Source organism: Furfurilactobacillus milii, assembly GCF_009864005.1.
Lineage (GTDB): Bacteria > Bacillota > Bacilli > Lactobacillales > Lactobacillaceae > Furfurilactobacillus > Furfurilactobacillus rossiae_B.
This window is the reverse complement of the sequence record NZ_WEZQ01000006.1, coordinates 57,672-115,342: the sequence shown is the minus strand read 5'-3', so window position 1 is coordinate 115,342 and position 57,671 is coordinate 57,672. Positions and strand designations below refer to the sequence as shown.

Sequence of the window (57,671 nt, the reverse complement as noted above, 5' to 3'; positions counted from 1 at the left end):
TACACAGCTAGCTTTGGTCAACACGATGGCACAACGATGAGTGGTGTCACTGTGCAAACGGGCGATATTGTGACAGCCTACATTCAACGGGTCAACACAATTAGTGGTGCTATTTCGCAAGGTACCATGGGTTATGCCATTGCGAGTGTGCCGTCAGCACAGACGCCATTTGTTTACGTTGATTCCGACACTGTTAAAGTTGGCTCCTCTAAGATTACTGGGACCATCTCAAGTTTGGTTGCATCCACGGTTACTGCTTCCGATGCGGTAAACAAGAAAGTTTCACCGAATGACATGAACGTTTACACCGTTACTGTGACGGTTTACAACCCAGATGGTTCAGTGAACGCTTCTAACAACACGCAGGTGGAAAAGGACGGTTCATGGACAAGCACCGTCGGCACACCGTTAACAGCTGGTAAGTATGTTCAGGCAACTGCGCACGTTTTGCACGGTATCGTTTCGGGTACTAATGCAGTTCAACCAACAGGGGTTCAACTGACTGACTTGGATACCAACGTATCTGATTCTATTTATGTATTAGCTAATAAAGATGTCTTAAACGCAGCCATTTCTGATGGCACCACGGTTCAAGGCAGCATGGCTGATCCTGCGTACGCGACTGCGACTAAGGATGACTGGGCTAACTTGAGCAAACAGATGACAGCAGCAACAACCGTTAATAACGATAAAGCAGCTACCCAGGATGCCGTTAACGAGGCTGTCAAGAATCTTGATGCGGCCATTACACAAATTACGAAATCAAAGAACGGATTAGAAGCAGCCATTAAGTCCGCTCCAGCCGCTACTGAGGCGCAAAAGTACACGCCAACAACGTGGAGTAACATGCAGTCCGCCTTAACGGCAGCGACATTGTTGGATGCTAAACCGGCCGATACATTGACGGCAACACAAATAACTGACGCTACCAATACATTGCTTGATGCAATTAACGGTTTGCAATTTATGAGTGCTTCTCAAACGACGGGAACGGCAGCTGGTGAGGCAACATCAAACGCAACAACTGCTAATTCTGATGCTGAAAATGCGACAGCCAATGCTAGTGCCGCTGCGGACAATGCAGCAAGTGCAACTAAGGCAGCTTCACAGGCAGCAAGTTTAGCAGCACAAGGGTCAGATGGCACCACTGATTTAATCAATGCGGCTATCAATTACACGACGGCTAAGGGCTTGGCCTCACAAGCTGCTCTAAACGCTCAGCGTGCAACCGCTGAAGCAAATGCTGCTTCGGCTGCTGCTGCTCAAGCACAATCGGCTGCAGTCGCTGCAAATACACCAGAAGCCAAGACATTAGCCAACGAAGCTGCTATAGCAGCAGAGAAGGCGGTGGATAACGCAGCTACAGCTACAACCGCTGCAAATAGCGTTGCAAATGCTGTGGTTGCTGCAACTGCGGCTTATGATGCAGCTCGTGCAAACATCGCAACATCGACTGCCAATACCGCAATTAAGGATGCTCAAAAGCAAAATGCAGCGGCCAGCGACGCAATTACTAAAGGCGATAAAACTTCTGCTTTGGCAGCATTAAGCGCGGCCGACACAGATGTCAATCAAGCTACTAAAGCGTTGAGTCAAGCAAGTGATGCTCTGAAAGTCGCTCAGTCAGAGGCTGATGCGACGAGCGCGGCAGCATCATTACCAACGGCTACTGATAATGACAAGACAGCTGCTACGAATGCTGCCAATGCTTACAAGACGGCTAGTGACGCTGCCGCGACTGCTCAAACGAACTTGACGGCTATTCAAGCCACCGTTCAAGCGACACGCAAGGTTGCTGAAGCAATGGCTGATACTGGGACGACTGTAGATCCTGCAACTAGCGAAGCGGTAATCAAAGCGACGACAGCATCATCAGATGCTACCAGCGATGCAACGACAGCAGACAGCAATGCGGTTGACGCAAATAATGCTGCAATTGCTGCTAACAGTGCCGCTACAAATGTTGCAACCTTAACAAAGGCTGGTTCAGATGCTACGGATGCGTTGATCAGTGATGCGGTTAACGTTGCTAGTGCCACTAATTTGGCTTCGCAAGCGACAAGTAACGCTGTCAAGGCAACTAGTGAAGCTACCGCAGCCAGTGCAGCCGCTAGCGATGCAGTTGCTGCTGCAACTAAAGCCGGTACCGCAGCTGCTCAGGCTGCGGCCACATCGGCCAGTGCAACCGCCACAACCGCAATGCAAAAGGCTTTTGATGCTACGAAGGCCGCTCAGACTGCGACAAACGCTGCCAAAGCGGCACAGGCCACATATGATGCTGCTAAAGCCAACGTCGCTACGGCAGCAGCCAGTGCTGCGGCTAGTGATGCCGCGGCGCAATTGAAGACTGCAAACGAAGAGATTACTAAGGGCAACCAAGATGCCGCCAGTGATGCTTTGTCAGCAGCCAGTGCTGACAACACCAAGGCAACCGCTCAATATAACGCTGCTAGTGCCGCTTCAAGCACAGCAACTGCTGAGGCAAAGGCGTTAACAGATGCCACTAGCGGTGCTGATGCTACGGATGCCGACAAGACTAATGCAGCTGCTGCCGCACAAGCGGCCAAAGATGCTGACGCTAACCTACAAGCGGCTAAAACTAATGTTGATAAGGCTGCGACTGATTACACGACCGCGCATACCAGTTACACCAATATGACACCTGGTGCAGGCACTGTTGAAAATAGTGACGGCACTGAGACAACTACTGTAAAGAACGCTGATGGCTCAACGACAACTACAACCAAGGATAAGAACGGCAAAGTTATTGACACATTGACCACCAACAGAGATGGTTCGACGGATGACGTTAAGCCTGGTTCGGACGGTGGTTCTACAGAGACGAAGAAGGATCCTGCCGGCAACGTAACCCAGAAGATTGTTACCAATAGCGACAATTCAACGGTAACCACAACTCCTAATGATGATGGTTCCGTTACCACTGTTGCCAAGGATAAGAACGGTGTAACAACGTCCACACAGACTAAAGATCCGTTTGGCAACACCACGACGACTACGCTAACAAGTGGCGGCGGTACTCAAACCGTCAAGAAGACAGCGGCTGGTAAAACGATTGAAACGAGCACCACTGATCCAGCGACTAACGACACCACGATTGTTACGCCAATGAATGACGGCGGTCAGAAGACGGTTGTTACCGATTCAAACGGCAAAGTAATCAGCACCACAATTACCGATGCAAACGGCAAACCAGTTTCGACTAGCACCGTTGATCCGAAGACTGGTGACACGACCACAACGACACCAGTGAGTGGCGGCGGTCAAAAGACAGTTGTTACTGATCCAAACGGCAAAGTAATTAGCACCACAATTACCGACGCAAATGGCAAACCAGTTTCGACTAGCACCGTTGATCCAAAGACTGGCGACACCACGACAACCACGCCAATGAGTGAAGGTGGTCAGAAGACAGTTGTTACCGATCCAAACGGGAAAGTAATCAGTACTACGATTACCGATGTCAATGGCAAACCAGTTTCAACGAGTACCGTTGATCCAAAGACTGGTAACACCACGACAACCACTCCAACCACGGATGGCGGTACTCACACGGTGATTACCGATCCAAATGGTAAAGTAATCTCTGATGTTACCAAGGATTCAACTGGTAAGACAACCAATGAAATTACAACCGATCCGGCAACCGGTGATACAACCACGACAACGCCAACCAACGACGGTGGTACACACACAATCGTAACGGATGCCAGTGGCAAGACAATTTCTGAAACAACCAAGGATTCAACTGGCAAGCTGATTTCGTCCACGACCACGGATCCCAAGACTGGCAATACTACTACCACAACGCCAACGACTGACGGTGGTGAGCACACGGTCGTTAAGGATCCAAGTGGCAAGACTATTTCGACGACAACCACGGATCCCAAGACTGGTGATACCACAACCGTGACGCCAACGAGTGATGGCGGATCTAAGACAGTTGTCACTGATCCAAATGGCAATACAATTTCGACGACTCTTACCGATAAAAATGGTAAACAAATTGACAAGACAACGACTGATCCGACAACAGGTGATGTTACCCACGAAACGACCGGCTCTGACGGTCAGCACATTACGCAAACAACTGGCTCTGATGGTCAAATCATTAGTCACCAGGTTACGGACCCAACGAATCCTAAGCAAAAGGTAACGACTACAACGACGTCTGATGGCGGTACGGTCACGGAAATGACAGATGCTGACGGTAACGTTATCAAACGGGTCACGCGAGATCCAAATGGCAATGTCGTTAAGACCGAAACCATGGATCCGAAGACCGGTGACACAACGACCGTTACGCCAACGAGTGACGGCGGTAGTAAGACGGTTGTCACAGACGGCACTGGCAAAGTTATCAGCACAACCATGACGGATGCTAACGGAAAGGTTATTTCTGATAGCAAGACGGATCCGGTTACTGGTAACACGACCACGACAACACCGAATAAAGATAATCCAGCAGATACGGATATCACCACGCCAACGTCAGGTGGTGGCAAACAGATTGTGACGAAGGATCCGCAAGGTAACGTGATTAAGACAGTTACTGAGGATCCAAATGGCAACATAATTAAGACGGTGGTCACTGATCCAAAGACTGGTAATACCATTACAACGACGCCAATCACAGGTGGTGGGCAAGAAGTTGTGACGAAAGATCCAAATGGCAACGTCATCAAAGACGTGATTGAGGATTCAAACGGTAAGCCAGTTAAGACTACGACAACGGATCCAAAGACTGGCGATAAGACGGTCACCACGCCAACGAGCGATGGCGGTTCGACAAGTCAAACGACCGGTTCTGATGGTAAGCCGATTTCCAATACAACGACAAAACCAACATCAGATGGCGGTTCAACTTCTACCACAACCGATCCAAGTGGCAAGCCAATCTCGTCAACAGTTACGGATCCTCATGGTGACACAACGACTACGACGCCAAATAGTGACGGAACTACAACCGTGGTCAAGAAGGATCCAGCTGGTAATTTGATTTCGTCCACGACGACGGATCCAACGACTGGTAAACAGACGATTACAACGCCAACAACAGACGGTAAGGGCACTGTTCAGACAACGAAGGGACGAAACGGAAACGTCACCGAAGAGTTAACAACGAACCCAGATGGTAGCACGTCTGACAAGCAATTTAACCCTGACGGCAGTTACACCATTGTTGACCGTGATCCAAGTAAGAAGGTCACGGGGGCCACGTTTGGTGCTACCGATGGTTCCAAGACAACGTTTGCTAAGAATCCTGATGGAACAACGACGGTAACAGCTACCGATAAAGATGGCAAAGTAACTGATACCAAGACTATTCCTGAAGGCGGTGGAGATGCCACAGTCGGTAATGCCAAAGTTAGTGTTGGCTCGGACGGTACTTTAACTGATCAGGCCACTACGCCCGATGGGACAACGACACGGGTAAATCCTGATGGCACGATTGCACGCTTTAAGTCACGGGTTGATCCAGTCTCAACGTTTGTATCAAAGGGTGAGTTCTACGACAACACACAACCGAAGACTACGGTTCAGACGAATCCCGATGGCAGCACGGTTAGTGTTACGACTGATCCAACGACAAAGGCAGTGACGGGCGCTACGCTCAAAGGCAGTGATGGCACAACATTAACGTTAACTAAGAACGCTGATGGTACCACAACCGCAACGACGACCGACAAAGATGGAAAAGTCACTGGCACGGCAACGATTCCTACGAAAGGTGGCAGCGCAATGGTTGGCACCACGCCGGTTACCGTTGATTCAGACGGCACGATGACTGTTGACGGTCCAACCAAAGGCAGCATTGGCACGAAGATCAATCCTGACGGCACTGTCTCACGATTCAGGGAATTGATTGATGCGGTCGGCGTAGAAGTTCCGAAGAAAGACTTCTATGACAACACGGCACCAACGAGTGGCAGCACAGCTGGCAGCGATAGCAGCAGTGCAGCAGGTTCAACAGCTACCAACCCTGGTTCCGGTTCAACTACTGGCAACTCAACAAGTGCTGGCTCTGCTAGTCCGACTAATAATGCTGGCTCCGGAACGAACGGTTCAAATGCCGCTGGTTCTAATAGCACTGGAACAACACCAACTAATGCGGGCAATCAAAGTTCTGGTGCCCCAGCTAACAATACTGGCTCGACTGCTGGAACTAATAGCACTAGTCCAGCTACCACAACCTCAAGCACTACAGCCAACAGTAATCCATCGAACGGCTCGGCTACAACTGGTACTGGACTCAGCGCGCCAAAGACGAATGCCACGGGTTCTGAGTCAAACGCAACGTCAACGGGAGTTGCTCAACATGGCAACACTGTGAATGCCGCTCCTGCAGAATCTGCTGTGACACCAACGACTAGTGGTTTCACAACAAGTACGGCAGCTAATAGAACCGACAATCCTGTGGTTCAACCACTGGCTAATGCAGGTGTTGGAACAATGGCATCGACCACAGTTCGTTTGAGCAGTGGCTCGACCTCGACAAGCGTCAATGGTGTTAAGGGCGAAACGCCAGCTACGACTCCTGCAACAGATGGTATTTTGCCGGATACCGGTGAAAACACAAGTACTGCCGGCGTCATGGGCTTGCTTGGTGTGGCAGGATTAACTGCCGGATCGGCAATGTACATGGCAAAGCGGCGCAAGCACGACGGCCTTGAGAAAGCTACTGACAAGCGTTAGCAAACGGTGATTGTTGATGATTAATGTCGGTACAAAGGCTTACTAAATTGTCGTTTGAAATAGCGACAATGAAGTTTAAGCAACTTAGATGATGGGAAACATAATTGTTTCCCGTCACCTATTGAGGGGATTTTCAAACGAAAGTCCCCTGAATAGATGACGTCAAACTCATCGAAATTAAAATTAAAAAATCGCTTTAATATTGGTAGATTTGAATTAACACCACAACGATATGGACTTTTTAAAGATAGACTGGGGGTAGGGTTTCATGAAGTTGTTTGGCGGAAAAAAGCAGATGACGGTGCCAACACACCGCCACGAATCGACAACTAAAACGAGGGTTTCCAATTCAGCGGCAGGTCAACAGTCTGCTGCGGCAACAAAAACGATAATTCACACAACGGCCCAACTCCAAGATGGTCAGGACGACCAGCAGGATGTTGTGGCCAATGAAATTAACCGCGATGATGCGCAATCTTTGGAAGATGCAGTTGAAGAACGGCAACAACTTGAACAACAAGTGGATCAGCTGAATGAACAGTATGGAACTGCACGTGGTCACTTGCGCTCCAAGTTGCTGACTGAAAAGGACTTGTTACGGTCACAATCCCGTCATGTTAATCGTTTATATGAAGTTGCCAGCGAACAGCGCAATGCTCATTTTGAGACGTTTGGAAAATTACAGGCTAAACGAACGGCTTTGTTAGCCAAAATCAAACAGGATGATGCACATCGTCAGGAACTACAACACTCTTGTGAGAAACACGAACGGACGTTGCGAATGTTGCAGGCACAGCTAGACACAGTAAAAAAGGAACGACAGTCCCTGAGTGACCAAGAACACACATTAATTGGAGCCATCAACACGCAGTCGAATTTGACAGACATGATGTCGGTAATCAACGATAAACGGCAACAGATTACTGCAATTAATGCGCAGGATCATGATCTCAAGCTGACTTTGAACGGCCTCACAACTAGTGCTAATCAGGAACAAGCTACAATTGACGAACTTCATCACCAGATTCAAGAGGCGTCTCAACAGGCGGCTGACAATCAGCGCATCATTGATTTAAAACATCAGGTGGAGACACTGACGACACAATTATCAGACCAGCAAAAACAACTGTCACAGGACGATGAAAAGCTTGGTGAACTACGATCACAGAAGAATGTTTTGAGTCAGAGCTTCGATGAGCTGGCAGATCGCATGAAATTTTACTTTAACTCGACGAAGGTCATTGATACATACAACTTTGATCCTAAACGCCACTATGTATTATATTCGAATACGTTGCTCCCACTGGGTGAGCTTAATGGCGAGTTCAGCCTGCAACGCATTGACCAGCTCTTCGATAATACGCGGACCAAATATGATATTCTGACGACTGATTTCAATCGTGAGTTAGGTTCAATTTGGTCCACTTATCAAAGTCAGGGAATCTTGCGCCATGCACACGATTTGATAAATCCGTACTTAGCTATGCAACATGATGGCCGCCATCAGTCGCATCAAACGGATGTTGTCTTGCCACTGGACCAAGCGCAAGAATGGCAGGTAGAAGAAGGAACCCGTGAACAACCTGAAAAGATTAAATCTAAAACAGGTTCTCAAGTAGTCACATTGCAGTATCGTACGGATCGGTCATTGTCGAGCGTGATGTATTATCAAGATAAGCAGCTTTATAAGATGGCAATTTATGATTCACAAAATATTTTGTTGGCCACGCAATATGCCGATCCTCATGATGCCACCAAAGCAGCCTCGGAAATTTACTACCGACCTGATCACAGTGTGGCACTGGAAAAAGTTTACTTCCCAGATCACGTGGTAGTTCAATCCACTGAAGATGCTAAGATTGTGGAACACGCTTTTGACAGTGAAGCCTCTTTTTATGAATGGTGGCTGATTTCACATGCTTTGACACGAAGTCAAGACTCTTTGATTATTGGTACTGAAGCACCATTCTTCAAACAATTATTGAACGACTGCGCTCGTAAATTTGAATTGGTACCGTTGATTAGTTCCACCGCCGATGAATCACTTATCGACGCAATCATTGCAGATGACTCACCAATCAATAATGTGTTGGTCAGCAACGAGCAGGTTCACCAGTCCTTAATTAAACGTTTGAACCGTGACATGCACATTCAGGTTGTCGATCCAACGGGGATGGTCGCACCAAAGCCGAAGGAAAAGAAGGTTAAGACGCGGATTTATATTCCTAAAGTAGGATAGCTTGAATGATGCCAATAGTGGCTTTTAAAAGGAGTACTCATTATGAGTGCTCCTTTTTTGTCGGATCATTTATTAAGTAATATAAGTTTGATACTGTCCATATTTCAGCTAAATGGTCGGCGTGTTTATTTGATGGTGATTGAATAATAGTTAAAAAATTAAGACACTTTAGCGAATAATCTAGTCAGGGTACTAAACGGATTTTAAAGTAGGTTAGTTAAGTGGCTTAAATTCGAAATTACTTGGTGCACAACCGAATTAGATGAGACATAATTTTTTATGTATACCAATTGTACATGCGTGTTTATTAATATACTGTTTTCGGCATAAATTATAATTGTACAAGTAGACCATTTGCGTGCTACACTCTGTTTGAAATCAATCAAGGGGATGAATTTTAATGAAAAAAAGGCAAATCGTTTACACACAATAGTATACGGGGTTCACAAATAACATCATATAACGTTAATAAACATATTTAATAATTTTTTTATGCTATTTGCATCCAATCTATGATTGATTTTATCCATATTTATTGTTAGTTACTTTATCAGTGTTTAATTTCAGGGGGGTTGTTGAAAATGTCACGTAAGAATGAAGAGATTGCAGACACAATAACAAGTACGAAAGAACACTATAAAATGTATAAAGCGGGGAAGCAGTGGCTGTTTGCCGGAATCACTGTTTTTACGTTCGGTGGACTTTTAGCTGGTGGTGAACAAGCCGCAAAAGCCGACGCGACCAGTACTAATGGCAGTAACACTACTGATCCCCAAACTGACGCAACTAAGCAAACGAATGCACCGTTGGAGTTCTCAACGAGTGTTACGCAAACAAACGCTACGGCGAGTGCTGCACCAACTTCTGTTGCACCTGCGTCTGCAGCCGCAAGTCAGTCTTCCGTAAAGACTAGCACTGCTTCGTCGCAAACGACGAATTCGCAAGCATCAACTGCACCTAGTTCTGTAGCCAGCAAAACACTGACAGCACAAACCTCAACTGCACCTGCATCGGTGACAAGCCAGGCAAGTGAGGCACAGACATCGACAGCTAGTCAGGCAAAAGATGTTCAAACCTCAACTGCACCTGCATCCGCAACAAGCACTGCAAAGGATGTTCAAACATCCACGGCGCCAGCGTCTGTGGCAGGTGCTACAAAGGATGCACAAACATCGACTTCGCCAGCATCAACCACGAGTCAAGCAAAGACTGATCAAGCAAGTCAATCCAAGGATGCAACGACTTCGCCGGTTACTGCATCAACCACAAGTCAAACTAGTGATGCCGCCCAGACATCGACGGCACCAGCATCTGCGACAACAAATACATCAACAGTAGCATCACAAACATCAGCGGCTTCCACGGCGCCGACTAAACAGGTGACTGCTTTACCAGATAATGCGACTAGTCAACAGGTTGCCGATGCTAAGTCAGCAGCCTTAGCGGCGTTTGCTGAAACTGGTACACCACAAGAAATTACGCGGACAGATGCAGCGGTTACTAGTGACGCCGCTACTTCAGCTGCTGCCACTACTTCAGCAGCAACGACTAGTGCTGCTGCTAACCAAGCGTGGACTGATTACAGCAAGGTATTAGCGGCGGCACAAGCTGAAAAATCCGCTAACTACACAAATGCTTCATATTCGTTATTACAAACTGCTTTAGCTAATGCAAACGGCATGACACAGTCGGCCGCAAAAACAGCACTAAAATCAGCACAGCAACAATTGCAGGCTGCCATTGATAGTTTGGTTCCTAACTTAGGGGCCGGCGGACAAGCACAACTTCAAAATACAATTAGTGCTGATCAAACGAAATATTCGAATACAACGGCTTCTGAATATACGACGGCTGCATGGAAAACGTATACGGATGCATTATCAGCAGCTAACGCTGGTTTGTCTGATTCTGCAACTACAGCGAACACATTCTCGGTTTTGTACAAGAAATTAACTGACGCGACGGCTGGTCTGGAACTTAACAAATCATCTGTATTGTTCACTCAATTAGGAAATGTAATGAGCAGTGCAACGACCAAGTTGAATAATTCTGGGTCCTACACAGTTGCATCTATTCAGAATTTGCAAACAGCTCAATCTGCCGCTCAGAAGATTTCAGGTTCTTCCGCAGCGCAAGACATTCAAACGGCTACGCAGAATCTACAAACGGCATTAGATGCTTTGATCCCATCTGGATCATTGTCATCATTGCAAAATGTTCTTAATACAACTAGCGTCACATATAACGCTAACCAAACCGCAGATGCTACCAAGACTAATTATGCATACGCTGCATATACAAAGAGTAGCTGGGACACATTTGCCAGTGCTTATGTTTATGCTAAGGCAGTTATGAATAATGGAGCTGCCACTCCGGATCAAATTAGTACTTCCAGTTATAACCTTCAGAAGGCATATCAAAACCTATTAACGACAACTGCTACGAACCTTCTTTTGAGCGATGCAATTGCTGGTGGTGATCAATTACTGGAAGAAGGTTCAGGTAGTGCGTACGGTTCACAAAGTACTCAGACACTCAAAAACGCCATTTCAGCCGCTCAGACATTACTTTCGAGCGATGGCACGCCATTGGCAACTAGTACGCCTGATCAACTTAATCAGGCCACTAAAGTTATTCAATCCGCAATTGATGGATTAACAACGACGACCAATTCTGCGTGGAATAATTTGAATAAATATATTCAAACGGCAGATACACTTTCTGCTGGTGATTACACTGCTGATACATTTAGTACTTTAACGAGTGCAATTAGTAAGGCTAAGAGTGCACTTTATGATGATTCAACGGCGGCATCCTTACAGTCTGATGCAGATGCATTGAGAAGCGCATTATGGGCGGCAACGCCTGCTAACACAACAATCGCCAAAGCCAAGACAGCATTGTCAGATGCTGTTAAGAATGCTCAGAGTGCGGCCACATCATCAGCCAATTATTCAACAGACACATATCAAACTTTTGTCAATGCTCTTAAGGTGGCCCAAAGCTTATTGGACAATGCCAGCATGGACAACACGGCAATGACAAAAGCTACTTCTAACTTGACTTTTTATCAAGGGAATTTGGTCAATATTGGCAATAGTAATGGTGCCTCATTTACTGGATCCGTAAACAGTATGAATACCTTAGGGACAGGTGGTGTCCTTGCTGGTGGACCGGGTAGTTTTAATACAGTTTCTATTGTTAATACTAGTACCGTTACCTTTGGTGGTTCATCGACATTTTCTGGAATTAGTGTTGTACCGAGCTACACGTCAACTTGGACGCTACCGATTAGTTTGACACCATTCTTTAAAACGACTGATTGGCAAAAGTATGTCAACTTGGCTTATGTTCTATGGTCAGGTACAACTCAGTTAGGCACTGGCACGAGCGCACTCTCGGCTACACTTGATCCAGCTAAGAACGAAGCATTATCCACGGCTTTTGCAAGTGGTGATTTTATGTTGAGAGTTGCGTATAACAACGCTGGACAGCCGGTACTAACACTTGTTTCCAAGAGTCTAACCGCTTCTTCAAAATCATCAGTTCAATATTACTTTATGCTTGATTTAGGTAAATGGTCTAACGAGACAAATCAGTACTTACCACGGATTACTGGTAATCAGACATTAAATGATATTACTTATCAAACAGTTATAAACGGATTCTCCGGCACTTGGAATTTGGCGACTGGGACTAGCAAGGACCTTGAGAATACTTTTGCAGCTGATTCAGATAGCTCAATCACACCGAATACGCCACAGCCTAACTACTCAACATCAGCAGCCTCCGGTACGGCTACACTAATTAATCAAGCACAAAAATTAGTGCCGCAATTTACAGTCAATGATTTAACATCGGCCGTTGTTCAAGGAACTAACACCATTACCGGTAAAGTAACCCTTGATACCTCAACAGATATGCCGGGTGATATTTATCAAATCGTCTTCACTGACACGACCACTGGCGCCACCACTACAGCTAATATTAACAAGTCTGATGGAACCTTTGTTGCCAGCTTTGGGAACACTGTTGGAACTACGACGACTGGGTTAAACATTAATACTGGTGACCAGATTACGGCCCAAATTCAACGTGTTAACACGATTAATGGTTATGTTTCTCAGGGTACTCTAGGCTACGCAAGTGCCAGTGTACCAGCGGCACAAACGCCATACGTTTACGTTAACCAGAACGATATTAAAGTTGGTTCAAGTACAATTTCCGGGACAATTTCTAGTTTGATTCCCACAATTACTAAATCTTCTGAAGCAGCTACTTCTTCCACAATGAACAAACCATCCTCTGATGATTTAAATGTTTACACCGTTAGTGTTACCGTTTATAACCCAGACGGTTCTGTTAACGCACAAACGACAACTCAGGTTGCTAAGGACGGTACTTGGACAACTCAAGTTGGGACACCTTTAACAGCTGGTAAGTATGTTGAAGCAACAGCTCACGTTTCAGTTGGGATCATCTCTGGTAGCAATGCAGTTCAACCGACTGGGGTTCAGCTGACTAATTTGAATACGAACGTTTCCGACCCGATCTACGTTGAAGCCAATAAAGACGCTTTGAACGCCGCAATCTCAGCTGCAGACCCTGTTTCACAAAATCAAAGCGCTTATCCAAACACCACCGCTACTCAATTTTCATCACTCGCTGTGGCCCTAAGTGCTGCAAAGACAGTAAGCGCCGACAAAACAGCAACGCAGACAACTGTTAATGAGACACTCAAAAAGTTGGATGCTGCGATGACTGCAATCACGCTGTCTAAGTCAGGACTTGAAGCTGCTATTACCGCAGCTCCACTAGCAAGTAATGCTTCAAAGTACACACCAACTAGTTGGAGTAATTTGCAAACGGCCTTGGACCAAGCACATGCAGTGGATCAAGACTCAGCAGCAACAGCTGATCAGATTACCAGTGCAACAAACGCATTATTAGATGCAACGAGCGCACTACAATTTGTCACCGCTGCGACTACGACGAACAATGCTGCTAGCGATGCGACCTCAATGGCTGCCAATGCAAATAGCGATGCAACTCTTGCTACTAGTGGCGCAACAGCTTCTAAGGATGCTGCCGGTGCAGCTAGTCTGGCAGCATCTGCGGCCAACGATTTGGCTTCAAAGGGCTCCGATGCCAGTGACAATTTGTTAACGGCTGCCGTTAAAGCAACGCAAGCCCAAGAATTAGCTGCTCAAGCAGCCGCCAATGCGACACGGGCAGCCAATGAAGCAAAAGCGGCTTCCTTATCTGCTAGTGCTGCTCAGTCTGCAGCAACTGCGGCCAACACAACAGAATCTAAAGCAATTGCTCAAACCGCGACCTCTGCAGCTCAGGAAGCAACACGGAATGCTGCTGCTGCACAAGCCGCCGCTGCTGAAGCAGCTAATGCTGCGCAAGCAGTTCAGGCAGGTTACCTAGCAGCTAAGGCAAATGCAGCCACTGCTGCTGTTAGTGCAGCGGCTTCAACGGCTAGTGCACAGACATCTGCCGCCACTTCCGCAATTGCAGCTGGTAACCAAAGTGCGGCCAGCGCCGCATTAAGTGCCGCTAGTGCAGCGTTATCTGATGCAAAGACAAAAGCATCTGCCGCTGATACGGCCACTAAGGCTGCTACCAGTGCGGCCAGTGACGTACAAGCTGCAGCTAGTGCAGCTGGCGCACCAGCCAACGCACAATCAAATGCGACTGCTGCCGGTGATGCTGCTGCTAAAGCGGCAGCCAATCTAAAAGCTGCTAATGACAGTGTCACAGCAGCTTCAACCGGTTATGATACTGCAAACACAGCCTACACAACGATGAAGCCAAGTACTGGTGGTACGACTGGTTCAACCGGTACAACTGGCACAGATGCTAATGGCAATAAAGTAACGACAACATTAAATAGTGATGGCTCAACCACCGCTGTTACCACTGATAAAGATGGTAAGACACTTTCCACAGTTAAGACTAATGCCGACGGTAGTTCAAGCACAACGACGCCAAATTCCGATGGCTCAAGTACCACTGTTAATAAGGACAAGGCTGGTAAAGTCGTAACATCAGCAACAACGACGCCAAATAGTGACGGCTCTAGCACAACAGTTGTGACGGATGCTGCTGGTAAGACGGTATCGACAACCACGACTGGATCCGATGGTAGCACGACGACAGTCATTCCAAACAGCGATGGTTCAACGACTACTACGCAACGTGATCCTCAAGGTAAGCTTGTATCCGAGACCAAGAAGAATGCTGATGGTACAAGTGTCACAACAACGCCAAATTCAGATGGATCATCTACTAGTGTCGTCAAGGATTCCGCTGGGAAGGTAACTTCAACTACGACAACTGATCCGTTTGGCAATACGGCAACCACCACTACATCGACTGATGGTACTAGCCAGACAGTATTTAAGGATCCTTCAGGTAAGACATTGTCGACCGTTACGAAGGATGCTAACGGCAAGGTTACATCCACTGTCGTTCCAACGACTGATGGTGGAACGGTTACAACTACGCCAACAAGTGATGGTGGCAGTGTTGTGGTCACCAAGAATGCAAGTGGCGACACGTTGTCAACTGTCACCAAGGATGCTAACGGCAACGTTGTTTCCAAGGAAACGACAGATGCGAATGGTAACAAAGTCACAGCAACAACCGGCTCAGATGGTTCAACGACCACGACAACAGCTGATCCATCCGGCAAGGTTATTTCTACAACAGTTAAGGATCCTGCCGGCAATACAACCGCCACGACAACAGGGTCAGATGGCACTACCACGGCTACAGTTAAAGACCCTCAAGGTTCGCTTGTCTCAACAACGGTTAAGAAGCCTGACGGTAGCTCGACCGTTACGACACCAAACACTGATGGTAGCACAACGGTTGTTGCCAAGGATGCTACTGGTAAAGTAACGTCCACCACGGTTACGGCTAAGGATGGTAGCTCTACTACCACAACGCCAAACAGCGATGGTACTTCTACAGTAGTTAAGAAAGATGCCAATGGAAAGGTAGTTTCGACGACGACAACTGGCGGTAACACTGGTTCAACGACAACTGGCTCAGATGGTAGCTCGACAACAACGTTACCTAATGGCAACACAACTACGACAGTTAAGAACTCCGATGGTTCGACGACAGCAACTACTAAGGATTCATCCGGCAAGACGATTTCAACTGTTAACAAAGATGCCAACGGAAATGTTATATCCGAGGTAACTACAAATCCGACCACTGGAGATGTGACGACGGTAACGCCAACCTCAGATGGCGGCACGAAGACTCAAGTCACTGATTCCAAAGGCAATGTTATCTCAACTGTTACTAAAGATCCGTTTGGCAACACCAGCACGACAACACCACATTCAGATGGTAGCAGCACAACCGTTAACAAAGATCCTAATGGCAAGGATATTTCGACTGTTGAAACGACTCCATCTGGTGCGACTGAGACGACAACGCCAACTTCAGATGGCGGCACAAAGGTCGTTGATAGGGATCCAAACGGTAACGTTACGTCGACTACGGTTAAAGATCCATCAGGCAATGTCTCAGTTACTACGCCAACCTCAGACGGTGGCACGAAGACGGTGACAACAGATCCTTCTGGTCACGAGATCTCGACAACGACCAAAGATCCGTTTGGCAACACCTCAACAACGACACCGACCTCAGATGGTGGCACCCAGACCGTTACCAAGAATCCAGCTGGCGACACGACGTCAACAACGGTCAAAGACCCAAGCGGCAACACCTCAACGACAACGCCAACTTCAGGCGGCGGCACTGAAACTGTTAACAAGGATCCTCAAGGTCACATAACATCAACTGTTGACACTGGTTCCGATGGTTCAACCGTGACAACTACGCCGAACAGTGATGGCACGAGCCAAGTTGTGACAAAAGATCCTAACGGGAAAGTAACTAATACTGAAACGACCGGTTCTAGTGCTGCAAATAGTCAAACGACGCAAAATAGCGACGGTACTAGCACGACCGTTACAAAGGATCCGAAGACTGGTGCAGTAACTACGACCACTAAGGGTATCAACGGTAACATCACTGAGATTGCAACAAAGAACAGTGACGGTACCTCTACTGACCAAACCTTCAATCCTGACGGTAGCTACACTACTGTTGCTAAGGATGCCAAGGGCAGCGTTACCGGTGCAACGGTTGGCGACCGTGACGGTGCTAAAGTTACGCTTGTTAAGAATAGCGATGGCACGACAACCGCAACGGCTACTGATCCAACTGGTAAAGTTACCGGCACTGCCACGATTCCTGCAAATGGCGGAACAGCTACGGTTGGTGGAAAGACAGCCACAGTAGGTAGCGATGGTACCCTTACTGTTGGCGGACCAAAGGCCGATAGCATTAACACAAACGTTGATCCTACTGGCAAGGTTACGCGCTCACGAACCCTAATTGATGCTACGGGTGTCTCCGTTGATCCAAAGAATTACTACGATAACACTTCAGCGGCTGGCAGTGACAGCACCGGTTCGACAGGTACGACCGGATCTGAGGGCAGCACCGGCTCGACAGGTACGACCGGATCCGAAGGTAGCACTGGTTCGACAGGTACGACCGGATCCGAAGGTAGCACTGGTTCGACAGGTACGACCGGATCTGAGGGCAGCACCGGCTCGACAGGTACGACCGGATCCGAAGGTAGCACTGGTTCGACAGGTACGACCGGATCTGAAGGTAGCACCGGCTCGACAGGTACGACCGGATCTGAAGGTAGCACCAGTTCGACAGGTACGACCGGATCTGAGGGCAGCACTGGCTCGACAGGTACGACCGGATCTGAAGGTAGCACTGGTTCGACAGGTACGACCGGATCTGAAGGTAGCACCGGTTCGACAGGTACGACCGGATCTGAAGGTAGCACCAGTTCGACAGGTACGACCGGATCTGAGGGCAGCACCGGCTCGACAGGTACGACCGGATCCGAAGGTAGCACCGGTTCGACAGGTATGACCGGATCTGAAGGCAGCACTGGTTCGACAGGTACCACTACTGAACCAACAGTTACCCACAACTCGGATGGCACCACGACAACAACGACTGGTGATCCAAAGACTGGCACCACGGCAACAACAACCAATGGCTCAGGTAAGGTTGTTGATGTGGTTACGAAGAAACCAGATGGCAGCTCAACGGAAGTTAAGACGACACCTGCTGGTTCAGTGACAATCAACCGTGATCCAGAAAACAAGATTACGAGTTCAACAATCAGTAATCCAACTGGCACAAACGTTACGTTTGCTAAGAACTCTGATGGCACCACGACCGCAACAGCCACTGATGCTTCAGGTAAGGTAGTTGGTACGCAGGTATTTCCAACTTCAGGCGGTACTGCAACGTTGAATGGCCAAGTCGTAACCGTTGATCCGGATGGTAGTGTCACAGTCGCTGGGCCAAACAAAGGTGACGTGGCAACCACGGTTGATCCTGCCGGCAAGGTGAAGTTGTACAAGTCCTTGATTGATGCCCAAGCGGTATCCGTTGATCCTAAAGACTACTACGACAACACGACTTCCGCAGGTTCTGGTTCGACAGGCACAACTAATGGTTCCGATGGCTCAAACGGCACCAATGGTTCAGCTGGCACGAATGGCACTAATGGTTCGAATGGAACCAATGGTACGAACGATACTAACGGGTCAGCCGGTGCTAACGGTACGAACGGCACCGATGGATCGGCTGGTGCTAACGGACTAGCTGGCACTAATGGGTCAAACGGCACTAGTGGTTCAAATGGCACAAACGGAACCGATGGTACCAATGGTACAAATGGTGCTAATGGAACAAACGGTACTAATGGCTCAACAGGGACTACTGGCGTGTCAGGAACAAATGATGTTCAAACTGGTGAAAACAGCTCTAATCAACAACCTAGCGAAACGGCCGCACCCGCAACCGAAAAGGCGAGTGTAGCGACAACTAAGTCAGCGATTGCCCAACCATTGGTGAACGCAACTGTTAAGTCAGAACCTGAAGCCAAGGCCACGACGCTTGCAGCACCAGCTGCTAAGCAGTCAGCACAACCATCGGCTAAAGCAGACGGAAACATTGTTGAAAACAAGGCAACTGCAGCTGCCAACGCATTACCAGATACCAATGAATCATCAGCTGGTGTCATGGGATTGCTTGGTGTAGCAACATTAGCCGCAGGATCAGCAATGTTGCTTGGCAAACGTCGCAAGCACGAAGTTGATGGCTCCACAAATGAAGAAACAAAGTAGTGCGTAAGCAGGTCTGAATTTTTAAAAATGACGGAAAGCAACTTGGCTTCCCGCCATCTATTGAGGAGATTTTCACGTAAAGTCTCCTGAATAGATGGTGGTGGGTCAGGGTGTTCAACCGTCAGAGCAATGGCATCATAAACAACATCGTCAACGTCTACACGGCGTTTGATATAAGAATTGGATGATTTACGGAACGTTTGAATCGTACTTTTCATCAAGCGAGTTGGGGGAAGATAGCTTATGAAATTATTTGGACATGGTAAAAAGGTGACCGATTCAGCGCCGACGACCGCGGCATCGGAAGCACCCAAAGAACAAACAAAGGCCGCTCAGACGGTTATTCATTCCACAGCAACTGTCGAACCGACAAATGAAAAAAAGACTGAACTGGCGTCGGTATCAGCTCCTGTTGCTAAAGAGGATGCGTACCAGAAGTTAACGGCTAAACGTGAACAACTGGAGAAACACGTTAATGAGCTTAATCAACAGTATGGGGATGCACGCAACGAACTACGCTCTCAGTTGCTAGCCGAAAAAGACTATCTTCGGACGCAGTCACGAGCTGTTAATCGCGATTATGATAAACTCGCTCAGCAACGGAACGCAGACTTCGAAGTTTTTTCTCAGCTACAGGATCAACGCAATAAGGTTGCGGCCAAGCAAAAACAACTGGCAGCATCATTGAATGAAACCAAACAAGAGTTTGCAGAACAATCAGCTATTCTAGCGAAAATGAAGGCACAATCTGCACAGATCAACAAACAGCGTCAAAAACTGGATGAAAAAGAGCACAAACTACTTGGTGATCTTAGTCAGCAGGGAAATTTAAACTCTTTAATGGAAGAAATTGACGCCAAACGTAAGCAAATTTCAGACATCAATGTGCGTGATCATGAACTTGAACAAGCGGAAAACGGTGTTAATCAGGAGATTGTTAAGCAAGAAAAAGCTGTTTCTGCCTTGAACAAACGAGTTTCTGCTCAAGAGCAGGCCAATAATCAAGATGATGAAACTGCCGACATCCAAAAACGGTTAGCCGAAATTGACAAAAAGGTGAGTCTACAACAAGAGAAGTTAACTGCCGATGATGGGAAACTAAGAGCTGTTAAGCAGGATAAAGGAAATTTGGCCGAGCAGTTTCAGCAGTTAACTGACTTGATGAAATTTTATTTCAGTTCGACAAAACTCATCGACAACTTTCAGTTTGACCCATCACATCACTACGTTTTCTATTCCAATACGTTAATTCCGCTCAGTCAGCTGAGTGATCAGAATGGTTTGGAAATTATTGACCATCTGTTTGATAAAACAGACGCCCATTTTGATTTACTGACAACCGATTTTAATCGGGAGTTGAGTGAAATTTGGGCTGATTATCTAAGCTCGGGCATTTTACATCATGCAGGGCACGTTATTAATCCATACTTAGACTTTCAACGTAATGCCGATACGCAACAACATGCAGATGTTGCCCTACCGCTGGATCAAAGCCAAGATTGGCAAGTGAATGCTGGTACTGAGGAACAGCCCGAAATGATTCGTTCCGCCAGTGGCAAACAAAGTGTCACGTTGCAATACCGTGCTGACCGTTCCTTGGAAAGTGTGAAATATTTCCAAAACGATAAGCTGTTTAAGATGGCAATTTACGATCAGCAAAATGTTTTGTTGGCGACTCAGTACGTCGATCCGCGGGACGCCAAACACGCTGCCTCGGAAATTTACTATCGTCCTGATCACAGCGTTGCATTGGAAAAAGTGTTCTTTGAAGACCATGTTGTTGTTCAAACGACCGATGCTGGTAAGACCGTAGAACGGACGTTTGAAACTGAGAATGATTATTACGAGTGGTGGATGAAGTCGCATGCTTTAACACACCCTGATGATGCCCTTATTATCGATACGGACACACCGTACTTTGAACAACTGCTGAAGGATGATGATCGTCGGTTCGAACTGATTCCGCTCATTACGGACGTTGACAACAAAGCGTTGATTGAGCAAATCGTTGCAGAAGATTCACCAGTTAACAATATTATTGTCAGCGATGAAGCTGTACATCAAGTTATCCTGAAGCAATTGAAGCGCGATATGCACATCATGGTTTTAGACCCGGCCGGCGTGACGAATGACAAAGCAAACGCTGCGACCATCAAGACCAGAATTTACATTCCAAAAGTTAGTTAGTTCTTAATTGGATTTACAAAACTGGGCGGCTTCACCCGTTCAACTGATGCCGCCTTAAATAGCCCTAAATAAATTCGCGTTTAATGGGTCCCCCCACCCAGTAAACGCGAATTTACATTTAATATTGAAATCTAGTCCGAAAAATGATTGAGGCAGATAACTCTGGGATTTGAGAGGATAAGATAATGTTGTTTTTTCGTGAACTCAACAGTTGAAATTTGTACAAAATATAGGCGTTAGCGTTAACTCCAAGGAATGTGAAAGTGGTTAAATAAAGGTAGGACAAATAACGGAAACGAGGGAGTGGCAACATGATTTATTTTGTTGATTTTTCAGTTCCGGAAAAGAAATCAGGAATTGAGCATGCCGAATTAAAGCGGCTCGCGCTATTTCGTGATCATGGGATGGCCGCACGACTGCTGACACGTGATTATAGTCCGCGGTTACATTGGAACCTTAATGAAGCTCAAGTTAGTGATGCTGAAAGTATGAACATGTTTGACTATTTTCAGGGAGCTTTGGGTGCCGCATCACAGCCGTTGACCATGAATGATTTACGCTTTCCTGCTAACCATGAAGGCTTGGACATCCAGTGGCACGAGGATGAGGGCCGTTTTTATGTACTTCAGAACGGTCAGTTATACCGGCGTGTAAGTTTATTCTCAGGTACACAGCAAGTTAGCAGCGTTCAATTGTTTGACCACTTCGGCAATTTATACCGTATTGATCAATACGATTGCCGAGGTTTTAAAACCATGGAACAATACTATTCTCAAGACAATAAAGTAGACATGGAGCGGTATCTACACTTGGACGGTTCACCGGCAATCATTCGCTATTTAAAGAATGATGCAGGTGGCAATGAAATTGATAGCCGCTATACGCTGGTTGACTATCAAGGCCGTGATTATGATTTCGATGGGATGAAAACGTTCCTCCGTTTTTACCTGGATGAAGTTGCTAAACACGATCCGCAGGTCAGCGTCTTCATTTCTGACCGCACGATGATCGACGATTGGTCCATCAGTCATATGACCGCCAAAGCGTATAAAGTCTTGCACTTACATAATTCACAAACGGTTGACGCCAATGATCCCGCCCACGCGGCACTGAACTACAATTATGCGTACGCTTTGCATAACCTTCAGGATTGGGACGCCATCGTAACAGCAACCAAACAACAGGCACAAGATGTAAAAGATCGCTTCAAACCGACGATTCCAGTATTCACGATTCCAGTCGGGATTGTGCCCGCAGCGACACTGTCGATCCCTCATGTGCCGATGGCTGAACGGACACCAGGCAAAGTGATTGCCGTGGCACGGATCGCCAATGAAAAACGGCTGGATGATTTAATTAAGGCAGTTCACCAGGCACGCGAATCAGTTGATAACGTGACATTGGATATTTACGGCTATGAAAATTCAGAAGATAACTTTGCTGAGCCCAAGAAGATTAAAAAAGTTATTAAGGATCTAGATATGGGTGATGTAGTGACGCTAAAGGGTTATGTTCCTAATTTGACACCCGTATATAATTCGGCGCAGATATTTGGTTTGACCAGCAGGATGGAGGGTTTTGACTTGGCCTTACTGGAGGCCGTTTCACACGGTGTTGTTGGTTTGGCTTACGATGTTAATTATGGCCCTGCGGAAATTATCGAAAACGGCAAAAATGGTCGACTAGTTGATTTAGGTAATTGGCATCAGATGGCAGACCGACTCGTCAAAATGCTTAAAAATCCCGTTCGGTTACAAGAATATAGTGACGCAGCCTACGCCAGTGCTGGCCGATTCGGTGCTGAGCCCGTTTGGAATGCTTGGGTTCAGTTACTTATTGATGCCAATTCTAAAGTTGCGGACAAGGAGGGTTAGACAATGGATTTTTTATTGGATAATCGGCTAATTAGTCAAGATGCGGATGTTGTCAAGGAAGCGGTGGACCAGTACAAACTCTTTCTGCCAAGTCATCCGGACGCTCAACTTTTGATTACACAGTACACGCCTGAACTAGCCCGCATTTTAGCAAAGGTGGATATCAAACCTAACCGTGTGTTAAGTGTTTTTAACTTATTGCAGCAGGCTGTTCACGTACCGCAAAAAAAGTTAACCAGTGAACAACTGACTAGAATTCCGCCACTTTATTCCGTTTTGCCAAATGGTAAAAACAAGGCTAGGGTCGAAGAAGCCGATGCACCGTTAGCACGTATCAATTACTATCCTAAAAGTGGTGAACAAGTTGAAAGCGTCGAACACGTTGATCGTGTTGGCAACGTGACTTCAATTGATACTTATGATTGTCGTGGCTTTCTTTCACGAACCCAAACCTTTCATCGCAATCATGCATTGGCGACGGAACAATATTTCACGGCAGATGGTACTGAAGCCTGTTTAAATATTTTTATGAACAATGATCAAGGTCAGCTGACCAACACCGTTTGTCGCGTGATGAATTCGCGCGATGAAATTTATGAGTATGATAATTTGGAACAGCTTTTAGGGTTAACGTTAGATCGCTATGCTAAAGAGCAAAATGGTGTTCGAATCTATACGAATGAAGCACATATCATTCCGACAGACATCACTATCTCACCAATTGGATAAACTAAAATTCAAGCGCAGTCCGCACGGGTAAAGATGTGAGGACTGCGCTTTGCTTTTGCATTTTCGACAATTGACTCACAGCTGGGCAACGAAACATGATAAACTGATAATAATTTGCGAATCTTAACAATAATGAATTCGCGTGAGTGGGAGCAGGGTAATGACGAATGTGTTAACGTTTGATTGCTATGGGACACTATTAAACGAAGATGGCACCTATAGTGAAATTGAGCGGCTGGCAAAGCAGATTGGTGTTGATCAGAAGCTGGCGCGACAATGTTTCATTAGTTATCAGGATGACCGCAACAACATGCATCCGTATATCGACTACGATTTGTTGACCCGCAATAATCTGATCCATCTCGATTATCAGTTTGGCCTTGAACATCAGTTTGAACGCTACTATGTAGAGGTTCTGCAAGCCCATCGGGAGTTGACGCCATTTCCCGAGGTCATTGAAACACTGCAAACCTTTGTTGACCGCGGCTATAAACTTGTGATGATGTCCAATTCATCGTGGGATATCATTCCGTTTAACGCCAAGACGCTACGAATGCCATTCGACGTTTGGACCGCAGAGGATGTCCATGCCTACAAACCGGATTTGAAGTTCTTCAAGGCAGTTGAACAGCGTTATCATTTCAATAACGACAATCACGTTCACATTGCACAGGGCTATGGCAGTGATGTCGTCCCATGCGCCGAACTTGGCTGGGATTGTATTTGGGTCAACCGTGATGGTCGCAAACCTGCTGGTAGTGAACGACCAACGCATGAGGTAGGCACGTTGGATGAAGTGATGCAATATTTGAATTAAAGGAGTTTGACATGACAAAGTTAGTAATTGCGACAGGAAACCAGAATAAGGCGAAAGAATATCGAGAAATGCTGCCAAATGGACTAGGTGTGGATGTCGTCACGCTTAAGAATCTGGAAAATGTTCCTGACATTATAGAAAACGGAACAACATTTGCTCAAAACGCTAAAATTAAAGCAACTACCATCATGGAACATTTTAATTTACCTGTGTTGGCTGACGATTCAGGGCTAATGGTGGAAGCACTAAATGGTGAGCCTGGCATTCATTCTGCTCGATATGCAGGAGATCATGACGACAAGGCCAATCGTGAAAAATTGTTAAATAAGTTAAATGATGTGTCAAATCGTTCAGCAACGTTTCATACGACGATTTATGCCGTTAAACCAGATGGAAATGTATTGGAAGTTGCAGGCGAGGTTAAGGGGCAAATCGTTGACGCACCACGTGGTAGTGAAGCATTTGGATACGACTGTTTGTTTCAACCCGATGGTGAGTCGCGGACGTTTGGCGAAATGACCGGTGAAGAAAAAGACGCAATCAGTCATCGTGGTCGGGCAATGCGAAAGTTTTTAAAGAGCTTTGACCAGTGGTGGCAGAACTGAGGTAATTATGACAGATCGAGAAGAACAAATTTTATCATGGATCAAACAAAATCCAATGATAAGCCAAAATGAACTGGCAGAATTAGCAGGTATCACTCGGTCGGGCGTGGCAGCTCATATTTCCAATTTGATGAAAAAAGGTTATTTGCGTGGCAAGGGCTACATTGTGACGCCACCGAGTTATGTGACAGTCATTGGCGGAATAAATATGGACATCTTCGGCGTTGCCGATGAAAACGTGGTTGATAAAAGCTCCAATGCTGGCCACGTTTACTATGCGGTTGGAGGACTCGGCCGAAATATCGCACTGAATTTGCGTAAACTGGGTGTTCAAAACTACTTCATTTCTGTCTATGGCGATGATAACAATGGTGAACAGTTTAAGGCAGACGCGTTGGCAAATGATATGGACATTACGTATTCTAAACAGTTTGCTGATACCAATTCGTCGACTTATTTATATGTCAATCAACCTGGTGGTGATCGCGTGGTTGGTCTTGATGATATGAGCATCAACGATCGGATTACACCGGAGTTTTTGGAAGATCGTGAAGATATGATTAACAATTCGACAGCAGTTGTTATTGATTCGAATCTTCCACAACAGACCATTGAGTGGTTGTACGAACACTGTCAACGACCGATGTTTGCTAAGGCGGTTTCGGTTACTAAAGCTGGCAGACTGTTAAAAGGCATTGGCCATTTAAATACGCTTGTCCTCAATGCGGTTGAATCAAAGACCTTATCTGGGATTGAGGCTACTGACAAGCACACGGCGATTCAAGCAGCTCAACGAATAATAGATAAAGGCGTTAATAACGTGTTTTTATATATTGATGAAGTGGGCATGTTGTATCAAGATGAACGGCATCAGTTATTTTATCCGGAGCAAAAGATTAACCAACGTAATACTAATGGAGCCGGAGCAGCAGCAACGGCGGCATTAGTATGGGCACATAAAAATGAAAGCTCATTTGAAGATAGCGGTCAGTTGGCCAACGCTGCTGCATATCTTAGTATGGAGAGCATTCAGGCAGTGAATGAAAATCTGACCCACAGAACGCTTGAACTTAAGCGTCATGAATTGTTTGAGTAAAAAAGAAATTTAGTTAGATGAAGACCTTGTAGGAAACTGCAGGGTCTTTTTGCTTGCTCGGAAACCGTGGCCAATGAGTATTGATTATTAATAAAATAGATCTTTGTGAATAAAAAAATAAATTAAACGGCTAACTATGTATGTGCAAAGGGTTTGCCAGTTCACTTTATGAAAGCGGTAACTTTTTTTGTTGACAGGGCGAGACAATGGGTATAGATTCTAAAGTGTCAAATGTTTATGCGCATAAACAAATGTCAGCAAAGGGTGAATTCAAATTAAGGAGAACAATTATGATGAATTATTCACAAACTGTTTCACCTGACGATTATGTTGTTGTAATCGGTGGCATGAACATGGATATCTTTGGCATGCCAAGTGACAAAGTCGTTGATCGAGATTCAAACCCAGGAATAGTCGGAATGTCGGTTGGCGGGGTTGGTCAAAACATTGCACAAAATTTGGCTCATTTGGAAGTGCCGACGTACTTAATTACCGTATATGGTGATGACTACAATGGTCAATTACTAAAGACATCCTGTGAGAATAATCATATTCATCTAGACTATGCAGAACAGCTAGCGCATCAGCGTTCATCCACCTACATGTACATTACGGATGAAACGGGTGACATGCTTGTTGGTGTGAATGATATGGATATTTGTAAGCAGATCACACCGGAGTTTTTAAAACAGAGATTAGATTTTATTAACGATGCCACGATTTGCCTGTTAGATGCCAATCTTGATCCTTCTACGCTGAATTGGATTGGTGCGCACGTGACAGCCCCATTATTCGGCGACACTGTGTCAACGATTAAAGCACCTCATTTTGATAGCATTTTAGATAAAATGACAGTTTTAAAACCCAATGCATTAGAAGCATCGTTGCTATCTGGCGTTAAAGTAACGGATTTGAATACGGCCAAACATGCCGCAGAAGTTTTGCTTGATAAAGGCATTGCAAATATTTTCATCTCGATGGGGGCACAAGGAATTTTATGTGCGAATAAAGATGACATGGCATTTGTTAAACCCTTTAAAACAACGATTGTTAATGCGAATGGGGCTGGCGATTGCGGAATGGCAGCCATAACCTGGAGTTACTTTGACGAATCTGATCGCCCGCTACATGAAATTGGACGAATTGCACAGGCCGCTTCAAGTATCGCTTTAGAAAGTGATAAATCTGTTCCTGATATTACCCCAAAACTGGTTCAACAAAAATTAATGAGTGACACAATTGCAAATTAACGGAGGCAAAATAATGATTAAACAAATTTATTCCCTAATTCAGTATGACGAAAGTGTTAAGACAATGGACGCCGGCGCGGACAATATTGGTTTGGTTCCAATGCAAAATGGTGGTGTTCCCGCACATCGCGTACCGCTAGACCGTGTTCGCAAGATCTTTGATGAAGCCAAGCGGCGTGGCGTTACCTCTGTTGCAATCATGCTTACAAATGATCCTGAAGAAATGCTGAAGCTTGGTGAAGAAATACAACCTGATATCTTGCACATTGCGGGTGACGGGTACGCGGCAGATGAGACGTTTGCCAAACGTTTAAAAGATGTTGCGCCACATACAAAGTTGATGCAAGCCGTATTGGTTGATAATGAATCAGCTATTGACCGTGCCAAGAAGTTTGAGCCGTTCGTTGATTACATTTTGTTGGATTCTGGTCTTGCACATGACACTGGTATTGGTGCGAGTGGTCAAACGCATGATTGGAACATTGATGCACAAATTGTTAAAGCCGTTAATGTGCCAGTCATTGAAGCGGGTGGACTTGGACCTGACAACGTGGCTGATGCGATTAAGAAAATTCGACCATACGGTGTTGACTCATTGACGAAGACAAGTATTAAGTATGAAGGTGGCAACATGGAAAAGGATATCGACAAAGTTCGTGCCTTCTGTGAGAATGCTGACGCTGCTGCCAAAGAATTGGGACTGTAAACCAACGTTAAAATTCTAAGGAAGTTAAGGGAAGGATTGCGTGACAAAAAATCGACTTACCGTTAAAAAAACAGTTATTGCGCTAGTTGGCATTTTTCTGGTTTGCGTCGGCGTGGCCTTTAATAACAACACGCGATTAGGTAATGACCCAGTTGGAATTATTTACGATGGCTTGCGGGCTGCTTTTCACATTCCACGAGTTCAACTAGGAATGGTTTCCAATGTGTTAAACATTTTTCTGATTTTGCTGCTGTTTCTCGTTGGGCGTCATTACGTAAACATCGGCACGGTGATGTATTTAGTACCATATGGCATGTTTATTACGATTGGTTCGCATCTATATCCACATATATTTACAAATGACGCACTAATTACACGTTTAACTGGCGGTGCGACAGGAATCATCCTGTATTACATCGGGATTAGCTTGTTTGTAGCTGCTGACATAGGTGTTGATCCATTTAACGGATTTATGTTGACCATTCGAGACAAAACAGGCTGGAGCATGCGACGGAGCAAAATGACATTTGATGCTTGTTTAATGCTTGCCGGTTTTTTGATGGGTGGCAAGTTTGGCATTATCACGATTGTCACAGCGTTGACTACCGGGCCAACTATTCAAGCATTGAGTGAATTGATTCAAAAAAGAGTATTTATGGAAAGGACTTAATAAAAGATGGACTTTAAGTTACTTCAAAAAGTTAAAGTTGTCAGCACAGACCACCTCGACGAAACACTGTTAGAAATCATGAAAACAGAAAATTATCGACGCCCACTGTTTGTCATGGATCACTTTTTAGCACAGGTAGAAATTGTCCAAGATGTTCAAACCGAGCTACAAGCAAATGGTATTGAATATGCAGTGTTTGATAAGGTCGTTTCAGATCCGCCAACTAGTGTTGTTGATGCTGGTGTAGCAGCCTTTAAAGAACACAAGGCAGACAGCATTATTGCAATTGGGGGTGGCAGCTCGATTGACGTTGCCCGCGGTATTAACATTGTCCGCGTAAACGGTGGAAAAATTTCAGATTATGTAGACTCACAAGTGACAGTCAAACCTTGTCCAGGACTGATTGCCGTGCCAACGACATCTGGGACAGGTAGCGAGATGTCTAACGCACTGGTTGTTACTGACGAAACAAGCAAACAAAAGCTGGCAATTCTGGCAGATGATGCGGTTAGTGAATACGCAGTCCTGAATCCTGATTTGTTATTGTCATTACCTAAAAACATGACAATTGCTACAGGATTAGATGCTTTCTCTCACGCTGCAGAAGGTTACCTTTCTAAATTGGCTTCACCGGTAACTGATGCTATTTGTGAGAAAGTTATGTTCCTACTATATAATTACTTGCCACGAGCGGTTAAAAACGGTAATGATCGAGAAGCTCGTGAACGAGTTATGGTAGCCGCAACTTTGGCAGGTTGGATGTTAAATAATGCAGGTACCAACGTTGGCCATTCGATGGCACATGTGTTGGGATCTAAATATCACATCGTTCACGGTGAAGCCGTCGCATATGCTTTGCCTGGTGTCCTTCGTTTTGTTGGTCCCGTTATGCCACATAAGGTCAGAGAAATTGGCCAGATTTTAGGTGCTATTTATCCTGAAAATGCACCTGAGGAACAGACAACCTTAATTGCGGAACGGACTTATAAAGACTTTCGTGACCAGATTCTTGGCCTGCATCCATTTAGTGATTACAAGATTAGCTACGAAGAGTTGGCGACTAATGCAGAGGCCGTTGCACATGAACGCTTTGCAGGTAATACACCACGCGAAGTTACTGTTGATGCGGCTGAAACACTGTTGGCCTCGTACGGAAAACAATAAAACATAGAAGGGTAGTCGGAAATTATGAACTTTGTGTTCTTATTAACCGGGTTAGCACTTGTGTTTGGGATTGGTTGGCTAATTAGTAGCAACCGTAGAAAAATTCGGTATAAATCAATTGGAATTTTGTTTGCATTGCAGTTAATCATTTCGTTTTTATGTTTGCACACGTCAGGTGGGGTTAAAACACTAGCTGGAATTTCGTCATTCTTTAACTGGTTAATGGTTCAAGCTGCCGGTGGGGTTAATTTTGTCTTTGGCGGATTGGTTATCAAACCCGGTGGTTCCGTGTTCTTCCTAAACGTTTTGATGCCGATTGTCTTTATTTCCGCCTTAGTTGGTATTTTGAATTACATTAAGGTATTGCCATTCATTATTAAGTGGACCGGTTGGGCATTAAACAAGGTTGCCGGAATGGGCGAACTTGAAAGTTACTTTGCCGTTTCCACCGCTATTTTGGGACAACCAGAAGTATTTCTGACTGTTAAAGACCAGATTCCCAAGTTAAACGAACAGCGCTTGTATACCATCTGTGCATCAGCTATGAGTGCTGTATCAGCTGCCATGTTGGCATCATATATGAAAATGGTTCCTGGTAAATTCGTTGTGGTTGCCGTCTTTTTAAACATTTTATCGGCACTAATTATCTCTTGTATTGTTAATCCGTATGAAACGGAATCAAACGATGAACTCGTTCAAATCTCTAAAGGAAACAAAGAACCATTTTTCCAAGTTTTGGGTAATTACATTGTTGACGGCTTTCAACTAGCAATCACTGTTGGTGCAATGCTAATTGGGTTTGTAGCGTTGGTTACCTTCCTAAATAACACGTTCTTAGCTCTATTTAACGTCAGCTTTACGACACTTATTGGGTATGTGTTCGCACCGGTTGCGTTCTTAATGGGTGTGCCAAGTCATGACATTATTAAAGTTGGTAGCCTGATGGCAACGAAACTAATCACCAACGAATTCGTGGCCATGGGTACATTACATGGCATGACAGCCAGTTTGAGTGCGAAAGCAACGGCTATTATTTCTGCTTATCTTGTGTCATTTGCAAACTTTGGCACAGTTGGTATTATCACTGGTTCAATTAAGTCCATTAGTGAAGAACAAGGTGCCTATGTGGCAAAGTTCTCAATGAAGCTACTTCTTGGTGCAACGCTGGCCTCCGTTTTGACTGGTACAATCGTCGGTTTGTACTTTTAAATAGACAATCTAGATAGGTGATTTTGATGAAGACGATAAAATCAAAGCTTGTAACGACAGTAATGCTGACAATTGTTTTATTTGTCAGCAGTAATTGGCTAGTCACCGTTGGGCAGTCACAGGGACAGACGACGGGGATGTTGATTAGATCCTCAGCGTTCGTGATTTTGTTATATGCGTGGGCGCTTGTTCGTTTGCTGAGTACGAAGAGGTTTGCCAAAGCATTTATGATATTTGTAGATACAGTCTACCTTATGGGATTTGTAAGTATTATTGCGGTCGCTAGTACAAAGTTAACAGGCTTCATACAAATTAGCGGAGTATTGATTGCTGTTATTGGTTTATTGGCTTGTTTAATCATCTTCTACTTAATCAAAAAATATCCGCTAAACGTAGTTAACAAGGTAAACTAGACATAGGTAACCTGAAAGGAGTTTGACATGACAAAGATTATTTTAGATTGTGACCCTGGACACGATGACGCTTTAGCAATGACTATGGCGATTGCCTCGCCAAAGATTGAATTAGCAGCCGTAACGACTTCAGCGGGGAACCAAACACCGGAAAAAACGCTAAACAATGCCATGAGGATGTTAACATTAATGCATCGTGAGGATATTCCTGTTGCTGGCGGAAACCGGACACCGTTAGTTAACAAGCTTGCAACGGCTGGCAATGTTCACGGTAAGACGGGACTGGATGGTGCAGAACTACCAGACCCAGATTTCAAACCACAGAATATGACGGCGATTGAGTTAATGGCGAAAACCATCAGAGAGAGCGATGAGAAAATTACGTTGGTTGTGACTGGACCGATGACAAATGCTGCCTTGTTCTTACGCGTGTATCCAGAACTTGCAGACCGAATCGAACAAATTGTTTTTATGGGTGGCGCTATGGGGTTAGGAAACTGGACCCCATCCGTTGAGTTCAACATTTATGTGGACCCTGAAGCCGCTAAGATTGTGATGAATGCGGGCATTCCATTGGTTATGGCACCGCTTAACGTTACGCATCAGGCACAGATATTGAAGGATGAAATTGAGTCCATTGACGATATTAAAAATCCTGTCGCTCATGCCTTTCACGGTTTACTTGATTTCTTTGAAATCTATCACGAAAATCCGAAGTGGGGATTCAAAGGTGCTCCACTACATGACCCATGCACCATTGCCTGGTTGATTGATCCAACGCTGTTTGAAAGTGAACAGATGAATGTCGATGTGGAAACACAAGGTGAATTAGTTAAAGGTGAAACGGTCTGTGATTACTATGAATTGACTGGTAAACCGAAGAACACTAATGTGTTGTTGAAGGTTGACCGTGAGCGTTTTATTAAGCTGATTATGGATTCGCTAAGGGCTTTTGATGATCTGAAAAAGTAATAGAAAAATGATTTTATTGTCGTCTTTAGCAAGTGAGTAGCTTTTTGAAGACCAACAGTAAAATCATTTTTTGTTATTTTGCTTCTTTAATTGAAAGTACCAAAGCAGCACCTACCAATGCAATGACGGTAAGTATTGGAAGAATTGGAAGGTAATTATGCCCTACGATTCCATACAGAATTGCACCAATTACGGGTCCCAAAATTTGACCCCCTGTATTGGCAAGATTGAGAATTCCGAGATCTTTGGCAGAATTAGCCGGATTAGGCAACACCTCTAAGTTTAAGGCCTGATCTACTGAGAAGAAGATACCTGATCCAATTCCGGCGAAAACCCCATATACTAACATGACAACAGGATGACGAAGAAGATATGGAAGCAATGTTCCCGTTGCAATAAGAAAAGCAGCGAAGGCAACAGGCCATTTTCGTGTTTTCATTTTATCGGAGATGGGACCGGAGATAGTTGAAAACAGTATGGCGGCAATCATGGTAATGGTGCCCATCAATGAAATATATTTACCTGCGCTTGAGTTTCGTAGGCCCATATCTGTGGTTAGTATAAATAATTGATATGTCGCAAAAGTCGTGGTAGTGATGTTAATTAGCATTTTTCCGAATAATGCTAGATAAAAGTTTCTGGTATTGTGGACTGGAAAAATAAAGTATTGCATAAAACGCTTCCAGTTCATTTTCATTCGTGGCATTTTTAAACTGGATTTTTCCTTTAACATTAGGGCCGCAATTGGACCCGAAAGGAGCATAAGAAATGCAAATACAAAATAACCTACATTTACTAATCCAGGATTGTTAGTTTTTAAGAAGGTACCACCGACGACGGGGCCACCATACTGTCCAATAACGAATCCTGTGGCATAAATAGATGAGATCAATCCACGATGCATTGGAGCCACACGATCTGCTATAACGGCAAGTAACGGTGCGACAATCATATTAATAAACGTTTGAAGTAAGCACCATAGTACAATGAAAAATGGCAACCCAGATTTGGAGTTTATTAAGCCCAATCCAACCATCACAATGGCTGTTAAAATCGAGCCGACTATTAGCCAAGGGGTGCGACGTCCCCATCTTGATCGTGTGAGGTCTGATAGTGCACCAATAATAATGGTTGTAATGGTCGAGGTAACTGCTCCGAGCGTACCTAGCAATGCTAAAAAGTTGTTCACTTGACTACCGGCACCGCCCATAATATTTGCCAATTTGGCAGGGTTCAATAAATTATTCATGCCATTAAATGGTCCTAGCCATAGCAGTGCGCCGATACCTGTTGCTAGTCCAATCATGATTGGAGCTTTTGGCTGTTCAGAATCACTAATATCCGCTTTCCATGCAATCTGTGAGTTGTTTTGGTTTGAGTGTAAGTTGTTTACCATTGTTTTTCCTTTCTAAAATGACGTGGAAAAAATTTGTAGATCCCAAGGTTTCAAAATAAAGGTGTCTTGATTGTGAATGTTCTCATGAGTAAATAAAGATGTTCCTTCTGATGAGTAAAAGATGACTTTTTGCGGCTTACTTGAATAGTTGAAGTAAAAGTCTAAGTGATTTCTGTGTACACTATCAATTAAACGCTTATTGATAATTGGGAAACTTTGTTCCTGACGGTTTGACCAAACTCCTGTCTTTTTGAGGACATATTTAAAAATAGTTTCCATATCTTTTTGATCAAAGAAGCTACCAATATAGAAAGCTTTTCCTTTTCCGTATTCATTCTCCGTTATAGCTGCATACTTTCCCCAATAGGCGTGATTGTATTGTGCTAAAACTTTTCCAGTGGTAGCAGTCAGAAGTTCCATCCAGTCGTGAGCTGCTGCATTTTTTAAATCAGCCAATTCACTCTGACCAGAGACTGTGACTAAATTTTCAGCTTCATTTGTTCCTGCATTTTGGTTTGGATCTACAAATAACTCGTATTCTGCTCCAATTGCTTTAGAAATGATTCCTGGTTGTACTGTAGTGCGAACCTTGACATTCTCGTTTGTGAATCCTGACCTGAATCCATAGACAATGTTTCCGCCTGCATGAACATATCGATTCAATGAAGAAAGTTGTCCGTCGGTAGCCGAATAGAGCATTGGCACGACGAGCAGGTCGTAGTTGAAAATTTTGGGGCTGTCTATTGGCAAAATATCAACTTCAGTATTCATTTTATAAAGGGTGTCATAATAATTCCGCAATACATCGTTATATTGATGACCTTCACTTTTATCTCGAAACGGAAACCAGTCAACACTTGTTAAGCTGTCATTGCTTACAACGATAGCAATACGATTTTGCTTCGTTGAATTAACAAAATTAGAACCGATAGATTTAAGTTCTGCCCCAATTCTTTTTGCTTCGTTGTAAACTGGATTGGGTTTAAAATCGTGACTTAATAGACCTTTCCAATATGTTTCGAAGCTATTGTGAATTGAATGCCAGTGCCAATATTCGACCATCTTCGCACCGGATGCGATGTGACTATACGCTTGTAAACGTAATTGCCCAGGATAGGGTACCCAGTTTTTAAAGGCCTGTGCCTCAGTTTCCATAACGATGTAGGGCTTGTCTTTCGTCGATCTGGCAATATCACCTCCAAACGCAATTTCAGCTCCGGTAAGATGACTTTGAGTGGGATGATAAATATCAATAGCTGTGTCAGTCAGAACTTTCGATGTTTTATAAATGTCGACTGCTGCATTTAGACCAAATGATTGATCTCGCCATTCAAGATCGAAGTTGTTTGTAACAAACTGATCTGAACGCTTATAATCATTGACAATGCTAACTTGCCATTGAAGATAAGCTGTGACTAAAGTGCGTTGGAATTTTTCGAAGGCTGATCCAAGACTGCCGTTGATGGTGCTGTTAATTGGTGGAAAGTCTTCCCATGCATTGATTCGATTACTCCAGTAATCCATTCCAAATTCCGCATTTAATTTGTCAAGATTGTTATCAAACTTATTTTTTAGCCACTTTTGAAAAGCAATGTATACATTATTACTACTTGTGCTGAAATGCTTTGTTTCGTTATCAACTTGAAAACCGATTACATTTGGTTTCTGTGAAGTTCTCTTGATCATCTTTCTGATAATACGTTCGGCCAAAAATTTAAAAGTTGGGTGTGTAAAGTCAACTAGCTGCCTAGCACCATACTGATGTTGCCCAGTTTTATCCGTTAACATAACTTCAGGGTATTTTTTGACCATCCAAGTTGGAATTGCGTAAGTTGGGGTACCAATGATGACATTAATGTGCGCAGCTGCCATAGCATCGACAACTTTGTCTAATTTTGAAAAGTCAAATTTGCCTTCTTGAGGTTCGTACGTACTCCAAGTGCTTTCTCCAATTCTGACGACATTAATATTTGCTTCTTTCATCATTTTTATGTCTTCATCTAATCGTTCATATGGCAAGTATTCATAATAATAAGCTGAACCGTAAAGAAAATGATTTAACACAATAAGACTCCTTTTCTATTTAGAAAGCGCTTTCTATTTTGTTTAATTAAGAGTAGGTTATTTATTGAGAGTTGTATAGGTGCGAATAACTTAGAAAAGTATCCTTTTCCGATATTTGACTCTGTATAGGTGATGAAAATGAATTTTTTGAAAAACGCGAAACGGCTTCCTGTAATAGATTGGAACTTATCGTTTTTTGGTGCTCACGAACAAACTGTTGATGCTAAATGGATAGTACCGGTTGAAAAACATTATGCGTTTGAATGCATCTTTATTTTGCACGGCAGTGAATTTATAGAGATTGGTAATGAACAGTATTTATTAAATAAAGGAGACTTTTTTATAATTCCTCCAGAATTTTCCCATCAGGTTTGGGCAGGTTCGTCTTTAACATATTTTTGTTTTCATTTTGATATTGATAATCCAGCCTTAAAAATTCGTTTGATTCAAGGATTGAGGTATCTCTATCAACGGGATTCCGATCTATGCAAGAAATTGGCGCCTCATCTAAATCGCTTAGATGGATTAATTCAAGATGGCAGATATGACTTTGACACTCAGATGATAATCCAGATTGAACTGTCGCAAATGCTTCAAGACTTTTATGAGACAACAAAATCAGCAACGGTTGAAGGCTCAACGGACACTGCGGAATATGCGCGAAGGATTGCAGACTATCTTAAAAACGAATTAACTAAACAGGTTTTGTCGTTTATTAAGAGTGGCTATGAGATCGAGAATAGTGCTTTAGCTGTTTCAAAAGCAATTGACAAGGTTGGTTTTAGTGACGGATACGGATTTAGAATGTTTAAGGATACTTACGGAATTTCACCAAGGAAATATTTGTCTAAGCTGAAAGTTAATGAAGCCAAAAAATTATTGGTTAAGCCGCAATATTCTGTAATGGATGTCGGAGATGCATTAGGGTATAAAAATAGTGCAAATTTTAGTCGACAATTTAAAAGATGGACAGGGTTAACTCCGAATGAATTCAGAAAGTCGAAAATGAACCATTTAATATCATAAAAGGATAGTAAATGGTCTAGGCAAAACAAAAGCTTGCCATATAGTGTGAGGACACACATATGGCAAGCTTTTGTTTAAAATTCATTTACTTCACTGCCATTCGAATCATATTCCAAGACAATGGTTCCAATTTGGCACTGATATTTTCGTCAGTAAGCTCAACACTAGCTAATGGTTGAATTGCCATCTTGCCATCGCGGTTGTCAGCCTTAACGTCATAACCATAAAACTGAGTTGCTTCTATGATGTGATCAATATCAAAACCAGTAGGATTGATTGATAAGTCGGCGTTTTCATGTTGGTTTTTATTTTCAGCAAAAACGATCAGCTCATTGGCTTCTTTATTATAGATGGTGACGCTGTCCATCAGTGGAACATTTTTAAATTGACGAGAGTTGTATGTTGGGACCTCAACGCCACTATTTAACACAACGCCATGACCATACGTTGCCATTTGCATGAATGGATAATAAATGGATTGTAACCACACGCCTCCATCTGTATTCGTCATAATTGGCGCAATGACGTTGACAAGTTGTGCAAGGCAAGCAATCTTAACGCGGTCAGCGTGTTTTAGTAGTGTCATTAGTAAACTACCAACGAGTAAGGCGTCTTCAAAGTTATAAACATCTTCCAATAAGTGAGGACCAACCTGCCATGGTTTAATTTTGGTGTCAGCGTTGTTTGAATGATACCAAACATTCCATTCATCAAAGGACAAGTTGATTTGTTTATTTGACCGTTTGCGGGCTTGAACCGCATCACACATAGCGATAACGCCACTAATGAATTGGTCTAAATCTTCGTTCTTAGCTAAGAAATTATCCAATTCTGTTGGATCATCATCTCCGTAATAGCCATAGTAACGGTGCAAGGACAGGTAGTCTACATTGTCGTAACATTCATCCAATACGGTTTCTTCCCAAGTGCCAAATGTCGGGTTGTCGAGAGATGAACTGCCACAGGCGACAAGCTCAATACTATCATCCACTTGCTTCATGGCCTTAGCAGTTTCGTTAGCTAGATGCGCATATTCAGATGCGGTTTTAGTGCCAATCTCCCACGGACCATCCATTTCGTTACCTAAACACCAAGTCTTAATAGCAAATGGTTTGGAATCGCCATTTTTGGCACGCAGATCACTCAATTCAGTGCCGCCTGGAAAGTTACAGTACTCGACTAAATCGGCTGCTTCTTGAATGCCACGAGTGCCTAAATTAACCGCCATGTTTGGCACGGCCCCGACTTTCTTTGACCAGTGCATAAATTCATGTAGACCAAATTGATTTGTTTCCAGTTCCCGCCAAGCAATATCTAAGCGGGTTGGTCGTTGATCTTTAGGACCGATACCGTCTTCCCACTTGTATTGTGATAGGAAATTGCCACCTGGATAACGAATCAATGGAATGTGCAGACTTTTTACTGCTTTGATAACATCTTTGCGGAATCCTTCTTCATCGGCTTCAGGATGATCAGGTTGATAAATACCGGTGTAAACAGCTCGTCCTAGTTGTTCAATAAATGAGCCGTAGATGCGATCATCAATTTTGGAAATGGCATTGTTTGCGGCGGTATTGATAATAGCTTTCATAAAATTACCTTTAGCTTTCTTTAATTTGACCACGACGATCGATTAATGTTTCTCGAATCGTCGTTTCTTTGCGTTCGAACTTTAAATAAGCAATCATAATAAGTGCGCCACCGATAAAGAAAATGGCGGGAAGATAACTAAAACAGAATTTGATGGCGGAAAGCGATGCTGCATTTTGTGCAACACCAGCTTTGTAGCCAGCGTGGTTAAGAATCATTGATGGAGCCCAACCGCCTAGACCAGATCCCATCTTAATTGCGAATGAACTACCGATTGCGGTTAAGAAACCACTGGCGCGAATCCCGTTTTTCCATTCACCGTAATCGACTGTGTCTGATAGCATTGCGAATGGCATTGAGACGGAAATACCAGTACCGATGGATGCGATGCTCCAGGCAACAGCTAAGGCAATGAAAGAGTGACCAGTAAATGCGATTGCAATTTGACCCAAGGCTGCAAGTAATAATCCGGCAATTAAAACTTGCGTTTTAGCAAATTTTTTAACAAGGAATGGAATTAACAGCATACCTACCATTTGAAACATAACTAATGCGTTTAACACTGATGCAAAGCCCTTGGCACCGAGATTGTACTGTGTGTAATACACTAAAACCGATGTTCGCGAAGAGTTTCCAAGCCAATAAAAGATAAAGCCAAGAACCAAGATGAACCAAGGCCAATTAGACTTGGCCGCTCTAATTGAGTCTATAATTGGCAAGGCTTTCTGTGATTGAGTGTTGATTTCACGAGTATCGAAGAACGCAAACATGAGAAGAGCAAACCCAATAACAGCTAATACAAGCGCGGTTGTGCGCCAACCAGTGACGGCACTGCCACCGCCAAAAAAGGCCACGAAACTTAAGGTAAAGGTTGCGGTGATGAAAAACCCGATGTTACCACCGATCATTCGTGTACTGTTTAGCTTGATTCGTTGGTCGGAATCGTTACTGAGATTTGGCAAAATGGAGCTGATGGGAGTTCCAACTCCTGTATATGAAATTCCAAACAGAAGGTAGGTAATCATTGCCCACCAAAACTTACCAGTTGAACTTAGCGAAGGAGACCAGAACATGAGAATAAAGAATATTGCAAACGGGAATGCAATCCATAAAAAGTACGGACGACTTTGTCCCCAACGTGTGTGGGTATGATCAATAATAAATCCCCATACTGGCGCGTCAAAGGCATCAAGGATTCGTGCTGCTAAGAGAATCGTGCCTGCTGCAGCGACTGATAATCCGAAAACATCAGTGTAGTAGTACAAAATAAAAGTTGTAACAGTGGTATAAAGCAGGTTTCCTGCCATATCTGTACTGGCATAGGCTAGCATCCGATGAAACGGAATTTTGGTTGAAGATTTGAGCGATTCTGCAATGTGGCTTTTCACAATGTTTCCTCCTGAAGTGAATAAGATTGGTCGATATTTTTTAAAAGCGCTTTCATTGACCTTAATTTACCCATATCATTAAGCAATTAACATTCAATAGCTCACAGAGTATTTATAAAAAATCACACTTTTAAACTAGCTATGCAGTTTTGGAAGACCATCGGACGCATAATAGGGGGCAATAGGGAATTGATGGCTGGTGTCGACGAAAACGCACGGAGGAAAACAATGACTCAATATTTATCTATATCATGCTTGCCCTTTCCAACATTTATCGAAGGTGGATATGCGACTTTTGAAGTGGGCGAACAACATCCAAATCGAGATGATTTACAATACTTCATTCTTATGGTTATGCGTAAAGGTTGCTTGTTCATCGCCGAAGATGATGCTCACTATACAATTAAGGCTGGTCAGATATTTATATTGCGTCCAAGACATCACCATTACTCTTGGAAGCCAGTGGCAGAGCGAACGGAGTACTACTGGCTTCATTTTTATGTGGCTGGAGAATGGAGTCAAAATGTCAATCCGACACCGTTGACACCAAGTATTGCCGTTCCGACGCTGCATTACTACACACCATCGACGACTGTTTATTTGGCCAAGCAATTCAATATTCCAAATCAAGATCAACTCATGCCAACAATTCGGCAAATTTTCGAGGAAAGCCAACAGTCCAACAGCTATGGTTTTTGGCGAGCTCAGCAATTATTTATTGATGTGCTTCAAGCCGTACAATATAGTTCAGCCAAGGAAACGCGTCTTGCAGAGCTAGCGGCACATGTTCAAGAATACTTGCGCACTCATTACCAATCACGGATTACAAATGAGGAATTGAGCCGGGTCTTTCATTTCCACCCTAATTATATTAGTCGAGCAGTTAAACAGACGACTGGCTTGACGCCGGATGAGTTTGTTAAACAGTATCGGATGGAAGAAGCAAAACGTCAGTTACTTAATACGTCGCTTCCAATTTCTACTATTGCTGAAAGGATTGGTTATCAAAACATTTATTACTTGGTAGATTGTAAAATTAATCCGAACGCTGTTCGGACAAAAAAGATCAGCTTCCTTTAAAATGGTGTTTACCACAAACCCATTTTTTAGGAGCTGATCAATTAACCAACGCCCCCTTAAAGTACTTAACTGGCAAACACCTTACCAAGTGATGCTGACTAATTTGTCAAAAAATTCGGATCAAATTTGCAATCTACCACTTTTCAACGTCTTTTAAGAAGCAAGTTGGTGTCTCACCTAGAACATATCGAATCAATGGTTAACACCGCGACATAACGAATCGATGTGTGATATTTTATAAATTTATCTTTGGCTTTTACATTTATTGATAAGCTTGAGCGCTTTATACTCACTGTAAAGCGCTTTCATTAATTTAAAAATAGTGAGGTACACACATGCATTCAAAACGCTTCAACATGCAGTACAATTCCCATGGAGCAATTACAAGTCTTATTGATCAGGAAGACACTTATCAGATGAACTGGGTAATTAATCCTAGTTACTTAGATAAAGCAGGCTACACCGACAGTGATAAATTGTTTGGTGAATTCGAAATAGTAATCGGGGACCATCATTACAAAAGCATTGAATTAACGCCGGTTATTAAAGAAACCAGTGAACAATTGATAGTTAAATATCAGCTCCCTGAAGCAACAATTACGTTGAATTATGAATTGATTAACGATCAGTTGCAGTGGCAAATTCTGTTACAGAATAATACGTATGAGCCTGTAAAAATAACAAGTCTCGGTGTCTGGTGCTCACTGGCCTATATTATGTTTCGAGATCGAGATGTCCTCCAAAACATTCATCGTTCCACAGCTGTTTTTCCTTCGGTTGCCCCGAACTTTACTAAATTAGCTGGAATGCGCCGTGATAATGAAGGAAAGAACATGGGGTTATTTCAGACAGCAGGTGTGGTTCAGTCAGTTGGAACCGCTTGTGAGTGGACGAATCGATTCTTTGAAAATGTATCGCCGTCATTGGATGGTATGTTGTTTCATCAACTCATCTTGGCCGGTGGGTATCCACAAACAAAAGCACCAAAAAGAGATTGGATATACCCGCATAGTAGCATCACTTTAACCGACGAAATGAAGTGGTCTTTTGTCCTCACCCCCTTTAGTGATCAGGATAATTTTACTGATGTGGCCCAACATTTTGGTCACCCACGCATAACATACCCACCAATTATCATTCGAAACCAGACAGCTACAGTAATGATCGAGGAACCAACGAACGATTTGGTTGAACGAATTGTTTTACGTACTAATGTTGATAACAAGATTATTGAACGTGATGTAACCTCTAGTCTTAAACAAAACGTGTTGACGTTAGCTCCAACAGAGGTGGGCGAACATGAGTTGCGTATTACTCTTGAAAGTGGCAGACAGGATCGTATTGTATTCAATGTTATGCGGCCGATTCATCAACTGATTCAACAGCGCGTGGATTGGTTAAGCATTCACTCTTTCGAAGATGCTTCGGGCAAACATCCATATTCATTCGGACCTGTTTCTAACCAAGGCGAATCGTTAGGTAAATTGAGTTTAATCTTAATGGCAAATCTGTTAAATCCGACTGAAAAAACAATGGCTCAGGTGCGACAGGTCGAACAAAGTGCTGTGTACTACATTCGTCAAAAATGGTTTGTTGACGGTGATTTTGGCAAACCAGCGTCCCTGTATGGAGACTTTTATCGCGTAATGGATTTTGAATACATTGGACATGTCTACTACTTATTATCACTATTTGGGGAAAATGTTTTAATACTCAATCAACCGACAGTTTATCTTCACTGGGCTGCGGATGTCTTTAATTTACGAGTTAATCCAGATATGCATGAAAGTCAGCGTGCCAAGGAAGAATCGCAAATGTTGGGCGTGTACTTTTTATACATTGATGGTCTGCTGAATGACTTAAAAGCTCATGGTATGAATGAGGACTATCAGCTAATTAAGGAATGTTGGGACAAAGCCGTAAAGCGCGTGGCAACTGATAGTCAATCGTATAAGGCTGCCATTACAGAGCACTTTTATGATAATGCCGGTTTTGGACCGGCAACGGGGGCTTTGGCCAATGCCGGCTATACGAAGGCTGCCAGTCGATATGCAGAATTATTAAAAGCCAACATTGGCTTCAGCAATGATTTTCGAAGCCAGGCGCCAGACCGTTGGTGGGAAGCCCTCTCTTATATGATTCACTCATTATGGGGCGGGATTACAGCGGCTTCTAGCCTACTAGCCTATGAAAAAATGGGTGACACTGAGCTGCTACGAGGGGCTTATCGTGCATTTGCGGGTGTGTTATACATGTATGATGCAAACGCAACCACAACAGATCGTCTGCTCAAACATGGAGAGGCAGCCTCGACGTATAGCATTGCAGGGCCAAATATCAATCGACCGGACCTATCTCGAAATCGCTTTGGCCAATCAGTTTTTGCTCAGGACGGTGGTATTTTTACTAGACTATTCCCTGATGGTGATACAGGCCACGATGATTGGGATATGGGCGAAGAATTGGCCGCTTACTTAACTGGATTTGGACAAAAGGCGTATGTGTACACAAAAGCAGATGGAACACTTAGTGTGATCAATGGCAACCTAGTCAAATTAAGACAGGATGAGTACAGGGTTACCAGTTATGCACCATATCCTCGTGAAATCCTAGATGTTGAACGAAACAGGTGTTTAAAAACATCGAGTGAGACAGTTCGTTACAATATTCAAGATGGATTTAAAACGGATGAAGGTTAGTATTTATTCATGATTAAATGATTTATATAAAATGAGCCATTAAGGAGAGGTAGCAACCGTTCCTTAATGGCTCATTTTTGTTACATTTTCGATTGCCTAATTATCAGAATCATTTGCTGGCGTCGGTGTATCTTTTGGCGCCTCGACTTCACCAGCCTGTACTTTATCCTCTTTCTTTAAGAAGAACGCAGCGAACAGTGTAATGACGAAGACTAGAACACCCATCCAGATGTACGTGTGTTGGTAACCGATCACATCGTATAATTTGCCGGCAACAGAGGAGAAAATGAAGACCGATATTTGCTTAGCAAAGTTAGACGCGAGCGCGTAAACCGTGGCGTATAAACGAATATCGAAGGCACCAGCGATGTACTTCATGATAGACGTTAACAACAATGGCATTTCCAATCCGGCGAGCAAACGGAAGAAGACAACCCAGCCCCATGTTGGTGACAGAGCAGAACCTAAGATCCGAATGCATGTGATGAAGCCGTAGATGATTAAACCGTTTTTAGAACCGATTTTGTTGATGATCCATGGCATTGGGAACATGAGCAAGAATTCAATGGCCGTTTGACCGGAAGTCATGTAACTGTAAACCAATGTGCCTTGTGCGGCGGTGTGGAAGAACGTCTTGAAGAAGATAATGAATTGTTGGTCGAACACATCGAAAATAGCTGATGCGCCCATGTAGAAGATAGCCAGAACCCATAAGTTTTTAATCTTGAACACAGACATAACAGTCTTCATGTCCAAAGAGTTAGATGTGTCCCCAGCAGCAGAAGCGTTGTCCATGTCGATTTTGTCACTGAACAACAGTAAGCCAGTTAAGATAATGGCAGCAACGGTACATGCCCAGAAAATTGAGTCTGGTGACCACAGGAATAAACGACCGGCAATTAATGAAGCGACAACACCGGCAACAGAACCACCGACACGTGAGTGAGCATATTCAAACTTGTTTGCTAAACTGGCACGTTGAACATATTGTTCAATAACGGAAACCCCACCGTTTAAGACAAAGCTGAGGAAGGTCCCAGTGACAATGGCAACCAAGAAAGAATTGATGTGAAGCAATGGTAAGAAGACCCACTGAAAGTAAGGTCCGATAAAAATAGCAACAACAGAAATTAGAATAACTAAGTTCTTTTTGAATAAAAGTTTGTCAGAAACGACCCCGAAGATTGGTTGGAAAATAAGCGAAATTCCGGCCATCATGGAGAAAACAGCCCCAGATTCGGTTCCGTTTAAGTGACCGACTTGTTCCATCCATAGCGTTAAATAGCCATAGACGGTAGCCCAGATGAAGAAATAACTAAAGTGGGAGAAGGGAAACCCCCAGAAGTGTTTTGATTCAGTTTTTTGCATGATATTTTTAACCTCTATTTTCTAAATGATTAGTCATAGTTGTAAGGCACTGGTTTGCCAAAGTTAGGGGTGCCATCATCGTTCCATGTAAAGGATTGAACCTTCGTATGGCGATTTGGATCATACAGTGGATCGCCCTTGATTTCCGTGTAGTCACGACAGTGGTAAACCAAAATATCCGTTTGACCGTCTTCAGCTACTGTGAAGGAATTGTGACCAGGTCCGAATTGATCATGGTCAAGATCACTTTGAAAGACTGGCTTTTCCGCCTTGTGCCACTGACTGGCATCAAGCAAATCAGCATTTTCATCAACGCTTAGCATGCCCATGCAGTAGTTTTCATCGGTCGCACTGGCCGAGTAAGTTAAGAAGTATCGACCATTACGATGGATCACGGCAGGACCTTCATTTACCCAGAAAATCTTCGTTTCCCAGTCAAATTCAGGTTTGGTCAACATTACAGGCTTAGTTTTAAGTGTCCAAGGGTTAGCCATTTCAGCAATGTAGATATTGGAATTACCCTTAATGGCTGGATCTTTTTGTGCCCAAACGTAGTACAACTTACCGTTGGCTTCAAAACAGGTTGCATCGAGCGAGAAAGAATCCATTGGTGTTTTAACTTGACCATGTTCAATCCAATCATCTTCGCTGCGCATTGGATCTGCGTTATCGCATTCGATGCAGAACATACGGTGTTGGAACATACCGTTTTTGTCGAACGCCGTTGTTTCGGCTGCGGCAAAATAGATGAACCATTTGCCGTCGATGTAATGAATCTCTGGCGCCCAGATTAATTGACTCATCGGGCCGCTGTCATGTTTACGCCAAATAGTGCGTGGTGCAGCATGGGCGAGGCCGGCCAATGTTTTGGCACGACGGATTTCAATGAGGTTATATGCAGGTACCGAAGCGGTGAAATAATAATAGCCGTCTGTGTGTTTATAAATAAATGGATCGGCGCGCTGCACAATTAGTGGATTAATGTAATCTGTTGCAGTTGTCATATCAACTTGTCCCTTCATGTCTTGTTTGTTAATCGGACGAACGACGTTAGCTAACTTGTTATCCTTTGTACAAGATTAGAGTACAGGCAGAAGCAAACGCTTACAATGATGTTTGCGATATTTATTCGAATAAATTTGGATAATGTAAGCGTTTATATTATAATTTTAGTAAAAGAAACCGCTTTATATTAATTTAAAGCAATGTAAATGTTGTTTGTTACCGTCTGATTAACAAAAAGGTTGGTGTTATCCATAATGGAATTGGATTTGTCTAATGAATCCTTGCTAGCGTATAAAGCACTAGCCAGTCCAGTTAGATTGGCTATTCTCAGAAAGCTTTCATATAAGCATTTGAGCGTTCGTGAACTGGCTGAAGAAATGAAACTTAGTAGCACAATTGTGTTGATGCATCTCAACAAACTCGCTGAAGCGGGCCTGATTGAATTTGAACGAGTCGGTCATAACAAGGTGTCTAAGTTGAAGGTTGATCATATCAATGTGAACTTCCCTCAAGAGATTTACACGGCGTTTGATGTTCAAACGACTGATGTGCCAGTGGGACACTTTACTAACTTTTCAGTGAAACCGTCATGCGGTCTGGCCGGAAAAGATAATTATATTGGCAAGGTCGATAATCCGGCATATTTCATGGATCCCGAACGAATGAGTGCGGGGATGATTTGGTGGACAGAAGGATTTGTTGAATATCAGTTTCCAAACTATCTGGCTAGAAATGATACGTTGCAGATGTTAGATTTATCTATGGAACTAGGCTCTGAATTCCCATTTTCTAATAACGTTTGGCCCTCTGACATCACGTTTTCGATTAACGGCCACGCAATCGGCAATTGGACAAGTCCTGGTGATTTCTCTGATACTCGGGGAAAGTACACGCCGTTGTGGGTGCCAGATAACGTTAATCAGTATGGTATTTTAAAAACGGTCCGTGTCACTGATCACGGGAGTTATCTCGACGGACAACCATTCTCTGAAGCGTCGCTAGATGATCTAAAGATAGACGGTGATACTGTCACAGTTCGTTTTGAAGTTAAAAAGAATGCCAAGAACCGTGGCGGCTGCACGATTTTTGGCAAAGGGTTTGGGAACTTTAATCAAGATATCGAAATGAAGATGTTTTATAGCTAGTTTAAAAACGCTGAACCATCAAAGCTGATTCAGCGTTTTAATATTCATTCGGTTAGTAGTGGAGACGGTAGCCAATTGTGTTAATGGCGGTGTCTCCGGCCGTGAGGACAATGTTACCAAAACCGGTATGTTTGGTGGCATCAGGTAACGTCTGTGCCTCGAGGGCGACACCTTCGTAGGCTTGGCCAGTACCGTTGGAACGCTTGAAGTTCATATTATCGTGTGTAAAGGAATTAGCGGTGAAAACTACGAGCCCATTACGTTTTGAGAGAATGTCGACTGAGCGGCCCGAAACTGGGTCTGCCAGAGTGGCAATCCGGTTATTGTCATCTGGTACAACTTTGAAGAGGTCATCGAAGCCCTTTTCTTCAGTGTCTTGCATCCCTGCAATAGCGGTGCCGAGTGTCGTGGCCTTCTGGAAATCAAATGGTGTGTCTGCGACCTCAATTAGCTCGCCAGTTGGAACCTTTTTATCATCAAAGGCTAAATGTTTTGTACTGTTAATTTGTAATGTATGCTGTTTGATGGTTTCGTTGTTTCCTAGATTAAAGTAGGTGTGAAGTGTTGGGTTAAAGACTGTATCGGCGTTTGATCGCCCAACAAAGCTGATTCTAACGACATCATTATCACTGAGTTGGTAGTGAATTTCGGCATCCAAGTCACCAGGGAAACCATCTTCTGACGATTTCTGTAAGTGCCGGAAGATGATTTCTGGCTCCCCGTTTTTGGTGGAAATTTCACCATCCCAGATCTGTGAGTTGAATCCATGCGGTCCGCCATGTAGGGTTGTCGTTCCTTCGTTGACTGGGACGTGAATCGTTTTTCCGTTCATTGGGAATTCACCATTGCCAATGCGCCCGCCTGTGCGCCCGATGCCCATGCAAACGTAAAATGGATTGGCTAAGTAATCAGCACTATGATGATAATTCAAGACGAGATTGTCGCCACTTGGTAATAAGATTTCATAAAGAGTTGCGCCAAGACTTAAGGCAGATACGGTAACGCCATGAGCGTTGACAAGACTAAAACGATAGATTTGTTGACCATTAAAGGTATCAAATGGTTGGACTGTTGCGCGAATAGATTGTGACATACGGAAAACTCCTTTGTTAAGTATAATTCGAATATATATTCGAATGAATCGAACGTTAGACTTTAATGAATTGAAATAAATATATAATTACATTACCACATTTTATGAGACAGCAGACTGGTAAAGAGAAAACGGTTACATATAAATTTGTAAATTTATTGTGATATCGGAACTTTTACACTACACTAGGATGAGTGAATGATTCGTTTCAATTTATTAGTAATGGTGACGTGTCTTAAAAGTGAGCATCATTACATATCAAATTAGGTGGAAATATGGAAAACAAGTATCAAAAAGTTAAAGATGGTTTGAAAGAGGCAATTCTAACAGGAAAGTATAAGGTTAACGATAAACTGCCAACTGAGACTGAGTTGATGGCGATGTACGATGTTTCTCGCTATACAGTTAGAAGAGCCGTGGGGGATTTAGAGGGTAGCCACTTTATTTATCGGATCCAAGGTGGTGGCATGTTTGTTCAAGATTGGCACAAAGACTGGTCGAACGATAATGACAGTAAAATGATTGGTGTTATTACGACACATATCGCGGATTATATCTTTCCGGATATAATTTCTGGGATTGACCGTATTATTTCAGATGCTGGCTATTCTTTGCTGATTAGTAACACGCATAATAACCATGAAAAAGAGCGTAAAAGCTTAATCAATATGTTGGATACTAAAGTTGCTGGCCTAATCATTGAGCCAACACAAAGTGCACTGCGTAATCCTAACATGGACTTATACCAAGAAATTAAGGATGATCAGATTCCAACATTATTTATTAACGCTAAATATCCTGATTTGGACTTTCCGAGCGTCACGACAGATGACAAGGCTGCTGAAGAACGCATGATGGAATATCTTTTTCGCATGGGACATCAAAGTGTCCTAGGCGTTTTTCAGGTCGATGATATTCAAGGGGTTAACCGAATGAACGGTTTTGTTCAGGCGTACCAACGTCACCCTGAATTTTCCTACCAAAGTAACCTCATCATGTATCAATCAGGGGATGACTTTGAACGGGTCATGGGTCGAATTCGGATATATTTGGAGCAGGATGAACGGCCAACGGCAATTGCTTGTTATAACGATCGTTTGGCGATTCAAGTTATGGACTACCTGCGCTCGAACAACTATCGAGTGCCTGAGGATGTTTCGGTCGTAGGTTTTGATGATTATCAGATGGCACAATATATGAGTCCGTCGCTGACGACATTAAACCATGAGAAAGAACGTATGGGTGAAGACGCAGGGCGCATGTTGATTAAGTTGTTGAATCGTGAAGATGTTCAGGATATCAATTACGAACCAGACTTAGTCAAACGAAACTCGGCTGTTAAACCAGCTGATGCTACTGTCGATACTCAAAACTGAATAAGTGCGAATTAAAAGGGCGGTCTCGGGAAGTTAATCTTCTCAAGGCGGCCCTTTTAGTATATCCATTAGTGCTTGATTAACGGATAAACATTATTTGCTTTCAACATTTGAAACAGCGTCATCCTCAGCAGCACGTGAACGCAAGTCAGCTTCGATGTCTTCAAGTGATTTGCCACGGGTTTCCATAAATTTGGTGTGCGTGAACCAGATACAAATTGCACAGATAACGGCATAGAAGAGGAAGGAATTAGCCAACCCCATAGTACTGAGCATTGTTGGGAACGTTAGTGAAACCAACATGTTGGCAGCCCAGTTGGTTGCGGAACAAAGTGAAGTTCCTAAGCCACGGATGTTAAGTGGGAATACTTCACCAATGAAGACCCAGGTAACAGGTGCCCAAGTTGCGGCATAGAAGGCAACATAAACAGTAAGCGCGATCGCACTAACAATGGCAGCAACCTTTGAACCACTGTCAAACTTCAAGATAACACTCATAACTAATAGTGATAATCCCATCCCGGTCGCACCGAAGATGAGCATCTTTTTACGATCAATGTGATCCATCAGTAATAAGGCAATAACAGTCACGATAACGTTAATGACACCGATACCGATGTGGGCCAGTAATGCGGCCGCAACACCCCAACCAACCTTTGTGAAGATGGTTGGCGCATAGAAGATAACAGTGTTACTACCAATAATTTGTTGGAAAATAGCAACACCAAGACCAGTAATTAATGCAGGGCGAACAGTTTTACCAAACAATTCAATCCAGCCACCGGTCTTTTGAGCGGCTTGTTCCTTAATATCAGCTAAGGCTACATCAACCGCATGGTCGTCACCATTGTTGGTGCTTTCCAAAACAGAACGAGCCTCATCAATTTTGCCGACTTTGACCAAGAACCGTGGACTTTCGGGCAAGTAAAGCGCCCCCAAGAATAAGATGGCAGCAGGTAAAGCGGCCAATCCGAGCATCCAACGCCAGCCTGTGAACAAACCGGAGAAGGAGTAGTTCAGAATATAAGCTAGCAAAATTCCGATCATAATCATTAACTGCCAGAGCGTGGTAATTGCACCACGGTTCTTTTTAGGAGCAAGTTCCTGCAGATAAGCGGGAACCAATGCAGACGTGATCCCGACACCAACCCCAAGGATGACTCGGGTGGTTAAGAGGACATAGAATTCTGGGGCCAATCCTGAACCAATCGCACCAATGAAGAAGATAATAGATGCCCAAATCAATAGAATTCGACGACCATATTTATCCAAGAACTTACTAGTAGCAAGGGCACCAATGATCGCACCAATCAAGACAGCTGAAACAACCATCCCTTGCTGCCATGAACCTAATCGCAATTGCTTTTGAATAAATAAGATGGCACCTGAAACAGATGCAATATCATAACCAAACAAAAGGCCACCTAACGAACCAAACGTATAGATGAAGCCATTCGACACTTTTTTCAAGACGAACCCTCATTTCTATAAATAGATGTGAACCGTTGAACCGCCAACTGAAGAAGGACATCAAGCAGTTGAACTCATCGTCGATTCAGACGCGAAGTAAAAAATAGCAAATACAAACGTACTAGGTAAAGAATGAAAATCTGTCGACAAAAATAGAAAACGCTTTCAGGAAACAATCTATATCATTTATTCGAATAAATCAATAGAAAAACGACAAATTTATGCGATTGTAGTACAACTGGAACAAATTTTATGATTAATTACGTGAGATTAAATAGCTGATTTAAAGGCTTTAAATAGTTTTTATCGCTTGGCTTTTAAAGAATAAGAAATGATAATGGCGTGATTGTGGTTACCTATAAGTAACTATGATCAGATTATTTAGTTTTCCGTATTAATACGTATAAATAAAAATAGTGTTGATTTATTCGAATAAATAAATTACACTATGGTCGTTGACAAAAATGAAAACGTTTTATTTTACTTTTGAATTTGTATTTGGAGGATGTTCACATGAACTTAGTTGAAACCTCCCAAGCGGTTAAGAGCGGTGATGTTTCGCTAGGTATCGAACTTGGTTCAACACGAATCAAGGCGGTTCTGGTAACTCACGACTTTCAGACAATTGCATCTGGCAGTTACGTTTGGGAAAACCAATTCGTTGATGGTGTATGGACGTATCCACTGGAACAGGTTTGGACTGGTATTCAGGCCAGCTATACCCAGATGGTGGCAGAAGTTCAAAGCAAGTATCACAGTCCGTTGACTAAAATTGGGTCGATTGGTGTCAGTGCCATGATGCATGGATATCTGGCGTTCGATCAGGCTGGTAAGCAATTGGTGCCCTTTAGAACCTGGCGTAACAACATTACCGGTCAGGCAGCCGATGAGTTGACGAAGTTATTTTCATTTAACATTCCGCAACGTTGGAGTATTGCTCATTTATATCAAGCAATTTTGAATAATGAACCTCACGTTAAGGATATTGACTTTATCACGACATTAGCAGGTTACGTACATTGGCAATTGTCAGGCAAGCGTGTATTGGGTGTTGGTGATGCATCTGGTGTGTTCCCAATCGATGAAAAAACGGGTACGTATTCCGAGACAATGTTGAAAGCGTTCAATACTCAGGACGCTGTTAAACGTTACCCTTGGAATACTAAAGACATTCTGCCGAGTGTTTTACCTGCTGGTCAGCAAGCCGGAACATTGACAGATGTCGGTGCTAAATTGCTCGACGTTAGTGGCAATCTTCAGGCGGGTAGCGTGATGGCACCACCTGAGGGAGACGCTGGCACAGGGATGGTTGGCACCAACAGTGTTCGCAAACGTACTGGGAACATTTCCGTCGGCACATCAGCCTTTTCAATGGTCGTTTTGGATCAGCCTTTAAAGGCAGTTCACCGTGATATTGATATGGTTATGACACCAACGGGTGCACCAGTCGCAATGGTTCATATCAATAACTGTTCATCTGACATTAACGCTTGGGCCAACTTGTTTAGTGAGTTTGCGGCCAAGCTAGGAATTGATCTTAAACCTGATCGGTTATACGAGACCTTGTTCTTGCAAGCGACCCATTCAGATCCAGATGTTGGTGGGCTAGTGAACTACAGCTACTTATCAGGTGAGAATATCACCAAGATGTCGGCTGGCCGCCCATTGTTTGTGCGGACACCAAAGAGCAACTTTACGCTAGCAAACTTCATGGCCACGCAACTCTACGCCGCGTTTGCACCACTCAAAATTGGGATGGACATCCTGACAAATGAAGAAAATATCAAAACAGATGTCATGATTGCTCAGGGTGGTTTGTTCAAGACACCAGTGATTGGCCAACAAATTCTTGCTAATGCATTGAATACGCCAATTACAGTGATGAGTACCGCTGGTGAAGGCGGTCCGTGGGGGATGGCAGTGTTAGCCATTTATGCATTGCCTGGCGAGAACGAAGATTCCCTTGAAGACTTCTTGGACCGTAAAGTCTTTGCTAATCCTGAAAGCATGACGTTGAGTCCGGAACCAGACGGTGTTAAGGGCTATCAACAATTTATTGAAAATTATCAAGCTGGTCTCCCCGTTGAGGGTGCAGCCATTAATGATATTCCAGAACGAAAGTGAGGCTGACTGTTAATGCTGGAAGCGTTAAAACAAGAAGTTTATGAAGCAAATATGCAATTACCAAAACTGGGACTTGTTACTTTTACATGGGGTAATGTTTCAGGCATCGATCGCGAAAAAGGGTTATTCGTCATTAAGCCATCTGGTGTGGAGTATGACGAAATGAAGCCTTCTGACATGGTCGTTGTGAATTTAAAAGGTGAAGTTGTCGAAGGGGATATGAACCCTTCAAGTGACACACCCACTCACACGGTGTTATATAACGCCTTTCCAAATATTGGTGGGATCGTACACACACATTCACCATGGGCCGTATCGTTTGCAGCTGCCAAGATGGACGTGCCTGCGTTAAACACCACGGCCGCAGATACGTTCTTCGGGGATGTGCCGGCTGCTGATGCGCTAACTAAGGAAGAAATCGAAGAAGACTACGAAGGCAATACGGGTAAGACAATCGTGAAGACCTTCAAGGAACGCGGTTTGGATTACGAAGCCGTTCCTGCTGCTTTAGTTAGCCAACACGGTCCGTTTGCTTGGGGTGCTACTCCGGCCAAGGCTGTTTATAACTCTAAAGTTTTGGAAGTCATCGCTGAAGAGGATTATCACACGTTGCAATTGACTCGTAGTGATACCGAGTTGCCACAGTACTTGTTGGACAAACATTATTATCGTAAGCATGGCAGCAATGCATACTACGGTCAAAATAATGCGAAGTCTAAGTCGCATGCGCTAAGAGAGTGAGTACGAGAGTGTGATTAGCTCCGGGGTGAATTCGAGCAATAAGCAGAAAGGCGAATGATTTGACTTTCAGTTTATGCACAGGGTTCAGGAGCTAAGAGCACGTTTAGGCTATGTAGTAGTAAAAACAAAAACATTAAACACAAAGGAGAATTCATTATGTTAGCAGTTCCAGATTACGAATTTTGGTTTGTTACGGGTAGTCAGTTCTTATATGGTGAAGATCAATTAAAGCAGGTTGCTAAGGATGCTGAAGACATCGTTGACAAGCTGAACGCAAGCGGTAAGTTGCCTTACAAAGTTGTCTTTAAAGATGTTATGACGACAGCCGATGGAATCACGAAGTTTATGAAGGAAGTTAACTACAACGACAACGTTGCCGGTGTTATCACATGGATGCACACTTTCTCACCAGCTAAAAACTGGATTCGTGGGACTAAATTGTTACAGAAGCCATTACTTCACTTGGCAACGCAATACTTAAACAAGATTCCTTACGACACCATTGATTTCGATTACATGAACTTAAACCAAAGTGCTCATGGTGACCGCGAATATGGTTACATCAACGCACGTTTGGGTGTTCACAACAAGATCGTTTACGGCTACTGGGGTGACGAAGAAACACAAACTGAAATCGCTAAGTGGGAAGATGTTGCCGTTGCCTACAACGAGAGTTTCAAGTTGAAGGTTTGTCGTTTCGGAGACACAATGCGTAATGTTGCGGTTACTGAAGGTGACAAGGTTCAAGCACAAATTGACCTTGGCTGGACCGTTGATTACTACGGTGTTGGTGACTTGGTTCAAGAAATCAGCAAGGTTAGTGAAGCTGACGTAGACAAGGAATACGAAAAACTGGCAACTGATTACACCTTGGTTCAAGGCGACAATGATCCTGAAACATACAAGCATTCAGTTCGCGTTCAATTAGCTCAATACCTTGGTATTAAAAGCTTCTTGGACCGTGGCGGTTACTCTGCATTTACGACAAACTTTGAAGATCTGTGGGGTATGGAACAATTACCTGGTTTGGCCGCTCAATTGTTGATGCGTGACGGCTATGGCTTCGGTGCTGAAGGTGACTGGAAGACAGCTGCCCTTGGCCGTTTGATGAAGATTATGTCACACAACCAAAAGACAGCCTTCATGGAAGACTACACGTTGGACTTACGGAAAGGTCACGAAGCCATTCTTGGTTCGCACATGTTGGAAGTTGACCCATCAATTGCTAGTGATAAGCCACGGGTTGAAGTTCACCCATTGGACATTGGTGGTAAAGCTGATCCAGCACGTTTGGTCTTCACTGGTTCTGAAGGTGACGCGATTGACGTTACGTTGGCTGATTTCCGTGATGGATACAAGTTCATCAGCTACCCAGTTAACGCAAATAAGCCAGAAGCTGAAACACCAAATCTGCCAGTTGCTAAACAATTGTGGACACCAAAGGTTGGCTTGAAAGCCGGCGCCACAAAGTGGATCGAAAATGGTGGTGGTCACCACACTGTCTTCACCTTTGCTTTGGACGAAGAACAAATCAACGACCTTGTTACCATGTTTGGTTTGAAGTCGGTGGTTATTGATTAAGAGTGCTCGCGAAGCCCGGTAGAAATCGAGCAATAACATGAAACTGCTGCCATGCAGGTGACTTTTCCTGTATGGCAGCAGTTTTAGGTTATGCGCAGGTTTCTGGGCGACAGTGACACGTTTCGGCTATGAAGTAGTGAAGCAAAATAACGAGGTGAATACATGATAAAAACCAACAAGCAAAGGATGTTAGCAGGCGATATCTTTGACGTTTACGACGCTGAGCTTGTCGCTGAACGTGCCGAAGCACGTAAACAAATTGAAGAATTTAATGCACTAGGAGAGCGAGATCCTGAACACAGTACTGCAATCATTAAAAAGTTGTTTGGCGAGACGGGGCAAGACTGTAGTGTCCATGCGACTTTCCGTTGTGATTATGGATATAACATTTATGTTGGAGACGATTTCTTTGCCAATTATGATTGCGTAATGTTGGATGTGGCACCGATTCGAATTGGCAAACATGCTTTGTTAGGACCCAAAGTGCAAATCTATTCGGTTAATCATCCTGCTGATCCCAGGTTGCGTCGTAACGGGGCGAAAGGTATTGGCAAACCAGTTACCATTGGCGACGACGTGTGGATTGGTGGTGGCGCAATTATTTGTCCTGGTGTAACACTGGGGGATAATGTCATCGTCGGCGCTGGTAGTGTTGTGACAAAATCTTTTGGTGACGATGTCATTATTGGCGGCAATCCAGCGCGAGTGCTTAAGACAAATCTTGAAAACTAAAAAATCGTATGGTGCAGGAGACATTAATCTTCCGCAACATACGATTTTTTAATTCTGTGATTCGACAGCTTCTTGGTTCTCAAGCTTTTGCATTTTACCATCGTCGATTTGATACACGACATCGCTTTTAGTAATCAGCCGTTCGTCATGGGTTACCATGATAATCGCTTTATTCAGGTCATGAGCCTCGCTAACCAAACGATCAACGACATCAAACGAACGGGTCGAGTCCAAGCTGGCTGTTGGTTCGTCAGCTAAGATAATGTCAGGTTCGTGATATAGCGCTTTAGCGATTGCGACACGCTGGCGTTCACCACCGGATAGTGCATTTGGATAGGCATCATCTAGGTTCTTCAAATCTAGTCTATCCAGCAATTGACGCATTTCCTTTTCTTGAAATTTTTGGTGAGCCAAACGGTCAATGAGCTTAAATTGTTCAGAGACAGTCAGATAGGGGATCAAGTTTGAACTTTGTAGAATAAAGCCAACATGATCAAATCTGTATTGTAGCCGCTGCTTTTCTGTTTGGGTGGCTAGGTCTGTGCCATTTAGCAAAACTTTACCGCTTGTCGGTGTTTGGAGTCCGGCCGCGATGGTCAAAAATGTACTCTTACCAGATCCTGATGGCCCGATGATTGAAACAAATTGGCCTTGTTGAATTTCGAAATTTACATCACTAAGTGCGTTGACCGCGGTATGGCCGCTTCCGAAACGTTTTGATACGTTAACAAGTTCCATTACGTTTGCCATGTTTTTCTCCTTTACTTCTTGTTATTGCTCGACTTCTCCTAGGCTTCGGCATCGCTCTCATAAACGTGCACCTGACGCCCAGAAGCTTGTGCATAACCCGAAAGTGAATGATTCGGAAAATCACCGAATTCTTCACTTTCACGTTAGT

34 protein-coding genes (1 of these 34 only partly in view) are annotated in these 57,671 nt (G+C 43.8%); 25 read left to right on the top strand and 9 right to left on the bottom strand.

Features of this window, described 5'->3' with window-relative positions; genetic code table 11:
* From GB993_RS05965 to rihA, 16 genes are all read left to right on the top strand, one after another.
* Positions 1–6,714, top strand: the 3' portion of a protein-coding gene (locus GB993_RS05965; protein WP_161003481.1) for a beta strand repeat-containing protein. Its footprint begins 2,202 nt before the window's first position; the window shows 6,714 of its 8,916 coding nt (coding positions 2,203–8,916); the start codon falls outside the window, past its left edge; it ends in the stop codon at positions 6,712–6,714.
* A 268-nt stretch (positions 6,715–6,982) separates the two neighbouring features.
* Positions 6,983–8,953 carry a coiled-coil domain-containing protein gene (locus tag GB993_RS05960; protein WP_161003480.1) on the top strand — a complete coding sequence of 657 codons (1,971 nt, stop codon included), beginning with the start codon at positions 6,983–6,985 and terminating at the stop codon, positions 8,951–8,953.
* A gap of 581 nt (positions 8,954–9,534) precedes the next feature.
* The gene (locus tag GB993_RS05955) at positions 9,535–19,203 is read left to right on the top strand and encodes a KxYKxGKxW signal peptide domain-containing protein (protein WP_161003479.1); all 9,669 of its coding nucleotides are present in this window, start codon (positions 9,535–9,537) and stop codon (positions 19,201–19,203) included.
* 243 nt (positions 19,204–19,446) lie between these two features.
* Entirely contained in the window at positions 19,447–21,390 is a 1,944-nt protein-coding gene (locus GB993_RS05950; protein ID WP_161003478.1) for a coiled-coil domain-containing protein, read from the top strand.
* A 311-nt stretch (positions 21,391–21,701) separates the two neighbouring features.
* Entirely contained in the window at positions 21,702–23,264 is a 1,563-nt protein-coding gene (locus tag GB993_RS05945; protein ID WP_161003477.1) for an accessory Sec system glycosyltransferase Asp1, read from the top strand.
* A gap of 3 nt (positions 23,265–23,267) precedes the next feature.
* Positions 23,268–23,993 carry a hypothetical protein gene (locus tag GB993_RS05940; RefSeq protein ID WP_161003476.1) on the top strand — a complete coding sequence of 242 codons (726 nt, stop codon included), beginning with the start codon at positions 23,268–23,270 and terminating at the stop codon, positions 23,991–23,993.
* A 160-nt stretch (positions 23,994–24,153) separates the two neighbouring features.
* Positions 24,154–24,810 carry an HAD family hydrolase gene (locus tag GB993_RS05935; protein ID WP_161003475.1) on the top strand — a complete coding sequence of 219 codons (657 nt, stop codon included), beginning with the start codon at positions 24,154–24,156 and terminating at the stop codon, positions 24,808–24,810.
* Between the two features lie 11 nt (positions 24,811–24,821).
* On the top strand, positions 24,822–25,415 hold the full coding sequence (gene rdgB, locus GB993_RS05930) for an RdgB/HAM1 family non-canonical purine NTP pyrophosphatase (RefSeq protein WP_161003474.1): 594 nt from the start codon (positions 24,822–24,824) through the stop codon (positions 25,413–25,415).
* 7 nt (positions 25,416–25,422) lie between these two features.
* Positions 25,423–26,511: a PfkB family carbohydrate kinase gene (locus GB993_RS05925; RefSeq protein ID WP_161003473.1), complete on the top strand. Its 1,089-nt coding sequence runs from the start codon at positions 25,423–25,425 to the stop codon at positions 26,509–26,511.
* Positions 26,512–26,801: 290 nt separating this feature from the next.
* Entirely contained in the window at positions 26,802–27,761 is a 960-nt protein-coding gene (locus GB993_RS05920) for a PfkB family carbohydrate kinase (protein WP_161003472.1), read from the top strand.
* A 13-nt stretch (positions 27,762–27,774) separates the two neighbouring features.
* Complete coding sequence (locus GB993_RS05915; protein WP_017263033.1) at positions 27,775–28,467, top strand: phosphoribosylanthranilate isomerase; 693 nt, start codon at positions 27,775–27,777, stop codon at positions 28,465–28,467.
* 40 nt (positions 28,468–28,507) lie between these two features.
* The gene (locus GB993_RS05910) at positions 28,508–29,137 is read left to right on the top strand and encodes a YczE/YyaS/YitT family protein (protein ID WP_161003471.1); all 630 of its coding nucleotides are present in this window, start codon (positions 28,508–28,510) and stop codon (positions 29,135–29,137) included.
* Positions 29,138–29,143: 6 nt separating this feature from the next.
* On the top strand, positions 29,144–30,301 hold the full coding sequence (locus tag GB993_RS05905; RefSeq protein ID WP_161003470.1) for an iron-containing alcohol dehydrogenase: 1,158 nt from the start codon (positions 29,144–29,146) through the stop codon (positions 30,299–30,301).
* A gap of 24 nt (positions 30,302–30,325) precedes the next feature.
* Positions 30,326–31,510: a NupC/NupG family nucleoside CNT transporter gene (locus tag GB993_RS05900; RefSeq protein WP_161003469.1), complete on the top strand. Its 1,185-nt coding sequence runs from the start codon at positions 30,326–30,328 to the stop codon at positions 31,508–31,510.
* A gap of 26 nt (positions 31,511–31,536) precedes the next feature.
* Complete coding sequence (locus tag GB993_RS05895) at positions 31,537–31,923, top strand: hypothetical protein (protein ID WP_161003468.1); 387 nt, start codon at positions 31,537–31,539, stop codon at positions 31,921–31,923.
* A 27-nt stretch (positions 31,924–31,950) separates the two neighbouring features.
* On the top strand, positions 31,951–32,895 hold the full coding sequence (gene rihA / locus GB993_RS05890) for a pyrimidine-specific ribonucleoside hydrolase RihA (protein ID WP_161003467.1): 945 nt from the start codon (positions 31,951–31,953) through the stop codon (positions 32,893–32,895).
* A 73-nt stretch (positions 32,896–32,968) separates the two neighbouring features.
* Here rihA and GB993_RS05885 read toward each other — a convergent pair whose 3' ends face one another.
* Together GB993_RS05885 and GB993_RS05880 are read right to left on the bottom strand one after the other, a co-directional pair.
* Complete coding sequence (locus tag GB993_RS05885) at positions 32,969–34,291, bottom strand: MFS transporter (RefSeq protein ID WP_161003466.1); 1,323 nt, start codon at positions 34,289–34,291, stop codon at positions 32,969–32,971.
* A gap of 12 nt (positions 34,292–34,303) precedes the next feature.
* A complete protein-coding gene (locus tag GB993_RS05880; protein WP_161003465.1) occupies positions 34,304–36,355 on the bottom strand; it encodes a beta-galactosidase in 2,052 nt (683 codons plus the stop codon).
* A 138-nt stretch (positions 36,356–36,493) separates the two neighbouring features.
* Between GB993_RS05880 and GB993_RS05875 the strand changes: the two genes are divergently transcribed.
* Positions 36,494–37,381, top strand: a complete 888-nt coding sequence (locus GB993_RS05875; RefSeq protein ID WP_161003464.1) for a helix-turn-helix domain-containing protein — start codon at positions 36,494–36,496, stop codon at positions 37,379–37,381.
* An 85-nt stretch (positions 37,382–37,466) separates the two neighbouring features.
* Here GB993_RS05875 and arfA read toward each other — a convergent pair whose 3' ends face one another.
* The gene (arfA, locus tag GB993_RS05870) at positions 37,467–38,972 is read right to left on the bottom strand and encodes an arabinosylfuranosidase ArfA (RefSeq protein ID WP_161003463.1); all 1,506 of its coding nucleotides are present in this window, start codon (positions 38,970–38,972) and stop codon (positions 37,467–37,469) included.
* Positions 38,973–38,982: 10 nt separating this feature from the next.
* Positions 38,983–40,302, bottom strand: coding sequence for a glycoside-pentoside-hexuronide (GPH):cation symporter (locus GB993_RS05865; RefSeq protein WP_162854068.1), 1,320 nt, complete (start codon positions 40,300–40,302; stop codon positions 38,983–38,985).
* A gap of 285 nt (positions 40,303–40,587) precedes the next feature.
* Here GB993_RS05865 and GB993_RS05860 point away from each other — a divergent pair, with 285 nt between their 5' ends.
* Together GB993_RS05860 and GB993_RS05855 are read left to right on the top strand one after the other, a co-directional pair.
* Positions 40,588–41,439 (top strand): helix-turn-helix domain-containing protein, encoded by an 852-nt coding sequence (locus GB993_RS05860; RefSeq protein ID WP_161003461.1) that lies wholly within the window; start codon positions 40,588–40,590, stop codon positions 41,437–41,439.
* A gap of 335 nt (positions 41,440–41,774) precedes the next feature.
* A complete protein-coding gene (locus GB993_RS05855) occupies positions 41,775–44,138 on the top strand; it encodes a hypothetical protein (RefSeq protein ID WP_161003460.1) in 2,364 nt (787 codons plus the stop codon).
* Positions 44,139–44,234: 96 nt separating this feature from the next.
* On the opposite strand, the gene GB993_RS05850 is transcribed toward GB993_RS05855, so the two are convergent.
* Both GB993_RS05850 and GB993_RS05845 read right to left on the bottom strand, forming a co-directional pair.
* A complete protein-coding gene (locus tag GB993_RS05850) occupies positions 44,235–45,506 on the bottom strand; it encodes an oligosaccharide MFS transporter (protein WP_017263020.1) in 1,272 nt (423 codons plus the stop codon).
* 29 nt (positions 45,507–45,535) lie between these two features.
* Positions 45,536–46,510 (bottom strand): glycoside hydrolase family 43 protein, encoded by a 975-nt coding sequence (locus tag GB993_RS05845; RefSeq protein WP_161003459.1) that lies wholly within the window; start codon positions 46,508–46,510, stop codon positions 45,536–45,538.
* Between the two features lie 255 nt (positions 46,511–46,765).
* Between GB993_RS05845 and GB993_RS05840 the strand changes: the two genes are divergently transcribed.
* Positions 46,766–47,656, top strand: a complete 891-nt coding sequence (locus GB993_RS05840) for an ArsR/SmtB family transcription factor (RefSeq protein ID WP_161003458.1) — start codon at positions 46,766–46,768, stop codon at positions 47,654–47,656.
* 52 nt (positions 47,657–47,708) lie between these two features.
* Here the strand turns inward: GB993_RS05840 and GB993_RS05835 are convergent, their stop codons facing one another.
* On the bottom strand, positions 47,709–48,749 hold the full coding sequence (locus GB993_RS05835; protein ID WP_161003457.1) for an aldose epimerase family protein: 1,041 nt from the start codon (positions 48,747–48,749) through the stop codon (positions 47,709–47,711).
* Positions 48,750–49,024: 275 nt separating this feature from the next.
* Here GB993_RS05835 and GB993_RS05830 point away from each other — a divergent pair, with 275 nt between their 5' ends.
* Positions 49,025–50,125 (top strand): GntR family transcriptional regulator, encoded by a 1,101-nt coding sequence (locus tag GB993_RS05830; RefSeq protein ID WP_161003456.1) that lies wholly within the window; start codon positions 49,025–49,027, stop codon positions 50,123–50,125.
* A gap of 93 nt (positions 50,126–50,218) precedes the next feature.
* Here the strand turns inward: GB993_RS05830 and GB993_RS05825 are convergent, their stop codons facing one another.
* Positions 50,219–51,595, bottom strand: a complete 1,377-nt coding sequence (locus GB993_RS05825; protein ID WP_161003455.1) for a sugar porter family MFS transporter — start codon at positions 51,593–51,595, stop codon at positions 50,219–50,221.
* A 513-nt stretch (positions 51,596–52,108) separates the two neighbouring features.
* Between GB993_RS05825 and GB993_RS05820 the strand changes: the two genes are divergently transcribed.
* The 4 genes from GB993_RS05820 (at position 52,109) to GB993_RS05805 (ending at position 56,773) form a co-directional block, all read left to right on the top strand.
* Positions 52,109–53,719 carry a xylulokinase gene (locus GB993_RS05820; RefSeq protein ID WP_161003454.1) on the top strand — a complete coding sequence of 537 codons (1,611 nt, stop codon included), beginning with the start codon at positions 52,109–52,111 and terminating at the stop codon, positions 53,717–53,719.
* 12 nt (positions 53,720–53,731) lie between these two features.
* A complete protein-coding gene (locus GB993_RS05815; RefSeq protein WP_017263012.1) occupies positions 53,732–54,460 on the top strand; it encodes an L-ribulose-5-phosphate 4-epimerase in 729 nt (242 codons plus the stop codon).
* A gap of 156 nt (positions 54,461–54,616) precedes the next feature.
* Complete coding sequence (gene araA / locus GB993_RS05810) at positions 54,617–56,041, top strand: L-arabinose isomerase (protein ID WP_017263011.1); 1,425 nt, start codon at positions 54,617–54,619, stop codon at positions 56,039–56,041.
* Positions 56,042–56,203: 162 nt separating this feature from the next.
* The gene (locus tag GB993_RS05805; protein WP_161003453.1) at positions 56,204–56,773 is read left to right on the top strand and encodes a sugar O-acetyltransferase; all 570 of its coding nucleotides are present in this window, start codon (positions 56,204–56,206) and stop codon (positions 56,771–56,773) included.
* Positions 56,774–56,821: 48 nt separating this feature from the next.
* Here the strand turns inward: GB993_RS05805 and GB993_RS05800 are convergent, their stop codons facing one another.
* Positions 56,822–57,523 (bottom strand): ABC transporter ATP-binding protein, encoded by a 702-nt coding sequence (locus tag GB993_RS05800; RefSeq protein ID WP_161003452.1) that lies wholly within the window; start codon positions 57,521–57,523, stop codon positions 56,822–56,824.
* Positions 57,524–57,671: the final 148 nt, after the last annotated feature.

Bases quoted from the DNA above. Each gene is read 5' to 3' on its own strand.
- GB993_RS05960 (WP_161003480.1), top strand. From the start codon at position 6,983: ATGAAGTTGTTTGGCGGAAAAAAGCAGATGACGGTGCCAACACACCGC.
- GB993_RS05955 (WP_161003479.1), top strand. From the start codon at position 9,535: ATGTCACGTAAGAATGAAGAGATTGCAGACACAATAACAAGTACGAAA.
- GB993_RS05950 (WP_161003478.1), top strand. From the start codon at position 19,447: ATGAAATTATTTGGACATGGTAAAAAGGTGACCGATTCAGCGCCGACG.
- GB993_RS05945 (WP_161003477.1), top strand. From the start codon at position 21,702: ATGATTTATTTTGTTGATTTTTCAGTTCCGGAAAAGAAATCAGGAATT.
- GB993_RS05940 (WP_161003476.1), top strand. From the start codon at position 23,268: ATGGATTTTTTATTGGATAATCGGCTAATTAGTCAAGATGCGGATGTT.
- GB993_RS05935 (WP_161003475.1), top strand. From the start codon at position 24,154: ATGACGAATGTGTTAACGTTTGATTGCTATGGGACACTATTAAACGAA.
- rdgB (WP_161003474.1), top strand. From the start codon at position 24,822: ATGACAAAGTTAGTAATTGCGACAGGAAACCAGAATAAGGCGAAAGAA.
- GB993_RS05925 (WP_161003473.1), top strand. From the start codon at position 25,423: ATGACAGATCGAGAAGAACAAATTTTATCATGGATCAAACAAAATCCA.
- GB993_RS05920 (WP_161003472.1), top strand. From the start codon at position 26,802: ATGATGAATTATTCACAAACTGTTTCACCTGACGATTATGTTGTTGTA.
- GB993_RS05915 (WP_017263033.1), top strand. From the start codon at position 27,775: ATGATTAAACAAATTTATTCCCTAATTCAGTATGACGAAAGTGTTAAG.
- GB993_RS05905 (WP_161003470.1), top strand. From the start codon at position 29,144: ATGGACTTTAAGTTACTTCAAAAAGTTAAAGTTGTCAGCACAGACCAC.
- GB993_RS05900 (WP_161003469.1), top strand. From the start codon at position 30,326: ATGAACTTTGTGTTCTTATTAACCGGGTTAGCACTTGTGTTTGGGATT.
- GB993_RS05895 (WP_161003468.1), top strand. From the start codon at position 31,537: ATGAAGACGATAAAATCAAAGCTTGTAACGACAGTAATGCTGACAATT.
- rihA (WP_161003467.1), top strand. From the start codon at position 31,951: ATGACAAAGATTATTTTAGATTGTGACCCTGGACACGATGACGCTTTA.
- GB993_RS05885 (WP_161003466.1), bottom strand. From the start codon at position 34,291: ATGGTAAACAACTTACACTCAAACCAAAACAACTCACAGATTGCATGG.
- GB993_RS05875 (WP_161003464.1), top strand. From the start codon at position 36,494: ATGAATTTTTTGAAAAACGCGAAACGGCTTCCTGTAATAGATTGGAAC.
- arfA (WP_161003463.1), bottom strand. From the start codon at position 38,972: ATGAAAGCTATTATCAATACCGCCGCAAACAATGCCATTTCCAAAATT.
- GB993_RS05865 (WP_162854068.1), bottom strand. From the start codon at position 40,302: ATGCTAGCCTATGCCAGTACAGATATGGCAGGAAACCTGCTTTATACC.
- GB993_RS05860 (WP_161003461.1), top strand. From the start codon at position 40,588: ATGACTCAATATTTATCTATATCATGCTTGCCCTTTCCAACATTTATC.
- GB993_RS05855 (WP_161003460.1), top strand. From the start codon at position 41,775: ATGCATTCAAAACGCTTCAACATGCAGTACAATTCCCATGGAGCAATT.
- GB993_RS05850 (WP_017263020.1), bottom strand. From the start codon at position 45,506: ATGCAAAAAACTGAATCAAAACACTTCTGGGGGTTTCCCTTCTCCCAC.
- GB993_RS05845 (WP_161003459.1), bottom strand. From the start codon at position 46,510: ATGACAACTGCAACAGATTACATTAATCCACTAATTGTGCAGCGCGCC.
- GB993_RS05840 (WP_161003458.1), top strand. From the start codon at position 46,766: ATGGAATTGGATTTGTCTAATGAATCCTTGCTAGCGTATAAAGCACTA.
- GB993_RS05835 (WP_161003457.1), bottom strand. From the start codon at position 48,749: ATGTCACAATCTATTCGCGCAACAGTCCAACCATTTGATACCTTTAAT.
- GB993_RS05830 (WP_161003456.1), top strand. From the start codon at position 49,025: ATGGAAAACAAGTATCAAAAAGTTAAAGATGGTTTGAAAGAGGCAATT.
- GB993_RS05820 (WP_161003454.1), top strand. From the start codon at position 52,109: ATGAACTTAGTTGAAACCTCCCAAGCGGTTAAGAGCGGTGATGTTTCG.
- GB993_RS05815 (WP_017263012.1), top strand. From the start codon at position 53,732: ATGCTGGAAGCGTTAAAACAAGAAGTTTATGAAGCAAATATGCAATTA.
- araA (WP_017263011.1), top strand. From the start codon at position 54,617: ATGTTAGCAGTTCCAGATTACGAATTTTGGTTTGTTACGGGTAGTCAG.
- GB993_RS05805 (WP_161003453.1), top strand. From the start codon at position 56,204: ATGATAAAAACCAACAAGCAAAGGATGTTAGCAGGCGATATCTTTGAC.
- GB993_RS05800 (WP_161003452.1), bottom strand. From the start codon at position 57,523: ATGGCAAACGTAATGGAACTTGTTAACGTATCAAAACGTTTCGGAAGC.